Origin of the sequence: Rosettibacter primus (assembly GCF_036860675.1) — a bacterium.
Taxonomy (GTDB): domain Bacteria; phylum Bacteroidota; class Ignavibacteria; order Ignavibacteriales; family Melioribacteraceae; genus Rosettibacter; species Rosettibacter primus.
Window position 1 is genome coordinate 1 of sequence record NZ_JAYKGK010000001.1, and the last position, 57,671, is coordinate 57,671.

Annotated in this window: 48 protein-coding genes and 1 pseudogene (1 of these 49 running past the window's edge); 44 read left to right on the forward strand and 5 right to left on the reverse strand. The window is 29.5% G+C overall.

The window, feature by feature from the left end:
- Positions 1-215: 215 nt before the first annotated feature.
- The 8 genes from VJY32_RS00005 (at position 216) to VJY32_RS00040 (ending at position 10,107) form a co-directional block, all read left to right on the forward strand.
- Entirely contained in the window at positions 216-2,450 is a 2,235-nt protein-coding gene (locus VJY32_RS00005; protein ID WP_353675817.1) for a TonB-dependent receptor, read from the forward strand.
- Complete coding sequence (locus VJY32_RS00010) at positions 2,450-3,409, forward strand: DUF4249 family protein (protein ID WP_353675818.1); 960 nt, start codon at positions 2,450-2,452, stop codon at positions 3,407-3,409. The genes VJY32_RS00005 and VJY32_RS00010 overlap by 1 nt, the downstream gene beginning before the upstream one ends.
- The gene (locus tag VJY32_RS00015; protein WP_353675819.1) at positions 3,406-4,869 is read left to right on the forward strand and encodes a two-component regulator propeller domain-containing protein; all 1,464 of its coding nucleotides are present in this window, start codon (positions 3,406-3,408) and stop codon (positions 4,867-4,869) included. The genes VJY32_RS00010 and VJY32_RS00015 overlap by 4 nt, the downstream gene beginning before the upstream one ends.
- A 203-nt stretch (positions 4,870-5,072) precedes the next feature.
- Complete coding sequence (locus VJY32_RS00020) at positions 5,073-5,816, forward strand: outer membrane lipoprotein-sorting protein (protein WP_353675820.1); 744 nt, start codon at positions 5,073-5,075, stop codon at positions 5,814-5,816.
- Positions 5,816-7,036, forward strand: a complete 1,221-nt coding sequence (locus VJY32_RS00025; RefSeq protein ID WP_353675821.1) for an ABC transporter permease — start codon at positions 5,816-5,818, stop codon at positions 7,034-7,036. The genes VJY32_RS00020 and VJY32_RS00025 overlap by 1 nt, the downstream gene beginning before the upstream one ends.
- Positions 7,033-8,250: an ABC transporter permease gene (locus VJY32_RS00030; protein WP_353675822.1), complete on the forward strand. Its 1,218-nt coding sequence runs from the start codon at positions 7,033-7,035 to the stop codon at positions 8,248-8,250. The genes VJY32_RS00025 and VJY32_RS00030 overlap by 4 nt, the downstream gene beginning before the upstream one ends.
- A gap of 20 nt (positions 8,251-8,270) precedes the next feature.
- Positions 8,271-8,957, forward strand: coding sequence for an ABC transporter ATP-binding protein (locus tag VJY32_RS00035; RefSeq protein WP_353675823.1), 687 nt, complete (start codon positions 8,271-8,273; stop codon positions 8,955-8,957).
- Between the two features lie 16 nt (positions 8,958-8,973).
- Positions 8,974-10,107 (forward strand): hypothetical protein, encoded by a 1,134-nt coding sequence (locus VJY32_RS00040; RefSeq protein ID WP_353675824.1) that lies wholly within the window; start codon positions 8,974-8,976, stop codon positions 10,105-10,107.
- Between the two features lie 787 nt (positions 10,108-10,894).
- On the opposite strand, the gene VJY32_RS00045 is transcribed toward VJY32_RS00040, so the two are convergent.
- Positions 10,895-11,593: a hypothetical protein gene (locus tag VJY32_RS00045; RefSeq protein WP_353675825.1), complete on the reverse strand. Its 699-nt coding sequence runs from the start codon at positions 11,591-11,593 to the stop codon at positions 10,895-10,897.
- A gap of 2,265 nt (positions 11,594-13,858) precedes the next feature.
- Here VJY32_RS00045 and VJY32_RS00050 point away from each other — a divergent pair.
- The 31 genes and pseudogenes from VJY32_RS00050 (at position 13,859) to VJY32_RS00200 (ending at position 41,778) form a co-directional block, all read left to right on the forward strand.
- Positions 13,859-14,467, forward strand: coding sequence for a sigma-70 family RNA polymerase sigma factor (locus VJY32_RS00050; RefSeq protein WP_353675826.1), 609 nt, complete (start codon positions 13,859-13,861; stop codon positions 14,465-14,467).
- A gap of 1 nt (position 14,468) precedes the next feature.
- Entirely contained in the window at positions 14,469-14,822 is a 354-nt protein-coding gene (locus VJY32_RS00055) for a hypothetical protein (RefSeq protein WP_353675827.1), read from the forward strand.
- 138 nt (positions 14,823-14,960) lie between these two features.
- On the forward strand, positions 14,961-15,743 hold the full coding sequence (locus tag VJY32_RS00060) for an ImmA/IrrE family metallo-endopeptidase (protein WP_353675828.1): 783 nt from the start codon (positions 14,961-14,963) through the stop codon (positions 15,741-15,743).
- Positions 15,744-15,891: 148 nt separating this feature from the next.
- Positions 15,892-16,254, forward strand: coding sequence for a four helix bundle protein (locus VJY32_RS00065; protein WP_353675829.1), 363 nt, complete (start codon positions 15,892-15,894; stop codon positions 16,252-16,254).
- 98 nt (positions 16,255-16,352) lie between these two features.
- Positions 16,353-16,613: a DUF4258 domain-containing protein gene (locus VJY32_RS00070; RefSeq protein ID WP_353675830.1), complete on the forward strand. Its 261-nt coding sequence runs from the start codon at positions 16,353-16,355 to the stop codon at positions 16,611-16,613.
- A complete protein-coding gene (locus VJY32_RS00075; RefSeq protein WP_353675831.1) occupies positions 16,600-16,809 on the forward strand; it encodes a DUF2283 domain-containing protein in 210 nt (69 codons plus the stop codon). Before VJY32_RS00070 ends, VJY32_RS00075 begins: the two co-directional genes overlap by 14 nt.
- Positions 16,810-16,972: 163 nt before the next feature.
- The gene (locus VJY32_RS00080) at positions 16,973-17,335 is read left to right on the forward strand and encodes a four helix bundle protein (RefSeq protein ID WP_353675832.1); all 363 of its coding nucleotides are present in this window, start codon (positions 16,973-16,975) and stop codon (positions 17,333-17,335) included.
- A gap of 36 nt (positions 17,336-17,371) precedes the next feature.
- Positions 17,372-18,445: a GDP-L-fucose synthase family protein gene (locus VJY32_RS00085; protein WP_353675833.1), complete on the forward strand. Its 1,074-nt coding sequence runs from the start codon at positions 17,372-17,374 to the stop codon at positions 18,443-18,445.
- A gap of 94 nt (positions 18,446-18,539) precedes the next feature.
- Positions 18,540-18,905 (forward strand): four helix bundle protein, encoded by a 366-nt coding sequence (locus tag VJY32_RS00090; protein ID WP_353675834.1) that lies wholly within the window; start codon positions 18,540-18,542, stop codon positions 18,903-18,905.
- 86 nt (positions 18,906-18,991) lie between these two features.
- Positions 18,992-20,191, forward strand: a complete 1,200-nt coding sequence (gene gmd / locus VJY32_RS00095; protein ID WP_353675835.1) for a GDP-mannose 4,6-dehydratase — start codon at positions 18,992-18,994, stop codon at positions 20,189-20,191.
- A gap of 56 nt (positions 20,192-20,247) precedes the next feature.
- A complete protein-coding gene (locus VJY32_RS00100) occupies positions 20,248-21,729 on the forward strand; it encodes an oligosaccharide flippase family protein (RefSeq protein WP_353675836.1) in 1,482 nt (493 codons plus the stop codon).
- A 19-nt stretch (positions 21,730-21,748) separates the two neighbouring features.
- Positions 21,749-22,033, forward strand: a complete 285-nt coding sequence (locus VJY32_RS00105; protein ID WP_353675837.1) for a hypothetical protein — start codon at positions 21,749-21,751, stop codon at positions 22,031-22,033.
- Between the two features lie 12 nt (positions 22,034-22,045).
- Positions 22,046-22,651: pseudogene (locus tag VJY32_RS00110) on the forward strand (class I SAM-dependent methyltransferase); the annotation flags it as partial.
- Positions 22,652-22,784: 133 nt separating this feature from the next.
- A complete protein-coding gene (locus tag VJY32_RS00115; protein WP_353675838.1) occupies positions 22,785-23,144 on the forward strand; it encodes a class I SAM-dependent methyltransferase in 360 nt (119 codons plus the stop codon).
- Between the two features lie 57 nt (positions 23,145-23,201).
- Positions 23,202-23,624 (forward strand): hypothetical protein, encoded by a 423-nt coding sequence (locus tag VJY32_RS00120; RefSeq protein WP_353675839.1) that lies wholly within the window; start codon positions 23,202-23,204, stop codon positions 23,622-23,624.
- A 3-nt stretch (positions 23,625-23,627) separates the two neighbouring features.
- On the forward strand, positions 23,628-24,800 hold the full coding sequence (locus VJY32_RS00125; protein ID WP_353675840.1) for a glycosyltransferase family 4 protein: 1,173 nt from the start codon (positions 23,628-23,630) through the stop codon (positions 24,798-24,800).
- A gap of 1 nt (position 24,801) precedes the next feature.
- A complete protein-coding gene (locus tag VJY32_RS00130; protein WP_353675841.1) occupies positions 24,802-25,806 on the forward strand; it encodes a glycosyltransferase in 1,005 nt (334 codons plus the stop codon).
- A gap of 39 nt (positions 25,807-25,845) precedes the next feature.
- Positions 25,846-27,099 (forward strand): hypothetical protein, encoded by a 1,254-nt coding sequence (locus tag VJY32_RS00135; protein ID WP_353675842.1) that lies wholly within the window; start codon positions 25,846-25,848, stop codon positions 27,097-27,099.
- Between the two features lie 135 nt (positions 27,100-27,234).
- Positions 27,235-27,723, forward strand: coding sequence for a class I SAM-dependent methyltransferase (locus tag VJY32_RS00140; RefSeq protein ID WP_353675843.1), 489 nt, complete (start codon positions 27,235-27,237; stop codon positions 27,721-27,723).
- A gap of 77 nt (positions 27,724-27,800) precedes the next feature.
- Positions 27,801-28,604 (forward strand): glycosyltransferase family 2 protein, encoded by an 804-nt coding sequence (locus VJY32_RS00145; RefSeq protein ID WP_353675844.1) that lies wholly within the window; start codon positions 27,801-27,803, stop codon positions 28,602-28,604.
- Positions 28,601-29,857 carry a hypothetical protein gene (locus VJY32_RS00150; RefSeq protein ID WP_353675845.1) on the forward strand — a complete coding sequence of 419 codons (1,257 nt, stop codon included), beginning with the start codon at positions 28,601-28,603 and terminating at the stop codon, positions 29,855-29,857. The genes VJY32_RS00145 and VJY32_RS00150 overlap by 4 nt, the downstream gene beginning before the upstream one ends.
- Positions 29,838-31,070, forward strand: coding sequence for a glycosyltransferase (locus VJY32_RS00155; protein WP_353675846.1), 1,233 nt, complete (start codon positions 29,838-29,840; stop codon positions 31,068-31,070). The genes VJY32_RS00150 and VJY32_RS00155 overlap by 20 nt, the downstream gene beginning before the upstream one ends.
- Positions 31,048-32,208: a glycosyltransferase family 4 protein gene (locus tag VJY32_RS00160; RefSeq protein WP_353675847.1), complete on the forward strand. Its 1,161-nt coding sequence runs from the start codon at positions 31,048-31,050 to the stop codon at positions 32,206-32,208. Before VJY32_RS00155 ends, VJY32_RS00160 begins: the two co-directional genes overlap by 23 nt.
- 72 nt (positions 32,209-32,280) lie before the next feature.
- Complete coding sequence (locus VJY32_RS00165) at positions 32,281-33,441, forward strand: phosphotransferase family protein (protein ID WP_353675848.1); 1,161 nt, start codon at positions 32,281-32,283, stop codon at positions 33,439-33,441.
- A gap of 114 nt (positions 33,442-33,555) precedes the next feature.
- Positions 33,556-34,323 carry a WecB/TagA/CpsF family glycosyltransferase gene (locus VJY32_RS00170; protein ID WP_353675849.1) on the forward strand — a complete coding sequence of 256 codons (768 nt, stop codon included), beginning with the start codon at positions 33,556-33,558 and terminating at the stop codon, positions 34,321-34,323.
- Positions 34,323-35,324 carry an NAD-dependent epimerase/dehydratase family protein gene (locus tag VJY32_RS00175; protein WP_353675850.1) on the forward strand — a complete coding sequence of 334 codons (1,002 nt, stop codon included), beginning with the start codon at positions 34,323-34,325 and terminating at the stop codon, positions 35,322-35,324. The genes VJY32_RS00170 and VJY32_RS00175 overlap by 1 nt, the downstream gene beginning before the upstream one ends.
- A gap of 674 nt (positions 35,325-35,998) precedes the next feature.
- A complete protein-coding gene (locus VJY32_RS00180) occupies positions 35,999-37,402 on the forward strand; it encodes an undecaprenyl-phosphate glucose phosphotransferase (protein WP_353675851.1) in 1,404 nt (467 codons plus the stop codon).
- Between the two features lie 76 nt (positions 37,403-37,478).
- On the forward strand, positions 37,479-38,165 hold the full coding sequence (locus tag VJY32_RS00185; RefSeq protein ID WP_353675852.1) for a YjbH domain-containing protein: 687 nt from the start codon (positions 37,479-37,481) through the stop codon (positions 38,163-38,165).
- A 387-nt stretch (positions 38,166-38,552) separates the two neighbouring features.
- Complete coding sequence (locus VJY32_RS00190) at positions 38,553-39,704, forward strand: ATP-binding protein (RefSeq protein ID WP_353675853.1); 1,152 nt, start codon at positions 38,553-38,555, stop codon at positions 39,702-39,704.
- A gap of 513 nt (positions 39,705-40,217) precedes the next feature.
- On the forward strand, positions 40,218-40,904 hold the full coding sequence (locus VJY32_RS00195) for a YjbH domain-containing protein (RefSeq protein WP_353675854.1): 687 nt from the start codon (positions 40,218-40,220) through the stop codon (positions 40,902-40,904).
- Between the two features lie 214 nt (positions 40,905-41,118).
- Complete coding sequence (locus VJY32_RS00200; RefSeq protein WP_492008314.1) at positions 41,119-41,778, forward strand: sugar transferase; 660 nt, start codon at positions 41,119-41,121, stop codon at positions 41,776-41,778.
- Between the two features lie 100 nt (positions 41,779-41,878).
- Here the strand turns inward: VJY32_RS00200 and VJY32_RS00205 are convergent, their stop codons facing one another.
- Entirely contained in the window at positions 41,879-46,132 is a 4,254-nt protein-coding gene (locus VJY32_RS00205) for a DUF7619 domain-containing protein (RefSeq protein WP_353675856.1), read from the reverse strand.
- A gap of 350 nt (positions 46,133-46,482) precedes the next feature.
- Between VJY32_RS00205 and nifJ the strand changes: the two genes are divergently transcribed.
- Together nifJ and VJY32_RS00215 are read left to right on the forward strand one after the other, a co-directional pair.
- Positions 46,483-50,079 carry a pyruvate:ferredoxin (flavodoxin) oxidoreductase gene (gene nifJ, locus VJY32_RS00210; protein WP_353675857.1) on the forward strand — a complete coding sequence of 1,199 codons (3,597 nt, stop codon included), beginning with the start codon at positions 46,483-46,485 and terminating at the stop codon, positions 50,077-50,079.
- 71 nt (positions 50,080-50,150) lie between these two features.
- Positions 50,151-51,149 (forward strand): dihydroorotate dehydrogenase-like protein, encoded by a 999-nt coding sequence (locus tag VJY32_RS00215; protein WP_353675858.1) that lies wholly within the window; start codon positions 50,151-50,153, stop codon positions 51,147-51,149.
- Between the two features lie 935 nt (positions 51,150-52,084).
- On the opposite strand, the gene VJY32_RS00220 is transcribed toward VJY32_RS00215, so the two are convergent.
- The 3 genes from VJY32_RS00220 to VJY32_RS00230 all read right to left on the reverse strand — a co-directional run bounded on the left by VJY32_RS00220 (position 52,085) and on the right by VJY32_RS00230 (position 53,469).
- Positions 52,085-52,693: a superoxide dismutase gene (locus VJY32_RS00220; protein WP_434968522.1), complete on the reverse strand. Its 609-nt coding sequence runs from the start codon at positions 52,691-52,693 to the stop codon at positions 52,085-52,087.
- Positions 52,694-52,802: 109 nt separating this feature from the next.
- Positions 52,803-53,156 (reverse strand): HesB/IscA family protein, encoded by a 354-nt coding sequence (locus VJY32_RS00225; RefSeq protein WP_353675860.1) that lies wholly within the window; start codon positions 53,154-53,156, stop codon positions 52,803-52,805.
- Positions 53,140-53,469: a hypothetical protein gene (locus VJY32_RS00230; RefSeq protein ID WP_353675861.1), complete on the reverse strand. Its 330-nt coding sequence runs from the start codon at positions 53,467-53,469 to the stop codon at positions 53,140-53,142. Before VJY32_RS00230 ends, VJY32_RS00225 begins: the two co-directional genes overlap by 17 nt.
- A gap of 277 nt (positions 53,470-53,746) precedes the next feature.
- Here VJY32_RS00230 and VJY32_RS00235 point away from each other — a divergent pair, with 277 nt between their 5' ends.
- The 3 genes from VJY32_RS00235 to tsaD form a co-directional block, all read left to right on the forward strand.
- Positions 53,747-55,939: a sodium-translocating pyrophosphatase gene (locus tag VJY32_RS00235; RefSeq protein ID WP_353675862.1), complete on the forward strand. Its 2,193-nt coding sequence runs from the start codon at positions 53,747-53,749 to the stop codon at positions 55,937-55,939.
- A gap of 131 nt (positions 55,940-56,070) precedes the next feature.
- The gene (locus VJY32_RS00240) at positions 56,071-56,970 is read left to right on the forward strand and encodes a proline dehydrogenase family protein (protein WP_353675863.1); all 900 of its coding nucleotides are present in this window, start codon (positions 56,071-56,073) and stop codon (positions 56,968-56,970) included.
- On the forward strand, positions 56,970-57,671 hold the 5' portion of the coding sequence (gene tsaD / locus VJY32_RS00245) for a tRNA (adenosine(37)-N6)-threonylcarbamoyltransferase complex transferase subunit TsaD (RefSeq protein ID WP_353675864.1). Its footprint extends 342 nt past the window's final position; 702 of the gene's 1,044 nt are visible here — the first part of the coding sequence; it begins with the start codon at positions 56,970-56,972; its stop codon lies off the right edge, out of view. Before VJY32_RS00240 ends, tsaD begins: the two co-directional genes overlap by 1 nt.

Sequence of the window (57,671 nt, forward strand, 5' to 3'; positions counted from 1 at the left end):
ATTCTGAGGAGGCTGCCGTAAGGCATTCGACGAAGAATCTCAAAAACAATATTATTATTTAGATTCTTCCTCGCCTTCGGCGACTCAGAATGACAATTGATAAATGCCGAATAAAAAATAGTTAGCTTGATATAACACAAAAGTTATATTTTCAATGTGTTATTTGCTCATTTATATTATTTTTACTAGAGAAAAAAATATAATTACTTTTTCAGGTGAATAATATTAAAAAAGTATTGTTTATATTTTACTGCGTTGTCATAGTAAATTCAATTAATGCACAAAGTACTGGCATATTAAGAGGACTTGTTACTGATTCTACTAATTCAGAACCCCTGGCATTTGGTAATGTATTCATCAAAGAACTTGGAATTGGCACTTCAACAGATTCAAGAGGATATTTCATTATTCCTTCAATTCCTGCAGAAAAAAACTTTACCCTGATAATTTCTTATGTTGGTTTTCAAACCAAATCAATAGTAATTAATCTTGCTAAAAATAAAATTACGCATTACAATATTAAACTCGTTCCAGCAAGTGTTGAATTAAAAACAATAGAAAAAGTAGCCGAAAGAATAAATAAAGAAAACCAGCTAGATTTGAGTTTGCAAAGATTATTAAGTCGTGATATTGAATCTTTGCCTCAAGGAGTCGAATCGGATTTGTTTAGGTCGCTTCAGTATTTACCAGGGGTTCAATCTACCGGAGATATATCAGCTCGTTTTTATGTAAGAGGTGGTGCAAGCAACCAAAATTTAGTTTTGATAGATGGCATTACTTTATATAATCCATTTCATGCTCTTGGAATTTTCAGTGTAATAGACCCTGACATAATTAACAATGTGGAATTTTTTAAAGGTGGGTTTTCTTCTGAATTTGGTAATCGGCTTTCATCAATTATGAAAATAATTACTAAAGATGGGAATAAAAATAATTTTTCAGCTAAAGCTTCTGCAAGTTATCTCTCAGGGAAATTTATGATTGAAGGACCTATTCCTGATGGTTCTTTTTATTTTGCCGGAAGAAAAAGTTATTCAACTTTTATTCTTAAAAAATTTTTGAATGATAAAAATGTACCAGCAGATTTTTATGATTTTTCGTTCAAAACAAATTACTCAAATTCAGATTTTGTACCCGGTGCCAAATTTTCTTTTAATGGATTTTTCAGCGGTGATCGAGTTACTAATCAAAATCCTCTTCTTGAAGACTTTAAATGGTCAAATAATTTATTTGGTTTTAAGTGGTTTCAAATTAGTGATAGTCCTTTGTTCTTCGAATTAGGAGTCTATTTTAGCAATTTCAAAGGAGAAGTAATTCCAAAATTCAGTAATGTTTACCAGAGTGAAAATAAAATTGAAGATGCAACTCTTCAAATGGATTTTTCTTATGTATTCGACAGCAAAGATGAATTAGGAGTAGGATTTCATGTTAAACAAATTAAAACTAATCTGATTACCGAAAATCTTGGAGGAACAAAAAATAATTTTAATTCATCAGGTGCTAATATTGTTTTCTACAGCAAGTATAAATTATTAAGATGGAATTTTATTGGAATTGATGCTGGAACCAGAATTAATCTTTCTTCTCTATCAGGCAATGATAATTTAAAAACTTTTGAACCAAGATTTAGTTTCACTCTGAAACCATTTTCATTTATTGCATTGAAAGGTTCGATAGGACTATATCAACAAGAACTTATTACAATTACAGATGAAAATGAAGTAATAAATTTGTATGAACCATTGACAATATTGCCATCTTATTTAATTCCTCCTGCAGCAATTCATTATATTGGAGGAATAGATATATCATTTACAAACAATTTAAATCTTACAGCTGAAGGATATTTTAAGAAGATTAAAAACTTACCATTATTAAATGATAAAAAAGTTTTATTCAATGATCCTGATTTTATATCTGGGAATGGGGAATCATCTGGTCTGGAATTTTTATTAAAATATAAGAACGATTATTTCCAGTTTACCTCTTCTTATACATTTGCTTATGCTTATAAAGAAATTGATGGGGAATGGTATTATCCGAGATACGATGTTCGACATTCAGCAAGTTTTATTTTCGAATTTAATCCTGGCAAAGACTGGCTGATAAGTCTAACATGGTTATATAACTCTGGATTACCTTTTACTCAAATTCTTGGTTATTACGATAAATTATATCTCGATAATCTTTTTATCCCATGGTATCAATTAGATGCAAGACAACCCTACACAATAATTGGAATACAAAACCTTGGAAGATTACCTGATTATCATAGAATGGATTTATCTCTCTCTAAAAAATTTAGAATTAATTTCGTAAGCGCAATTCTTGATATAAATCTTATTAATGTATATAACAGAAAAAATATTTTTTACTTTAAAAGAGAAACTGGAGAGCGTGTTAATATGCTGCCATTTCTCCCAACTGCTTCAATTAAAATAGAGCTATAATGAGAGAAAAAATATTCATATTGCTTTGTTTAATTTTATTATCATGTGATGAGAATCTCAATCCATATGGAGAGTTCAAAGAAAAATATGTTTTAAATTGTGTGATTAGAGCAGATACTACTTTTCAAATAGCAATGTTAACCAGAAGTTACACTTCAAATAATTTTGACCCATATTCTGATACAACCGACCATTCAATTGATTGGGCATTAATTAGAGTATGGAATGGAAAAGATATTGTTGCAGTTTTTAAAGATTCATTAATTGAAAGACCAGAAGGAGATAAATATAAAACTCCCTACAAAGTATATTACACAAATAATTTCCGGCCATTGCCAAATTCAACTGTTGAGATTGAAGCTATTTTACCAAACGGGAAAAAATTAAAATCGAGTTCTATTGTTCCAGATGCAATTATGTTTAATAAAGAAAAATGTGATACTATAATTCCAGAAAAAAATAAAGATTATATAAAGATATCATGGAGCAGTAATCAGCAAAATCCTGTTTTTGTTACAAGACTTGCAATTTATTATTTCAAATATGATAAAGGAAAGAAAGTTCGAGGAATTGCAGATATCCCACTTAATTATGTTTTGTTTAATGGTGAATATCTTCCAAATTATCCAAAGCCTACAAGTGATTTTGTTTACTCAGTTAATTTAGATGTAATAAATAAGACAATGGAATTAATTTCAAAAGGGGACCACGATAAAAATAATTATCAAATTTTAAGCTGCATTGCAGAAGTTTTATCGCTGGATGAAAACCTAAGTTATTATTATAACTCTACTGCACGAGGAAGAGATTCATATTCTGTTAAACTTGATGAAACAGATTATTCAAATATTGAAGGAGGTTATGGAATCTTCGGAGTATATAATAAGAGTTATTGGGTTTTAAGATTTAAGCATGATTATATTCGTTCATTTGGATATATTCCAGGATTAACAGAATGAATACAAAAATTATAGCATCATTTCTACTGCTTATTTTAATTATGATACTAATTTCTTGTGAAAGAGAGGTTTTTAATAATGAACCAGAAGAAGTATTAAAAAAAAATGTAACTCTTTTTATTGACAGCAAACCATCAAATGCACAAATTTATTTAAATGATAGAAATACAGGTTTTAGAACACCTGCTTTTTTGAAATGGCTAGATGAAGGGTCAAATAAAATTACTCTCAAACTTGATTTATTCAAAGATACTATACTTTATAAATTTCTTACACCATTTAAACAAGAATCAATTTTTGTGAATTATTATTTGAACCCAGGTCATTATGGGAAAGTTTATTGCACATCATTCCCATCTGGTGCAAATATCTACTTGAACGATAGTCTTACATTTTTGACAACTTCTGTCATCTTAACAAAGTTATTCCCTGGTTATTACAAAATAAAATATACAAAAGAATTTCACAGGTCAGACAGTGGAACAGTACTAGTAAAAGGAAGTATTCAATCAATGTTTCATTTATCTCTTGAAGATACAAGTTTATGGGTAAGTTACAGAACGAATAATTCTAAAATTAGCTCAAATCTTTTAGCAAACATTGTAGTAGATGAAAACAATGTTGTATGGATAGGAACAAGAGACAAAGGACTTTGCAGATTTGATGGAAAAAACTGGAATATTTTTAATAAAACTAATTCTCAATTGCTAAATGACAATATAAATTATCTTGCTGTTGATAAGAACAATAAACTTTGGGTAGCAACTTCTGCAGGTTTACAAACTTATGATGGAAAAATTTGGGTCAATTACACAAATTATTTGCCAGGTAATTATGTTTCTTCTGTTACTTTTGATAATTCAAATAATGTTTGGATTGGAACAGATAATGGTCTTGTAAAATATGATGGAATAAATTGGGAAATTTATAACACAAAAAATTCTAAGATGCCTGGTAATTTTATTACAACGGTTGCAGTTGATATTTACAATCGACTCTGGATAGGTACAAATGTTTTTGGAATAGTAGTTTTTGATGGTCAAAACTGGAAAGTGTATAACATGAGTAATATGAATTTATCAAAGAATGTAGGAGATATAATCAAGGAGATTAAATGTGATAAGAGGGGTAATGTTTATGTTGCTCATTCGCAAAGTTTAATGGATAATGCAGCTGGAGGTATAACAAGATTTAATGGGAATCAATGGGAAGTATTAAAATTAAATGTTGTTCCTTCGGATTTAATTCTTACAATTTATATTGACAATGATGATATGATCTGGGTAGGGACTAGAAACGGCTTAACAAAATTTTATGATAATCCTGAAGGAGCATTATATTATAATACAATTAATTCAAAAATACCGGGAAGAGAAGTAGTTGGAGTTGCAGTAGATAAAAATGGTAATTTGTGGGTTGCTACATTTGGTGGTGGATTAGGAAAATTAAAAAAGCAATAAAATAAATAAGATGATAATTACTATATTGAATATAACTATTGAGAAGAAAAAAGTTCATTCAAAATTGATGGGACTACCGTGAAATTTTAGTTAATAAGCTTTTTTCAAAAATCTGCAGAATAAATTATTATAATATATAAACGCAAATAAATGATTATACATTTCTGTAGATTTTTTAATTTATTAAAAAAATATTTTTGAAAATGAAACCCGCATTTTTAATTCTATATCTTCTTTTAAGTCTTGATACTTTTTATGCACAATCAGCTGTCGAAATTGTAAAAAAAGCTCAAGATTTGCTTTATGCTAAGAGCAGTTATTCAGAAATGAAAATGACTATTATAAAACCTGAATGGCAAAGAAATCTTGGGATGAAAGTTTGGGCTTTAGAGCCGGATTATGCAATGATTTATATAACTGAACCTGCAAGGGACAAAGGAACAGTTACACTGAAAAGGAAAAATGAAATCTGGAATTGGCTGCCTACAATTCAAAGGATTATTAAAATTCCACCTTCAATGATGAACCAATCATGGATGGGTTCTGATTTTACAAATGATGATTTGGTGCGTTCCTCTTCTTATGAGAATGATTATACACACAAACTTCTTGGCGAAGAAAAAATTAATGATTATATCTGTTATAAAATTGAATCCATACCAAAACCGACTGCAGGAATTGTCTGGAGTAAAGTGATTTCTTACATTACTAAAAATTCTTATATGCAATTAAAATCAGAATTTTATGATGAAGAAAATAGATTAGTTAAAATTTTTATAGGAAGTGAAATTAAAAATATAGGTGGGAGAACATTGCCAACTCGCTGGGAAATGATTCCTCTCGATAAACCTAATAATAAAACTGTTATCGAATATTCGAAAATTGAATTTAATATTGAAATAAATCAGTCTTTCTTTTCGCAACAAAATATGACAAGAGTGCGGTAATGAAATTATTTGTTACACTCGCATGGAGAAATATCTGGCGAAATAAAAGACGGACAATTATATCAGCATTATCAATTTTCTTTTCTGTATTTCTTGCTTTAATAACCCGCTCAATGCAAAATGGTACTTATGATTATATGATTGATAGTGCAGTAAGAATGTATACAGGTTATCTTCAAATTCATTCAAAAGGTTATTGGGAAGAAAGAAGCCTTGAAAAAAGTTTTGTATACGACAAAAATATTTTTAATAATATTGAAAGTATAGAAAATGTTGAAATTGCAGTGCCGCGACTGGAAAATTTTTTGCTTGTATCTTCAAAAGAAGTAACAAAAGTAGCTAATGTAATTTGTATTGATCCCGCAAGGGAAAATTTAATGACGAAATTAAAAGAAAAATTAGTTAAAGGTGAATATCTTAACGAATATGATGAGGGAATTTTAATATCAGAAGGACTTGCAAGAATGCTTAATATTAATGTTGGCGATAGTGTTGTTCTTTATGGTCAGGGTATCTACGGAATGACAGCATCAGCATTATCCCCGGTTGTTGGTATTATAAAATTCAATTTGCCTGATATGAATAATTCTATAATATATCTTCCTCTTCGCTATGGACAGAATCTGTTTTCAATGGAAAATAAAGTTACATCTGCTTCGATAATGTTGAACAATCCGAAAAAATTAAACAATGTTTATAAAAACATTAAATCTCAGTTGACAGATGATTACGAAGTTATGAAATGGGATGAATTAATGCCCGAACTTGTTCAGGGAATTGAAATTGACAGTATAAGCGGAATGTTTATGCTTTTCATTCTTTATTTGATTATTGCATTTGGAATTTTTGGAACAATAATGATGATGACTGTAGAAAGAACAAAAGAATTCGGCATATTGATTTCAATTGGGATGAAAAAATCCATATTGATTTTAATTACAATTCTCGAGACTATTTTTATTTCTTTTATTGGAGCATTTACAGGTTTGTTAATTGCTGTGCCAGTAATTTTTTATCTCAATAAAAATCCAATTCAATTCGGTGGGGAATTAGCAGAAATGAGTTTAAAATTTGGAGTTGAACCAATTCTTCCTTTCAGTACTGATGCAGGAATTTTTTTAGCTCAAACTTTAGTGGTTTTAATTATTGCTTTTTTTAGTGCTCTTTATCCTCTCACTTACATAAAAAAACTTCAACCAGTAAAAGCAATACGGCAATGATTTTTCAACTTGCATGGAAAAATATCTGGCGAAATAAAAAACGAAGTCTAATTTTAATTTTATCCGCTCTTGCTGGAATTTGGGGAGGAATATTTGCTAATTCAATTTTCATTGGAATGTGGGAAACAACAATTGAATCAGCAATTAATCGTGAATTATCTCATATCCAAATTCATAATCCCGAATATCTTGAAGAAAAACTTATCAATCAAAACATTTCTGATATAAATAAAGTAAGAGAAATATTATCGCATACAAATTACATTAAGAATTTTTCTGAAAGAACAATTATAGATGGAATTGCACTTTCAACTGTTACTTCTGGTGGAGTTAAGATAATTGGAATTCAACCTGAAAAAGAAAAATTTATAACTTCGATTCATAATAAATTGATTACAGGAAGATATCTTAAACATAATCAAAATAATGAAATATTAATTGGGAGAAAATTAGCTGAAAGATTAAAGCTGAAAGTTGGTTCAAAATTAGTTCTGTCTTTTCAGGATGTGAATGGAAATCTTGTTGCTTCTGCATTCAGAGTAACTGGTATTTTCAGGACTGAATCTTCGATTTTTGATGAAAGAAATTGTTTTGTTAACTCAGATGAACTTTTTTCTTTAACAGGGAGAAAAGATTTAATTCATGAGATTGCAATTCGACTAAATGATATTAATGAAATAGAAGAAGCAAAAAATTTTTTGCAGTTGCATTTAACAAAATTAAAAGTTGACAGCTGGAAAGATTTAGCCCCTGAATACAGTTTAACACAAGAATTTCTTTATCTCGAACTTAATATTTTTATGGGAATCATTCTTTTTGCAATCTTATTTGGGATTTCCAATACAATGATGATGTCTGTATACGAAAGAATTCGAGAATTTGGAGTTTTACTTGCAATAGGTATGAAACGTATTAGATTATTTTCTTTGATAGTTATTGAATCTGTAATTCTTTTGTTCACCGGAGGAATAATTGGAACTTTATTAGGCTTTGTTTCGATACAGCTGCTTCAAAAAAATGGAGTTGATTTATCAATTTTTGGAGAAGGACTTGCTTCTTATGGAATTTCAGCTGTTCTTTATCCAGAACTACCGCTGGAAATGTATCTAAGTTTATTTTTAATGATGTTGATTACATCAATATTTGCGGCTTTATCACCAGCTATAAAAGCTGTTAAATTAAAACCAGCTGAAGCAATAAGGAGTTTTAATTAAAAATTTTTGATGGAGCATTTATGCCTTTAATTGAACTAATTAATTTGAACAAGATTTATGATGAGACAAATGTTCCTGTTCATGCACTGAAGAATATCAATTTGAAGATTGATAAAAATGAATTTACGGCTATTGTTGGTCCATCTGGTTCCGGAAAAACAACATTGCTAAATATGATAGGTGGACTTGATTTGCCTTCAAGTGGAAAAGTAGTCATTAATGGAAAAGATATATCAACTTTGAAAACAGATGAATTAATAAATTTTAGACTGCATAATATTGGTTTTGTATTTCAATCATTCAATTTGATACCTGTGCTGACTGCAAAAGAAAATGTAGAATTTGTAATGCTGCTTCAGGGAATTCCAAAGCATGAAAGAGAAATAAGAACAACTGAATTATTAAAAGCAGTAGGACTCGAAGATAAAATTAATTCAAGGCCATATGAACTATCTGGAGGTCAACAGCAGCGTGTTGCAGTAGCTCGAGCAATCGCATCGCATCCATCTTTTGTACTTGCCGATGAACCAACTGCAAATCTTGATTCCGAATCTGCTGAGAGTCTCTTAAATATGCTCGAAGAACTAAATAAAAATTTTGGTATAACTTTTATATTTGCAACACATGATAATAAAGTAATAAGAAAAGTTAAGAGAGTAATAACACTTGAAGATGGTAAAATTGTGTCTGACATTCTTCAGAATTGAATTTATTAGCTTCATAATGATTTTTAATATCAACCTTCTGGCTCAAAGTAACTATGAACTTGGAGGATATGCAAAATATTTATTTAGTTTATCTGAAGTAAAAGGAATTGATAAAAAATTAATAGATAATACTTTTCATTCCAGATTAAATTTTAAATGGTATCCTGTAGATAATTTTAATTTGTCATTAGGGATAAGAAATAGAATAGTAATCGGAGATTCACCAGAAATAATTCCAGAATATGAAAAAGTTTTTTCTTCTGATAATGGGATTATAAAACTAAATAAAATTATCTTCAGGAAGAGAAACTCAATTAATTATTTAGAAATTGATAGACTATGGACTGACTTTAATTTTGATAAGGTTCGATTGAGTTTAGGAAAACAAAGAATTGCATGGGGAACAAGCTGGGTCTGGAACATTACAGATATTTTTAATCCTCTCTCTGTATTAGATTTTGATTATGAAGAACATCAAGCTGTAGATGCTGTTCGATTTCAATATTTTTCATCTGAGCTCTCAAAGTTTGATTTAGCATTTCAATTAGAGAAAAAAATTAGTCATACGAAATTTGCATTGCAGTATTCTACAAATCTTAGTCAATATGATTTTTACTTTATGATTGGAAGTCATAAAAAAAGATTAATGCTTGGTACAGCTTGGGCTGGAGATATATTTGATGCCGGATTTAGAGGAGAAATTATGGTGCTTAATTCGCCATCAAGAAGTAATGTTTCAACTAATCTTTATTCGAAAGAAGAAAGAATTCAGCTAAGTGTTGTTTTATCAATAGATTATACTTTTGTAAACTCCCTCTACCTTCATTCAGAAATGCTCTACAATAATATTGGCAAAAAAGAAAATGCTGCTTTATTTCGAAATGATGCATTAGAACTCGGAATGCTTTCTGCAGGCAAATTAAATTTATTTTATCAGATTGGTTATAATATTACTCCATTATGCAGGGTTGATATAATCTCTCTACATAATGTGTATGATAATTCATTAGTTATGCTTTCAACACTAAGTTACAACTTGATGGATAATTTAGATTTTTCATTGATTGGTATTTATTTCAGTGGTGAAGATTTGGATGAGTATTCACCAAAATGTAAAATGATTTTTATAAGGTTGAAATTTTCTTTTTAATAAAACTAATAATTTTTTAACAATATATGATTAGATACAAAAATGCAGAATTAATTCTATACTATGATTTATTTATAAATATTTGATGAATAGAAAGGGCTTATAAAAAATTTTTGATTAGAGTATTATTGATTTTATCTTGAGCAATTGTTAATTTGCATAAAAAATAAAAGGGCATAAAAGTAGTAAGGGCTTATTAAATCCAGCATTTTATTCCTGATAAGTTAAGGGTTGAGAATATAGTACCGTTAAAATGGTATATATTTTAATCCGCTTGAGGGATAGTATTTTTCATGGATTATTAAAAAATATGTACTGTTTTAACGATTTTTTTTCTATAAATTTTATGCCATGTGACTGACGTGGCGGAGCTATATCTAAACTAATTTATTTTATATTGTTCTTTAAAACTTGTGAATTAATATTAGGAATGTTGGAATAATGAAATGGAGTGAAAATTAATTATGTGTATTAATTATAGAACACAGCTAAGTTTAATTAAAAATATTAATGACTCAACTGTATCACTCTTCTGACAGAAACTGTCTGAAAAATCAATTGAGATGCAAGATTTATCTGCTAATGAGTATTCTTGATATAATCTAATGAATTTTCAAAGAACAAGCTTTTAATATAGAACACAGATGACACAGATTATAACAGATTTACACAGATTAAAAATTGAAAAATTACTTTTTTGATAAATACATAATGTCAATATAAAAAAATAATTAAAGAGGGGAGTCTAAAATTACTTTTTAATATTAGACAACCCCTCGTCAATGCATTAACTCAACTCAGAATAAAATGTGCTTGAATAATTTACTAAAATATTTCTCTCATCATAAGTAAGCAATGCAGAGAAAATCTTTTTATTCTGATATGAGTTAAATTTAGTTTGTAGAGTTGTTGACAACATTATTTCAAAAGAAAGTGCTTCTGTTAAATTAACATTCAACATGTTGGATGATACGTTAACAAAGTCATAAGCAGGTACATCACCGTTAACCGGATTCGAAAAGTAGATTAAGGAACTAATTCTTGCATTCTTTTCAATATTAGTATCAATTAGCGATGCTTCAGTTAATGGATGTAAATTAATAATCAGTTTATCCTGCTCAACACTTACAGAATTTAGCCTTACTCCTACTTTTGAATCCGGCACAATTTTCAGATTATTATTAATCGAATCACCGTTAATAAAAGGATACACAACCGATATCAAATAATTATACACATTAATATTTGAATTCTTTGGTAAGGAATAAGACCAGATTTCACGTAAATGCGAATCAGAATAAATTATAGAGGAAATCTTAGTTGCCATCTTAAATTTAGAAATACGCATAAAATATTCATCAGTATTTGGAGGAGTATAGCTTACTGGCTTCTGGGCAATATAATTTTTCCCGTTGCGCTGTCTAAATACAGCATTACCAAATGTTCCTTTTATGTTACCAAAATGCTGTTTTTTTAATTCAGCCATTTTTACACTCCATTTTATTTTATTATAAAATTTAGTTTATTTTATTTATTTAATATTCTTACGAAAACATTGATTAAACAGGGGGTGGGCGGGCTTTAAGGTATATTTCATCATCGATTAAACTCGTCTCATCGATATGGAATAATCGAAGGATAAGCGAATTTGAGACGAGTTTATGCTAAATTATAACTAAATTAAACAAGATGTAAGTAACCGAAAAACGGTTGTCCAAAGAATTTACATAGATTAAAATAAACATATTAAAATCTAATAGTTTTTATTTCCTATATATTTAAACGATTTGAAATATTAAAATTGCCGTGTTAAAAAATATTTTTTTATAATATATAGTGTAAGAAAAACAAAAAACAATATTTTAGATTAAATTTTTAAAGAAATTACACCGTCATTCTGAATGGAACGAAGCGGAATGAAGAATCTCTAAAAACGAAAAATAGAGTCAGATTCTTCGTCGTCCACCTTTCGGTGGGATTCCTCAGAATGACAAGGGAAAAGAATTATGGGGGGCTCCTCAGAATGACAGAAAAAAGTATAATTGTCATTCTGAGTCGCCGAAGGCGAGGAAGAATCTCTTAAAAACAAGAGAATCAAGTCATACTGAGTCCGCTGCAGGCGGACGAAGTATCTTAACAAAAAAGAAGGTATAATAATTTAGTTTTTTAATTAATATAACTAATCCCCCGAGAAATACTTTGAGCTAAAAGTCCCTCTCTTTTTAAGAGAGGGATTTAGGGAGAGTTTTTTATAATGATTGAATTGAAAATAAAAAGTCATTCTGAATGAAGCGAAGCGAAATGAAGAATCTCTTAAATAAAAAGATTAGATTCTTCGTCGTCCACCTAACGGTGGGACTCCTCAGAATGACAAGGGAAAAGAATAACGGCGGACTCCTCAGAATGACAGAAAAAAGTAGAATTGTCATTCTGAGTCGCCGAAGGCGAGGAAGAATCTAAATAATAATATTGTTTTTGAGATTCTTCGTCATCCACCTTTGGCGGATTCCTCAGAATGACAGGAAAGAAATAACACTGTCATTCTGAATGAAGCGAAGCGGAATGAAGAATCTCTTAAAAAGAAATAACACTGTCATTCTGAATGAAGCGAAGCGGAATGAAGAATCTCTTAAAACGAAAAATAGAGTCAGATTCTTCGTCGCCCGCTTTCAGCGGTCTCCTCAGAATGACAAGGGAAAAGAATAACGGCGGACTCCTCAGAATGACAGAAAAAAGTATAATTGTCATTCTGACTCGCCAAAGGCGAGGAAGAATCTCTTAAAAACAAAAGAATTAAGTCATACTGAGTCCGTTGCAAGCAGAGGAAGTATCTCAACAAAAAAGAAGGTATAATAATTTAGTTTTTTAATTTAATATAACTAATCCCCCGAGAAATACTTTGAGCTAAAAGTCCCTCTCTTTTTAAGAGAGGGATTTAGGGAGAGTTTTTTATAATGATTGAATTGAAAATAAAAAGTCATTCTGAATGAAGCGAAGCGAAATGAAGAATCTCTTAAATAAAAAGATTAGATTCTTCGTCGTCCACCTAACGGTGGGACTCCTCAGAATGACAAGGGAAAAGAATAATGGCGGACTCCTCAGAACGACAGGGAAAGTGGTATTGTCATTCTGAGTCGCCGAAGGCGAGGAAGAATCTAAATAATAATATTGTTTTTGAGATTCTTCGTCGAATGCCTTACGGCAGCCTCCTCAGAATGACAGGGAGAAAATAATGGCGAATTCCTCAGATTGACAGGAAAAAAATAACATCGTCATTCTGAATGAAGCGAAGCGAAATGAAGAATCTCTTAAAAGCGAAAAATGGGATTAGATTCTTCGTCGTCCACCTAACGGTGGGACTCCTCAGAATGACAGGGAAAAAAATAATGGCGGTCAACTCAGACAGAATGACAAAATTATTACACGCAGATAAATGCAGATTATCGCACATATTCACAGATAAAATCAGCGCAAATCTTTGTGTTACTAGCTTACCTGCGATTAAAAAACGCAAAGGCACAAAGGACGAAAAGTAAAAATCTGTGAAAATCTTGTCTTATCAGTGTCATCAGTGTGCAAAAAATGGGTTAATGAACACAGATAACACAGATTAGACAGATGACCACAAAATAAAATCTATGAAAATCATATATCATCAGTGTTATCAGTGTGCAAAATTAAATTATGGCAATTTTGTTGTATTTAAGTCGTTTAAATAATATGAAAATTATAACCATTAAGAGGGTTTTAGTTGAGTTTAGAAGAGCAATTAAAAATTTATGAATTTATTAATATATTTATCAAAAACGATTTTAATAATGCAAGTTATTATTGCTATACTTGGAACGGAACAAATGGAATATATTTTAGAGAAAAGCGCCCAGAGGATTTTGTGTTACATATATTAGAACTAGTTATCGAGGGAAAAAGAAAAGTTTATCTTGAAAGTTATAATACATTTAAAAATTCTATCTATTATCATCTAAAGAATGAAATGCTGACTTATTTTAAATGCAGAAAGAAATTAGTTGAAGAAGAAAACCCTCATTATATCAATGTTGATGATTCTAAAATAGTCCCTTACGATGATGATATTAATTATGAAAATAATAATGATCCTCGGGAATCTGAAATACTAAATTATGTAGAAAATAATGAAATAAAAGAAAAATTATTGAATTTAATTGACCCTGAGAATGAACTTGAAGAATGGTTAGTATTGAATGCATATTTAGAAGGCAAGAAAAGAGAAGAAATAGCAGAAGATTTAGGGATTTCAGTTAATGAAGTAACGAACATCAAAAAGAGAATAATTAGAAAGTTAAAAAGAAGATTACAAACATCAAAAAGAAGGGCATAAAATGCTTATCAATAAGAATTTCGATTTATTAGAATATTTATTTATCAATAATTTTCTTTCAGAAGAAGAAGCCCGTCAGGCATTAATTGAGGAGGGGGTCAATATTGAAGAAATTGATTCCAAAGTACAGCAGTTTCTTCAAAAGCTAAATGCAAGAGAATCAATTATTAAAGGAAAATTAAAAAAGGCGGAGTTTGAAAAAAATCTTGAGGAATTCAAAATGTCCGATAAAATTTCAGAAAATGAAAATATAAGTTATAGTCTTGCAGCAAGAAAAGGGGAAGCAAATCAAAAAGATAATGGAGATGAAAAGCTTTTTGATTTCATAAAGAAAAAAGAAAGTGGGAAAAAATAATTATTATAAGTATTAATGTTAATTGGTATTTATAGTGAATATATTAAGAAAACTCAGACAAATTGTATAAAGGAATAATGTCATAAGAAAAATTAATGGTATTCAGAGATTATCATTTGATTTGTATAATAATAAAATATGAAACCTTCAGAAAATGCATACAGTATTATTAATAAATATTGTATAACCTCACCATCTGAATTAAATCTTATAGAAATATTATATGCAGAAAATTTGAAGTTGAAAGAAGAACCATTAAACAACTGTGAGGGCAAAATAATTTTTGATGAAGAAATGGGGATTATCACTCTAAACTCATGCATAGTTGATGAAAGACAAAGACGGTTTACATTAGCGCATGAAATGGGACATTTTTTTAATGAGCGTGAATCTTTTAGATTTTATAATAAATTTTTACGACAAAAGTATACATGCGGATTCGAGGAATTTTATGGTAAGAAAAGAAAATTTAACCGAGAAGCTGAAGCAAATGAATTTGCAGCTGAACTATTAATGTATAAGCCCTGGTATCAAGATTTTATTAGGAATAAGCCAATCAATTTTGAACTAATGAAAGAAGCAGCTGAGTATTTTAATGTATCGCTTACTGCTGCAGTATTAAGGTATGTTTTCATTGGACAATATCCGATAGCGTTAATTTTAAGCCGAGACGGAAAAGTTGTATGGTCAGCAGTTAATGAATATTTCCCTTATAAGTTTATACCTAAGGATTATAAAGTCAGTGAAAAATCAGGAGCTTATGAATATTTTTTAGGCAAAGAAGTGCTAACATGTGTGGATGTAGTTCCTGTTTATGCTTGGTTTTCAAGAGATTATAATTGTGTTAGTGATAAATATCTCTATGAACAAAATTTTGTGATGTATAATTACAAGTGTGTTTTAACGATGCTTTGGGAGTAGAGAGGGGAGAGTAATTGGTGGGTAGTGAATAGTGAACAGTGAGTAGTGAGTAGTTAGTAGTGAATAGTGAGTAGTGAGTAGTTAGTAGTGAATAGTGAGTAGTGAGTAGTTGAAAAATTGTTGAGTTGTATAAATTAATGAGTGGAATTTGAATAATCACAAAGACTTAATAGTTTGGCAAAAAAGTATTGAGCTTGTTACAAAAACTTATGAAGCCACTAATAATTTCCCTAAAGAAGAACTCTTTGGATTAACCAGTCAATTAAGGAGAGCAGCAATATCAGTTCCGTCAAATATATCAGAAGGATTTGCTCGGAAACATAACAAAGAATTAATTCAGTTTTTATATGTTTCGCTTGGTTCATCCGTTGAAATTGAAACACAATTATTAATTGCAAAAAATATAAACTATCTTAATGATGAAATTTATATATCATTAAACGAACATTTAAGTGAAATAAAAAAGATGCTAATCGGTCTTATCCACAAGCTTGAATCGAACAAAACTTAAAAAATCTACTAACTATTAACTTAACTGCTCACTACTCACTACTAACTATTCACTAGTAACTATCAGCTGGTAAATTTTCAAAAGTAGCTGTATATTAAATGAAAAAGATTATATTTTCGCATCATGCTCTAAATAAAATTCAAATTCTTCGTAACCATCAAGTATTTGTTGATGAAAATCTAATAACAAAAATAATTTCAAAACCAGATAGAATTGAAAGTGGCTATAAGAATCGGTTAGTTGCTCAGGGTATGCTAGATGATAAACATGTATTAAGATTTGTTTATGAAGAGTTCGAAGAAGAAATAAAAATAATTACAATGTATCCAGCCAGGAGGTCAAGATATGAAAAAGATTAAATATGATAAAGAAACTGACATCTTAATTATTGAATTTTCTGATAAACCTATTGAACATGCTGAGGAAGAAGGACCTATTATTATCCACTTTACAAAAGATGACGAACCTGTATTGTTGGAGATTCAAGGCGGAAAAGAATTTATATTAAATACGTTTAATAGTATAATTAATGAAAAAGAAGTCGTTTTTACTTAATTAATTTGATTTGTGGAAGGTGGAAGGTAGAGGGGGGAGGGTGTAGGGAATAGTGAGTAGTGAGTAGTGAGTAGTGAATAGTGAGTAGTGAATAGTTAGTAGTTAGTAGTTAGTAGTTAGTAGTTGAAAAAATTGTTGAGTTGTATAAAAAAATGAGTGGAATTTGAATAATCACAAAGACTTAATAGTTTGGCAAAAAAGTATTGAGCTTGTTACAAAAACTTATGAAGCCACTAATAATTTCCCTAAAGAAGAACACTTTGGATTAACCAGTCAATTAAGGAGAGCAGCAATATCAGTTCCATCAAATATATCAGAAGGATTTGCTCGGAAACATAACAAAGAATTAATTCAGTTTTTATATGTTTCGCTTGGTTCATCCGTTGAAATTGAAACACAATTATTAATTGCAAAAAATATAAACTATCTTAATGATGAAATTTATATATCATTAAACGAACATTTAAGTGAAATAAAAAAGATGCTAATCGGTCTAATCCACAAGCTTGAATCGAACAAAACTTAAAAAATCTACTAACTACTAACTATTAACTAAACATATATGAAAAAACTTTACCTCGCTGGTCACACTGGAATGGTTGGTTCTGCAATACTTCGGAAATTACAGCAAGAAGGTTATACAAATTTAGTTTTGAGAACCTCAAAAGAATTAGATCTTCGAAATCAAAAAGCTGTTAATGATTTTTTTGCAACTGAAAAGCCAGAGATTGTAATAGTTGCAGCAGCCAAAGTGGGAGGAATTCTTGCTAATAATACATACAGAGCAGAGTTTATATATGATAATTTAATGATAGAAGCAAATGTTATTCATGCATCTTATATTAATAATGTTGAAAAGTTAATTTTTTTAGGCAGTTCATGTATATATCCAAAGTTTGCACCCCAACCAATGAAAGAAGAGTATTTATTATCCGGATACTTAGAGTATACAAATGAACCTTATGCAATGGCAAAAATTGCTGGAATAAAATTATGTGAAAATTATTATAAGCAATATGGCTGCAATTTTTATTCTGTAATGCCGACAAATTTATATGGACCAAACGATAATTTTGATTTAGAAACATCACATGTATTGCCTGCATTAATTCGTAAATTTCATGAAGCGAAGGCTGGAAAGATTGAAGAATTAAGAAGTAAGAATGAAGAATTAAGAAATAAGAAGGAAGAATTAAGAATTAAGAATTCAGAAGTTCAGGAATATAACGAAGAACTAAGAACCAAGAACGAAGTTTACAATACAGTTACGGTTTGGGGTAGCGGTAAACCGAGACGGGAATTCTTATATGTAGATGATTTAGCTGATGCAATTTACTTTTTAATGAACAAAATTGAAGCTAAAGACATTTACGACCAGGGAATAACACATTTAAATATTGGAACTGGAGAAGATTTAACGATTGCCGAATTAGCGGAGTTAATAAAAAATATTATTGGTTTTGATGGTGAAATAGTATACGATACAACTAAACCTGATGGAACACCAAGAAAATTACTGGATGTTACAAGAATACATAATTTAGGATGGAAACATAAAACTTCGTTAGAAGAGGGAATAAGGAAAACTTATGAGTGGTTTGTGGGAGGGGCTGGGGATAGAGAATTAAGGGTGTAGAATTAAGAATTCAGAATTAAGAATTCAGAATTAAGAATTCAGAATTAAGAATTCAGAATTCAGAATATAGAATTAAAAAGAATTAAGAAGGATTATGCAATCAAAATCTTTTACTGATTTAATAGTTTGGCAAAAAGCCCACGAGTTCGTTTTAAATGTATATGAATTGACTAAGAATTACCCAAAATCTGAATTATACGGTTTGACCGCTCAATTTAGAAGAGCTGCTGTGTCAATTCCTGCTAATATTGCGGAAGGATTTGTTAAAAATGGAGTTGCTGATAAATTACGTTATTATAATATTGCTGAGGGTTCAATACATGAATGCAAATATTATTTAATTCTCTCAAAAGATTTAGGTTACATTGATAATCTAAAGTTTTTAGATTTGTTAGAAGAAATCTCAAAATTATTAGGTTCATATATGAAAACCATTAATCAATCAAGAAATTCTTTATAATTTTCTCTCAACTACTTAATTCTTACTACTTAATTCTTAATTCTCAATTCTTTATATTGAAATTTTAACATATTCGGAATAAATACATGTCAAAAAAAGTTGCATTAATTACCGGCATAACTGGACAAGATGGTAGTTACTTAACAGAAATACTCCTCGAAAAAGGTTATGAAGTTCATGGTGTTATTCGAAGGAGCAGTTCGTTTAATACTCAAAGAATTGATCATCTTTATAACAATCCAGAAATAATGAATAAAAAATTATTTCTTCATTATGGAGATGTTGTTGATTCAAGCAATATAAATAGGTTGCTCGAGAAAGTTGAACCTGATGAAATTTATAACTTAGCAGCCCAATCTCACGTTAAGGTTTCATTCGAGATACCAGATTATACAGCACAAGTGGATGCGCTTGGTACATTAAGATTTATTGATGCAATTAAAGAAGTAGGATTGGAAAGAAAAACAAAATTTTATCAGGCATCTACAAGTGAATTATATGGAAAGGCTGTAGAAGTTCCTCAGGACGAAAACACACCATTTTACCCTCGATCTCCCTATGCAATTGCAAAACTATATGCCTACTGGATAATTAAAAATTATAGAGAAGCTTACAACATATTTGCAGTTAATGGAATTTTATTCAATCACGAGTCACCTCGAAGGGGCGAAACATTTGTAACTCGTAAAATTACCAGAGCAGTTGCAAGAATTGTATTGGGATTGCAGGATAAATTAGTTCTTGGAAACTTGGATGCAAAGCGTGATTGGGGATATGCTCCAGAATATTGCGAAGGAATGTGGAGAATGCTACAATATAAAGAACCGGAAGATTTTGTATTAGCTACAGGTGAGACCCATTCGGTTCGTGAATTTTGTGAGTTAGCTTTTCGTGAAGTTGGTATTGAATTAGAATGGCAGGGAGAAAAAGAATACGAGCGTGGAATAGTTAAATCGTTCAACAAAGATAAACTTGAAAGTTTAATAAAGAATAGCGAGCAATTATCTGAATTAAATGATAATAAATTCAATATTAAAAATAAACCCAACACCACTAAATCTCTTAATTCTATCTCCTCCATTCTTAATTCTTACTCCTTAATTCTTAATTCTGAAATTATCTCCGTAAGCCCTACTTATTTTCGCCCTACAGAAGTCGATATTCTTATGGGAAATCCAACTAAAGCTGAAAATTTACTTGGATGGAGGGCAAAGACAAAATTTGAAGAACTGGTGAGTTTAATGGTAAAGGCTGATGTTAAGAAGGTGCTGGAAAAAGGATATTAGTAATAATGCCAAAAAAATATTAATTTTTTCTAACTAAAAATATTTAATAATTCTAAATGAAATTTTTAAGAAATTCCTTTTATAACACTATTTCATGGGTAATAAATATTGTACTTGGCATAATAACTGTCCCACTATTTTTAGATAAACTGGGTAATGAATTATATGGTGTATATATTTTAATAATTGGATTGGTTGGTTATTATAGTCTTGTAGATATGGGTTTAGGCCAAGCAATTATAAAATATGTAGCGGAATATAATGCAAAAGATGAAATAGAATCTATATTTTATTCAATTGCTTCATCCTTTATATTTAATATTATTACAGGGGCTTTTTCATCTATTATAATATTTATTTTATCTGAGCATATAGTAAATTTATTAAACATTTCTTTAATATATAGAACTGAAAGCCTTTTATCTATTAAAATAATTTCTATAGGATTTCTTTTTTCACTCTTATCATCAAATTTTGCTTCTATTTTTCAAGGATTACAGAATTACAAGATTACAAGCATGGTAAATACTTTAATCAATATTTTAATATATATAATCGCGATTTTGGGTTTATACTCTGGTAAAGGATTATTATTTGTTATAACAATTTATACTGCTTTAAATATAGTTTCCTTTTTTATTTACTTCACTATTTTTACTTATTATTATCCTAAGTGGTTGATAAATTTTAAGATTAAATGGAAATATATTAAAAATCTATTTTCGTTTTCAGTATATTTTTTCTTGTCAAAGATTTTGAATATTGTAAATGGGTATGTAATTCAATTCATTATTTCGACACTATTAAGTCCAGTAGCTGTAACATATTATGCAGTGCCTAGAAAATTTACAAATTCAGCCTCTGCTTTTTTAGGCAATTTGGTATCAGCACTAGTACCAAAAGTTAGTGAACTAAATAGTAAGAAAGATATAGTTAATTTAATAGATAAGTATTGGATAACAAATAAAACCATTTCATTAATATCTTTTCCTATATTTTTTGCCCTAATTGTTTTCTCAAAAGATATTTTGAAATTATGGGTAGGTGAAGAATTAGCAAATAAAACATACATTATTTTAATTGTTCTTTCATTGCAGACATATATAGGAGTTCTTACAATTGTACCAAATAATTATTTATTAGGATTAGGTAGAACTAAAGTTCAAAGTATTTTTTCAATAATTACATTATTATTTACACTATCAATAGTACCTTTATTTACAATTTGGAAGGGCGTAATTGGAACAGTATTTGGCTTATTAGTTTGTACATTCCCAGGAATAATATTAGTATTTTATTTTAATAAAAAAATATTAAATATTAATAATAAAAAATATTTGGTTGAAATATTCAAAGGAAATTATGTAGGAATAGCTTTAATATTTTTTATTTATTTTATTAAGAAATATTCATTTAATAAAGATGAAGAAATATTAATTATTAAAATTATTATTTCTACAATATTTTTAATTAGTTTTTATTTATTAAATAGAAAAGATATTAATTTCATTCAAAAATATATCTTAAATTTTAAATAATATATGTGATAATTTTAAAATGGTTAATAAATGTCCTTTATGTTTTAGTAGTAATCATACACTTTTGGGTACTATTAAGGCAAATTTTATTATTGAAAAATATGAAAAATTATTCGAAATAGATGTAAATAAATATTTTGATGTAAATGAAATATATAAATATCGTTGTAATAATTGTAGTTTAAAATATTATCATCCTTTGAATTTGATAGGTGATTCAGAATTTTATAGTAAGCTAGCAAAATTTGATTGGTATTATATGAAAGATAAGTATGAGTTTAATGAAGTTTTAAAATTTATTTAAAAAGGTAATAAAGTTATAGAATTTGGATGTGGTGAGGGATTTTTTTTGGATAAATTAAAACAAAGCAATATTGAAGGCATCGGTATAGAGATAAATTTAGCGGCAATTGAAAAAGCTAAACAAAAAGGACATATTATTTTTTACGATGAATTAGAAAATATTTCCTTTCAACACAAAGAAAATTTTGATATTGTTTGTTCATTTCAAGTATTTGAGCATATCAATAATCCTAGTGAAACAATTTTAAATTTACTAAGATTATTAAAAAAAGACGGACTTTTTATAATTAGTGTACCAAATAATGATTCCTTTATAGGTAATGATTATGATGGAATACTTAACATGCCGCCTCATCATATGCTCCTATGGGATATAAATTCTTTAAAATCAATATCAAATTTATATAAATTACAAATAATAAAAATTATAAGTGAACCATTGCAAGTAGAGCATTATGGTAGTTTTTATAAGGTAATGACAGATCCATTAGTAGCTAAGATGAAAGTTTTTGGAAAAGTTTTGAGAAGACTTACTTTACCTCTTGCACAAAGAGTAATTATCCCTTTATTGGCAGGGAAAATAAAAGGACAAAATATAACTGCAATTTATAAAAAATAGTTTTGATTTTCAATTGATCTTGTCTTACATTTTCATTTTAATAAATTTGAGATATACCTTTTCTCTAAATACTAAAAACTTATACCATGTGTAAGTTAATTTAGAGTTAATATCAGACTTAAAGGTAAAAAATATGAGCATAGCAAAAAAAATATTCGAGCAACAATGGTTAAGTAATATTAAAACCTTAGAAAATGAAATTAATAATTGTCCTAATTATGAAATTTATCCATTATTTATGAAATATATTGATAAAAATTCAAAAATACTTGAAAATGGTTGTGGATTGGGAAGATGGGTAATTTATTTTCATAGATTAGGTTATGATATTACAGGGCTGGACTGGTGTGAAGAAACCGTAGATTTAATTTTAAAATCATATCCAGAAATAAAGGTATTTGTAGGAGATAGCAGAGCTACTAATTTTGAAGACCAAACTTTTGATGTAATACTATCTATGGGTACATTTGAACATTCTGAAGAAGGACCATAGAGAGCAATAAAAGAATCAATTAGAATTCTTAAAAAAGGCGGTTATCTCATTTGTACAATGCCCCATTATTCTTTATTTCTTAAGCTAAAAGTTTTTCTTAAAGAATTTTATAGAAAAATTAAGTATGGAGGGAATAAGTATAATGTATATAATGCATATAAAAACAAACTATTAAATAAAAGGTTAAATATATTCCCTTCAATAATGATAAGTGGCTTAGAACAACCAGAGTTTTTTGAATATTATTTTTCGCATAAAGCATTTTTACAATTTTTTAATCTGCCAAATTTAGAAATTCTTGAACATTTTACATCATTTGGAAAAGATGGACTCTTCTTTATCTTTAAAAAGTTTATAGGAAGATGGGATTATTCTAGATCGCAAGTGAAATTAAATTTATTAGGTAAAATAATACACTCATTTCTACCCAAAAAACTATATAATCTTCATAATGTTGTAGTTGCAAAGAGAATTACTTAAAAAATGAAATTAGCATTTCTTAGTCCTTTTACTACTTCGGTTTTAAAAAAGTATATTCCAGCTTTGTATTATAATAATGTACCCCAAGGTATGGGAGGGAGTGCAGTTTTTGAATTGGTAAAAGGACTTATTGAGACTGGAATAGAGATACATATCTTAACATTACAACCGGGTTTGGAAAAGATAATTGAATTTCATAATAATAAAGTTCATTATTATTTGATACCAAGAAGAAAAAAAGGCTCATTAAGGGATTTATGGAGAAAAGAAAGAAAACTAATTATTGATACATTAAGAAAAATTAATGCTGATGTGGTACATGCAAATTGGACTTATGAATATGCTTTAGCAGCAATTAATTATGACAGAAATAAGGCTTTGATAACAGCACACGATATACCTTATAAAGTCTTAAAATATACATTAAGCCCATACTATTTACCTCTCTTTTTTATTTCATATTATATATATAAAAAAGCAAAGTGGATTACTTTTGTTTCAAATTCAGTCAAAAACTATGCTGAAAATTATTTAAGTCGAGATTGTAAGTACTGGATTATACCGAATATAATAAATTTGAGTGATTATAAAGATTATATTAAAAATAAAGAAAAAAACGGTACACCAGAAAAGTATTTTATTTCAATTGGATTATGGAACAGATTAAAGAATTTAAAGACATCCATTAAAGCCTTCTCATTATTTGTAGAGAAAAATCCAGAATATTATTATATATTAATAGGACCGGGTCTTGAAAAAAACAGCAAAGCAGAAAAATGGATATTGAGAAACAAGTATGAAAAGAACATAATTCTTTTGGGAAAATTAAGTAGAGAAGAAACATTATTTTATTTATCCAAAGCAACTGCTTTAATCCACCCATCGTTTACAGAAGCACATCCAATGGCAGTAGGGGAAGCAATGGCACTTGGCGTGCCAGTTATTGTTGGTGAAAATTCGGATGGTGCAACTGAATTAGTTAAAAAAGGTGAATTTGGCTTCATAACTAATGTTAAAAAAAAGCAAAATATCTTAAAAACTATGGAATATATTATCACTAATGAAAAAATAGACAATACTAAAAATATTTCTAAAAATTTTATAAATGACAATTATTCAGTAGATAAAATAATAGCTGAGTATATGAATATTTATTTAAATATCAGTAAAGTTTAATATGAATTTAAGAGTATTACATTATGTTGGATATCCTTTGGATTATGCCCACGGAGGGCATAAAGAACAAATATTTATGACCTTAAAAGGACTAGATGAATTAGGCGTTCAAAATGAATGGTTGCACAATGAAAATCAAGATTTAAGTAAAAAGTATGACATAGTTCATTTTTGGACTTTGCCTTCTGATACTATAATAAAATCAATTAAAACTAAATTAAATGTTAAATTAATCTGGTCAACAATGCTCCCAAGCGCTGGTAAAAGAAAAAAAATAACTGAATATTTTTTAAAAATACTTATAAAAAGTGCCTCTAATTTTAATCATCCTAAAATAAAAATTCTATTCCCCAATTATAATGTTTTCGATGCGATAATTGTTTTAAATAATCTCGAAAAAAAACATTATGAAAATATCTGGGGTGTTAAGGAGAATAAAATATATGTAGTTCCAAATGGAATTGATGATATTTTTTTTAATAGTAGCGAAATTAAACCATTGTTTTTTGACGGAGTTTTACAGATAGGTGCTATAACACCAATTAAAAATTCACTTGAAGTAGCAAAATGTGCAAAAATTGCAGGTACAAAAATAAAATTTATCGGTGATTTTAGATTGGTTGATGAAAAATATAAAAAAGCTTTTCTTGATGAAATTGATAACAGATATACATATTTCGAAGGACCTATCCAAGACAAACGTGAATTAATAAAACATATGAAGGGTTGTAAAGGAATTATTGTTCCTAGCAAGTGGGAAGCTTATCCTTTAGTTGTAGCTGAAGCTCTTGCATTAAAACAAAGAGTAATGCTAATTGACCTTCCAAATCTAAGGACAATTTACGGTGATAGTGTTTTTTATTGTCACCAGCCTAATCATAAGAAATTTATTAAAGAGCTGCAAGAATTTGTAAATAATAATATAACAAAATCCATTGATTATAAACCATTAAGATGGAAAGATGTAGCAAAAATAATTTTAGGTATTTATACAAAAATTTTATAAGATTTTTTTAGTAACTATCTAATAATTCAATATTATTCTATGTTGTATCAACAAATAAACCCGATTGTATATTTTGTTTTTGTTACTTACTCAATTTTATTCCTTATAAAGGCAAAATCAAGAAATGAATTCCTAATCATTTTAAGTATATTTATTTTTCTTCAGGAGCAATCAGCTTGGGATATTGCAATTAAAGAGATTATATCAAATCCAATAGTAGTAAGGCTTTCAGATTTGGTTTTAATAATATTGGTGTTTTATATTATAAAAGGTTGGTTAAATGATTTTGATAAACTTAGAGTACTAAAGCAAAATAAGATAAATATATTTTTTATGCTGTTTTTAGTTTTTGCCACATTATATGGTATAATGAAATATGGTTATACGGCAATTGCTGAGTTTAGAAGTAAATTTTTTTTTATTATAGTTTTATTATATATAGTTACTAATGTACAAAAGCTCGAATCAATAATATTGCTAAGAGAAATAAGCAAATACTTAATGCCACTGATTCTTTTAGTACCTTTAACTTTAATATTAAAAAAAGATTTTACACTGTCCATTGAAAATAGAGTTTTATCTGCATTTTTTTATGAATCTATAGCACTTGGATTTTTAGGGGGATATATTTATAAAAATTATCTTAATAGTAAGTATAAAATTTTTAATTATTTGTTCCCATTTTTTATAACTTCAAGTTTGTACCTTAGTCATAGAAGTGTATGGGCAATGATTTTTTTAATTATTTCTTTGTTATTTATTACAAGAGGAATAAAAATTAAGTATTCATTTCAATTAGGTATTTTGTTATTAACCATTTACCTTATATTGATAAAAAGTAATTTAAGTTTTTTTAATGAAAGACTATTAGCGTTTACTAACTTAGAGGATGATCCAACTGGGAAATGGCGTTTATTGGTATGGAATACAATTATTGGAGATGCGTCTTATTTTGGAAAAGGATTAGGGGGTAGATTTGAAATTTGGACAAGTGAACTCGGTTATATACAGTATGGAACACATAATATGTATATGACACTTTTATACTATTTGGGTTATATTGGTTTAATAATTTTTATACTTTTTTTAATTTCAATATTTATACAATTGTTTAGCTATAATGTAAAAAATATAAAATACGATTCAGCAAAGATATTGAGTTATTTAGGTTTTCTTTCATTAGTTGGGGTTTGTATATATATGTTTGCTTATGAATCAGATTTAGTAAGTTGGATTTATATTTCGTTTGGCTTAATTAATTTTGAACAAAAAAAGAAAATAGTTTATAAATAGTAATAATAATAATTTAGATTATTGTTGAATTTAAGTTATATATTAAAGGTAATATTTTGCAATAACAATATTGGATCAATTAATCATGCCATATTAGACCGTTTTAGATGCTTATGATCCTCCATTTGAAATGAGGTGTTCGATCAAGTAACAATTATAGAGGCCCTGCATCATTTTGTTGATTATAAAAAAGTGTTAGATGAGGTTTTTCGAGTTCTTAAAATTGGAGGTAATTTTGTTTCATTAGAACCTTATCCGTATAACCCAATAAGATGGGCTTCTGAAATAAGAGATAGATTCAGAGGAACTATTGAAAAAAGTTTTTCTAAAAGTCAAATTAAAAAACTTCTAGAATACAGTAATTTTATTAATATTAACATTCAGTTTATTTCTACAGGAAGATATACTTGGAAATTACAAAAAGTATCCTTGTATATAAGGTGGTTTGCAAGATTACACGGTTATCTTATTGAAAAATTTCCAAGAATTTTTGGTGACTTATTGAATACCGCAAAAAAGAATGGTCAGCTAAATGAAAGAAATCACAATATTGAATTCATTGAAATTAAAAGATGTCCCATTACGAAAGAAAGATTGCATCTAGAAATAGAAAAGGATATGTGAATAAATGAAAGCAGAACATTTGGATATAAACTCTATGAAGGTATACCAATTTTAATAAAAGAATATGCGATAAAATTATGACAGAAAATAACTTAAAAAATGGTCAATACCCTAAAATATCAATAGTAACTCCATCTTTTAACTCAGCAAAATATATTGAAGACTGTATTCAAAGTGTGTTAAATCAAAACTATCCTAATTTTGAGCATATAATAATTGACGGTGGCTCTACTGATGGAACGATTGAAATACTAAAAAAATATCCGCATTTGATATGGATAAGTGAACCCGATGAAGGGCAAAGTGATGCACTGAATAAAGGGTTTAAAATGGCAAGCGGAGATATTATTGGGTGGTTAAATAGTGATGATGTTTATTTACAAGAAACTTTTAATAAAGTTATAAATGAATTAAATAATTCAGATGTTGATGGAGTGTATAGCAATATTTACTTTGGAGATAAAAATTTAAATATCACACGAAAATTAATAACCCATAAACCAATCAAATGGCTGTCACTTTTCCATTGTTTCATTCCCTCAACTAGTTTCTTTTTTAAGAGAAAGATAATTGATAATGGAATTTTAATTGATAAAAATATTCATATTACTATGGATAAAGACTTTTTTGCTAGAATATTGTATAGTGGCTTTAAACTTAAATATGTGAATGATTTTTGGGCAATTTTTAGGTGGCATGATGCGAATAAAAGCCTTGATACCAGAGAAGTTAAGAAGATTAGGTACAAAGAGGGTCTTAAAACTATGATCACATTAACCAAATCACATATTCCGGTAAATCAGTTTACAGTAAACTTTTATGTCTTAATTATTTATTTACTTAAACCTTACCGTAAATATTTAAGAGCTGTTAGTAAATGAAATTAAGAAATGAAGTATTTTTAATTCTTTTAGAGACCCTTAATAAATATGATTACTGTTTTTTAAGAAACTATGAAATTTTGCCTGAATATAATAATGATATTGACATTTTAGTTAAAAATGGAACAACAAACGAAATATTAAAGAACCTTATAGAGGAATTACAAGCCGAAGAAGTAGTCTTTGTATACGAAGCGCAATTCTCTTGTCTTTCTACATATTTTTACGACTTAAAGACAGATCAATTTATACATCTTGATTTTTTTGAAGAAATTAAATGGAAGGTATTTGAATATTTACCAGCTAATGAGGTTCTGAAAAATAGAGTGAAGTATAATTATTATTATATTCCTAGTCCTTACTATGAGATGTATGAGTTATTATTAACAAGATTATTATATCATGGAAGGATAAAGGATGTTTATAAAGATAGAATATTTAAACTTTATAATAGAATTATTAGCGAAATCACATTTAACAATAAAATAAAATTTGGTGATAAAATAGCGTCACAAAGTTGGGATAAAATTGAAAAAAAAATTACTCAAATTAGAGCTAGAATAATTATTTGCAATATTTTAAAACCAATTAAATTAAGTAAACATATTATTCTTTTATTACAGCGAATAATTAAGAGATTGATTAAACCCCCGGGATTATTCATTGCTTTTTATGGGGTTGACGGAAGCGGAAAAACAACACAAATTAAATTAATGTTGGATTATTTTAAAGGTATTTATTCAGATAAAGTAAGGTTGTTTCATTTTCGTCCAAATTTTATCTATACGAAACCTAAAGACATTATCGTAAAGAACCCACATAATCAATTAAAAACTAATTACATAAGATCTTTCTTAAAACTGTTATACTATGTATTAGTTTATAATTGGGGTTACCTAACACAAGTTTTACCAATAATAGCTAAAAACGGGTTAGTGATTTTTGATAGATATTATTTTGATCTATTAATTGATCCTATCAGGTATAGAACAATTATACCAAAATTGTTTATTAAAATCTGCGGTATTTTTGTTCCGAAACCTGATATCAACATTTGTTTAATTGCGAATGCCCAAATAATAAATGAAAGAAAAAATGAAATTAATCTCATTGAAATTGAAGAGCAACAGAAGAGAATTAAAGAGTTTTTCTGCAACGACAATGATTATTTAGTAAAATCTGATATAGAGATATTAAAAACCGCAGAGCAAATAAAACAAATTATAATTAAAAATGTTAGAAAAAAGAATTAAAGCTTTGCTTTTTGCTTATGCTTGTGAACCAAACAAAGGTTCCGAGCCTGGTATCGGGTGGAATTGGTCTGTGCATCTTTCAAAATTAGTAGATGTAACAGTAGTTACTCGTAAAAATAACAAAAAGATTATTGAGAAAGAATTAAATAGAAAAAGATATAATAATCTTTCGTTTATTTACTTTGATATTCCCGTCCTTTCTAAAATAAAAAAAATACTTCCTTTTGGAGTGCAGTTTTACTATTTATTATGGGAATATTTTGTAATAAAAAAAATAGCAGATACAAAAGATTATGATGTAATCCAACGTATAACCTTTGGCTCAACGGTTACAATCTTAAGATTCTACAAGCTGGATAAGCCATATATATTATCTTTTTGTGCCGGGGGTGAAGTTAGCCCGAAAGCAATTTACAAAAGATATTCTTTTTCAGATAAAGCGAAGGAAATCCTAAGAAAGCATTACAACTCTCTTTATAAACACTCTTCTATAATAAAAAGAATTTATTCGGAGAGTAAATTAATAGTGGCGGTAACCACAGATACCAAAAAATTTATAGAAAATTTTGGGATCAAAAATAAAATAATAGTGGAACCGGCTATTGGTCTAAACGAATTACCAGCAAATGAAAAAGGATTAAAGAGCTTTAAAATAATATATGCAGGTTCTCTAATTTATTGGAAAAATGTTGATATAATAATTAAGGCAATTGAGAAATTAAATGATGATAAAATAGTTCTAGATATTTATGGAAGTGGTGACAAAGAAAAAATATTAAAAAAATACGTTTACAGTAATAACCTTGAAAGCAGAATTCATTTCAATGGAAATATCTCAAGAGATTCACTTTTGCTAAAATATAATGTATATGATTTAGCTATCCATTCTTCTTCTCATGATTCCGGTTCAATGTTTTTGTTAGAGGCTATAAGTGCTGGTGTTCCTGTTTTGTTTTTGAACACTGGCGGACCAAAAGAAATATTTAATGGAATTGATTATCCTCTTAAAGTAAATCCAAATTTAAACTATGATGAAATTATCCATTCCTTTAAAGAAAAGATTGAATGGTTTTATGAAAATTATGACGAATTTGTTTATAATTTCCGTAAGATCAGAGAGGAAATTATTAAACGATTTAATTGGGAAAATAAAGCTAAACGCATGGTAGAAATTTATAAAGATGTTTTAAATGAAAATACTCCAAGTTCATAATTATTATCAGCTTTCAGGGGGTGAGGATACTGTTTTTAATAATGAGTATAAACTCCTTTCATCTTTTGGACATGATGTAATTCAATATACTAAAGATAACAAAGATATTAGTAACTATTCTTTTTTTGATAAAAGAAAACTTTTCTTCAATTCAGTTTACTCTAAATCTACTTACATGGAAGTTATAAAAATTATAGAAGAGCAAAGGCCAGATGTATGTCATGTTCATAATACCTTAGCTTTGATAACGCCTTCTGTTTATTATGCTTGTAAAAAAATTGGAGTGCCCATTGTTCAGACACTTCATAATTACAGATTAATATGTACTAATGCATACCTATTTAGAAATGGAAAAGTATGCGAAGAGTGTATTGGTAAAAGTTTATATAATTCAGTTAAGCATGGTTGCTATAGAAATTCCCGCCTACAAACCTTTGTTCTTGCACGAACAATTGAATGGAATAAAAAAAAGGGAACATGGAATAATTTAATTGATGCATACATTGCATTAACTGAATTTTCTAAGAGAAAATTTATTGAAGGCGGCCTACCAGAAAATAAAATTTTTATAAAACCAAATTTTTTATTTGAGGATCCTGGATGTTCTGAAAATAATGAGGGTTATTTTTTATTTGCGGGAAGACTTGATGAAACTAAAGGTGTTAATGTGCTAATTGAAGCCGCAAATACATTACCAAATCTTAAATTCAAAGTTGCTGGGGATGGTCCTTTGAAAGAAAAAATAATTGCTGTTCCAAATATTAAATATTTAGGGCAATTAAAAAAAAATGAATTATTAGGGTTTGTTCAAAAAACAACTGCATTAGTATTCTCATCGATTTGGTTTGAGGCAATGCCAATGATTATTTTAGAAGCATTTGCTTGCGGTAAGCCAGTCATTGCTAGCAACTTAGGTGCTATGGCAGAAATAATAGAGCATGGTAAAACTGGTTTACTTTTTGAGCCCGGAAATGCTAATGACTTAGTAGAAAAAATTTTATGGGCAAAAAATAACCCAGAGAAAATGATAGAAATGGGATTAAATGCTCGAAAAGAGTTTGAAGAAAAATATACTCCTGCAAAAAATTATGAGATTTTGATGGAGATTTATGAAAAAGTGAGGAAATGGAAAAATTAGAAATTCAAAATTCAAAAATAAAAAGTGATAGATGAAATGTATTATAAGTTAATTAAGGGAAATTAAATTTTGTTGAGTAAATTAAAATTCTTTTCCGATAAGAATACTAATAAAGATAAATATTCAGTTCTGCCAAATAAAGATAATCCTCGTATTATAGTTCCTTTAAAGAATTTTAAGTTATTTATTAATGGTTTCAAAGTTCAAAATACCGCTTCTTTCAAAAACAGATTAATAAAAAATTCTCTTCCATTAGGTTATCCATTTTTCAAAAATATAGCTTCTAATATTGTTTACAGTACAATGGAATTAGAAAATTTAGTTGATACCACAAGAAAAGCGATAAATGATGATAGAGTTTCCTATGTAAGCGTTTATGTCGGTACGGATAGAAGTAAAAACAGAAAATTAACTTTTCTTTTAATGGACGATAGTGGAAATAATATAGGAATATTAAAATATCCTATCGAAAAAGAAAGTGTATTATTTATTGAAAATGAATACAATACCTTAAATACACTTACTAAAGATAATTTTAATACATTTAGATTTCCCAGCAAAACAATACTTTTTGATTTTGAATATGATAAGGTATTGTATCAAGAAAATATATTTCATGATACTAATCAATTAAAGAATGAATTAAATGAAATAATTGTAAATGCAGCTGTAGAATTAGCAATTAAAACCAAACGAGATAATTTATTTATTTATTTAAATGATATACTCAATAAGCTTAACGATATCAAAGAATTAAGTTATTTTAAAGAAAGTTATAAGTCTATTTTAGAAAAATTATTGAATTTAGAATTACCATTAATATCTATTCATGGAGATTTTGTAATATATAATATGCAATCAGATTCTAAAAGATTACATTTAATAGATTGGGAATATTTCCGTGAAGGTTTGCCTTTATATGATTTATTTCATTTTGTTTTTCAGGGAAAATACCAGATTGAAAAAAAGAGTGTTCATCAATGTATAATGTGTGTTTTTAATAAAAGGAACATGAAGTTTTATAATTATTATCTTAGTAAATTAAATTTGAATATTAACTTTCTAAAAATGAATAAAATCATTATAGATCTTTTCTTCGTTTATTTGATTGATATTTTGATTTTTGAAATAAATACAAAAACAGAATTAGAATTATATAAAAATCATTTTTACCGAGCTATAACAAACTTTATAACTGATCGGTTTAGTTTCAGTAATAAATTTATAAGATAATATACGGATTAAAAATATTGCATGGAATAAATTTGTCGGAATTTCATAGTTTTATAACTTAAATTAATAAAGTATTATATATTAATTTATATTAATTAGATTATGATTTATGTATTGAAAGTAAAACTTTTCGATTCAAGAATTTATGATGCTATACAAACCTTAATTTTGGGATGTTATTCCGACAAGAAACTAAATCTTTGTATCTCAGCTACAGGTGCACATGGTATTATAATTGCTCAAAAAGACGAAAAATTCAAAAAAATATTAAACTCATTTTATTTAAACTTACCCGATGGGATGCCAGGTGTATGGATAGGTCGCTTAAAGGGCGCTAAAAATATGGAACGATGTTATGGACCTGACTTTTTTAAAGAAGTTATAATTGCAACTAGAGATAAAGAAATTAAGCATTTTTTTTGTGGTGGAATAGAGGGGGTAGCTGAAAGTTTAAAAAAAGTATGTGAAGAAAAATTTGGTAATAAAAATATTGTTGGAATATACTCACCGCCTTTTAGAGAATTAACAGATGATGAAATGAAGAATTTGGCAGATAATATTAATTCATTAAGGACCAATATTGTTTGGATAGGCTTAAGTACACCTAAGCAAGAAATATTTGCCTATCGTCTATCAAAATTTACTAATGTTAATTTTATTTGTACAGTTGGGGCAGCGTTCGATTTTCATACTGGAAGAATTAGACAAGCTCCCAAATTGATTCAAAGAATTGGAATGGAATGGTTTTTTAGGATGCTAATGGAACCTAAAAGACTATGGAGAAGGTATTTTGAAATTGTGCCATTATTTATTTGGTATAATTTGATAGAACTAATAAAAGGTAAGTTTATTGCAAATAATAAATTAAAAGAGGTAAACTAATGTCGAATCAAAAAACAGCTTTAGTTTGTGGTTCTGGTGGTTTTATTGGTGGCCACTTAGCAAATAAATTAAAAAAAGAAGGATATTGGGTTCGGGGAGTGGACTTAAAACACCATGAATACCAGGGACTTTTAGTAGATGATTTTGTAATTGGGGACCTAAGAGACCCTAAAGTTGTGGAATTTGTGATAGATCGCCCGTTTGATGAAGTATATCAGCTTGCTGCAGATATGGGTGGTGCGGGTTATATTTTTACTGGAGAACATGATGCAGATGTAATGCATAACTCTGCTACCATAAATCTTAATGTATTACATTATGGACAAAAGGCTGGAATTAAGAAAATCTTTTATTCTTCTTCTGCATGCATTTATCCGGAATTCAATCAAATGGATCCAGATAATCCTAAATGTTCAGAGGATTCTGCTTATCCAGCTGCACCAGACAGTGAATATGGTTGGGAAAAATTATTTAGTGAAAGATTATACTTTGCCTTTAAAAGAAATTATGGAATGAATGTGAAAGTAGCTCGATTTCATAATATATTTGGACCTTATGGCTCTTGGAATAATGGAAAAGAAAAAGCTCCTGCTGCTATTTGTCGTAAAGTTGCAGAAGCAAAAATATTTGGTAAAAAAGAAATAGAAATTTGGGGGGATGGCAAACAAACCCGGTCATTTTTATATATTGATGAATGTCTTGAGGGTGTAAGAAGATTTATGGATTGTGATACATTTGACGGACCAGTTAATATTGGTTCAGAGGAAATGGTATCTATAAACCAACTGGCAGAAATTGTTATGGATATAGCTGGTGTTAAATTAGATATAAAACATGTGAAAGGTCCTACTGGTGTACGAGGAAGAAACTCTGATAACAAACTTATTAAGGAAAAACTTGGCTGGGCACCTTCTCAGACACTGAGGGTTGGTTTGGAAAAGACGTATGCCTGGATTGAGGAGCAGGTGAGGAAGCTTCAGATATATAAAATAGGGCATTGAGGATAGAGGTATAAGGGAAAAGACGAAGTTTCGGCACCAAGATTTAATTATATGGCAAGAAGCTGTTAAAATAACTGATAGGTTATTCGATATAGCAAATGTTTTCGAAGAAATGACTGAAGAGTTATTGTTAAATAGATTGGATGTCCTTTGCAGCAAAATTACTAATTTTCAAAAGTCCTGAGCTTAACATAATAACTTCTGCAATATGCTATTCGCAGCATGCTATGGAAAAGAACGCCGATAAATTCTTTTTATATTCATAACTTCGTATTTTGAATAGACGAAGATTTGGAGAGTGGAGTTTTGGAAAGCTTAAAAAATGATATTAGAACACAGATAACACACAGATTAGACAGATGACCGATAGATAAAATCTGTGAAAATATTGTCTTATCAGTTTCATCAATGTTCTAAAAAACTAAAGGTATATAAACACAGACGACGCAGATTAAACAGATGACCACGAGATAGAATCTGTGAAATTAGGGAGAAATGTTTTTCAAACAGATAGCTGTAGACATATGCAGATTGACTTAAATAATAATTAATGAGAAAAAAGTTTGTAAATAGGTGCTTTTTTGCTTAAAAAAATATTTTGAATTATTTTATAATTTATTATCTAATAAGTAAAATAATAGGGCAAATTATTAATTTGTTAGAACGAGGGCTTTATGCATTTAGGTAAAAATTCTTTGTATTATTTAAGAATTTTTCTCGACTTAATTACTTTATATGCATCGTTTTTTATTTCATATTCATATGCATTAAAAGATGTCATAATTACTATTCCCACCAATGATTTCTATATTTTTATATCTTTAACTGTTATCTGGTATATAACATCCAGAAATTTGAATTTCTACGAAGATTTTCGTTCCCGTAATTTTAGTTATGAACTTATTCTAATTATTAAAAATGTGTTATATCAGCTTTTAAGTGTCATTATAATTTTATTTTTATTAAAAAATAATTACCTATCAAGGCAGTTCGTATTTTTGTATTCTTTCACTGTATTAATACTTTTAATTTTTCAAAAATTTTTATTAAGAAGACTATTAAATAATTTTAGAAGAAAAGGGAAAAATTTGAGAAGTATGTTAATTATAGGTGCTGGTAAAGTAGGATTAAGTTTCTATAATAAAGTTCAATCAAACCCTCATTTTGGTTACAATGTTTTAGGTTTCCTTGATGATGTAGTCCCAAATACTCTTAATGGTGAATATATAGGTCCAATATCAGCTCTGGAAAATGTTTTAAATGAATTTAAAGTAGATAATGTAATTATTGCACTGCCAAATTATGCTATGAAAAGAATTGAAGAGGTAATAAAGGTATGTGAAAGGTATACTACAAGAGTAAGAATAATACCTGATTATTTTAAATTCGTTTCGGGCAAATATAATATAGATATGTTTGACAATATTCCTATCATTTCTTTAAGAGAAGAGAAAATTAATGAATTTCATTGCCGTGTTGTAAAGAGAATTTTTGATATAGTATTTAGTTTATGTGTAATTATTTTTGTAATGTCATGGTTGGTTCCAATAATTTCAATAATTATAAAAGCTACTTCAAAAGGTCCTGTATTTTTCAAACAAGAAAGATGGGGGAAGGATAATAAAAAATTTACCATTCTGAAATTTCGTTCTATGGTGTGTGATAGTAAAGACGTTGATGAACATGGAAATTATAAACAGGCTACGAAAAATGACTCTCGTATAACTAAAGTTGGAAGATTTTTAAGAAAAACAAATCTTGATGAATTACCTCAATTTTTCAATGTATTAATTGGAGATATGAGTGTTGTAGGACCACGACCGCATCCTATTCCTTTGAATATTGAATCAAAAGATGTTGTAGAACATTACATGCTAAGACATTTAGTAAAGCCTGGTTTAACAGGCTGGGCACAGGTGAATGGTTATAGAGGAGAAACAAAAAGTAATATTAAATTAATGCAAAAAAGAATTGATTATGATTTGTGGTATATAGAAAACTGGTCTTTTCTTCTTGATATACAAATTATATTATTAACAATATGGAAAATGGTTAAAGGTGATAAAAATGCATATTAAAATCTGGGCAAATCTTGTCTTATCAGTGTAATCTGTGTGCTAAAAATAAAGATAAAATCAGCTTGAGATTATTAGTATGAAAATTTTTTTACTTGTAATTTTTTTTACATCAAATATTTTATCACAAACTATAGCCGGTTTTTCTGGATTGGTTACTATTCCAACTGGTAATTTATATTCTGATGGAACATTGAATTTTTCTTTTAATTATCTAAATAAAAAGTATGTATCTTTTGGAAATTATAATGAAGATGCATTGGTTTATTCAGCAACTCTTGCATTTTTACCTTTTATTGAAATAAATACTAATTTTGTTTATCTGATAAGACATAAAGGAACACAAGGCATTGGTGATAGAAGTGTAGGTTTTAGATTAAAATTAATGAATGAGAATAAACATTTTCTAAGTATTTCAACAGGTCTTAATAATATTGGAACTGCATTTGGAGGGGTAGGGGCGATTCATAAACAGTCTATTTATATTGTAGCTTCAAAAAGTTATAGCATTAATGATGAATTGTTTGTAATGGGAACTTTAGGTCACGGGTTCAGAGGATTTAAAGCAGCAGATTATCAATTCATTGGTTTATTTGGTGGAGTTTCATTTACTGCTTTTAAAAATTTTGAATTATTAGTGGAAAATGATGCTGAAAGATTTAATGGTGCTGTTAGATTAACTTTGTTCAAACATATAAAAGTTTTAGCTGGTTTGATGAATTTTAAAGATTTTAGTGGAGGAATGGCTTTTTCGTTTGTGTTGTAATAGGAGGGATTGGAAGAAAAGATTATAAATTTATTATTTAGCTTAGTGACAAAATATTTTATTTAAATAGCACACAGATAACACAGATTAAACAGATAACCACAAGATAAAATCTGTGAAAATCTTGTCTTATCTGTGTCATCAGTGTTCTAAAAAACTAAAGGTATACAAACACAGACGAGGCAGATTAAACAGATGTTTGCAGAAAAATATCTGCGTAAATCCGCGAAATCAGCGAGAAATAATTTTTCATATAGTTTATCGCAGATATCTGCATATTGAAAGAAAGAATCAATGAGGAAATAAATATCATTATATATAATATTGTGAATTGAATAATATTTGATTATATTTATTTATGAATGTTATAATTTAATATTATATTTTATGCAAAATGATAAGCAACTCATTCCAAGGAAATTACTAAAAAGCATCAAAGAAAAATTATTTCGTAATAAAGCTATTATTATTTATGGTCCACGCCAGGTAGGAAAAACCACTCTTGTAAATTCATTACTTTCTGATTTAGCTATTAAAGAACAGGATTATAGATATTTGAATGGAGATGATTTTGATGTACGGGATATATTATCTAAACCTAATGTCGTTAAACTTGAAGGAATTATAGGAAACTCGAAAATTGTTTTTATTGACGAAGCACAGCGCATACCTGAAATAGGAATTATTATAAAAATCATTGTTGATAGAATTAAAGATGTTCAAGTAATAGCAACAGGTTCTTCTTCTTTCCTTCTATCTCGTAGTATTAAAGAGCCATTAACTGGCAGAGCTTATGAATTTATACTTTATCCTTTAACATTTGGAGAATTAGTAGAACATACATCACTCTTTGATGAAAAAAGAAAACTTGAAAGAAGACTTATTTATGGTTCATACCCTGAAATAGTAACATCTTTTGGTGAGGAACAGGAATTACTAAAACTTTTAAGCGGAAGTTATCTCTATCGTGATTTATTTGTATTGCCTACAGTTTCCCGTCCTGAACTTTTGGAGAAGATTACAAAAGCTATAGCTTTGCAAATAGGTTCTGAAGTCTCTACAGTGGAAATCGGACAGTTGGTAGGAGCAGACAGGCTTACAGTAGAAAAATACATAGATTTATTGGAAAAGGCATTTATTGTTTTTAGATTGCCTGCATTAAATCGTAATGTAAGAAATGAAATTAAAAAAGGTAAAAAAATTTATTTTTATGATAACGGAATAAGAAATGCTGTAATAAAAAATTTTAATGACATAAGTTTGAGGAATGATGTAGGGGCTTTATGGGAAAATTATTGTGTAAGTGAAAGAATTAAATATTTAGCATATTCTAATAGTTTAGCTCAAAGCTATTTTTGGAGAACAACACAACAACAAGAAATTGATTATATTGAAGAAAATGGCAATAGTTTTTCGGCCTTTGAATTTAAATTTAATCCAGCCGTAAGAGCCAGATTTTCTAAGACTTTTCTTAGTTCATATTCTGTGAATCAGACCAAAGTGATAACACCGAATAATGTTGAGGAATTTATTATGTAGGGGGCTGTATTAAAAGTAATATGTGAAATCAGTGGGAGATAGTTTTCACGCAGATAATCGCAGATTATCGTAGATGTTCGCGGATAAAATCAGAGGAAATCTGCGGAATCAGCGAGAAATAATTTTCATGAAAGATAGTTTGAATTATTTATAGATGAAGAATTTTTACAGATAAGAAGTAATCTTCTAAGATGAATAGAATATTATTAGGTTCTTCGTCGTCCGCCTATCGGCGAGACTCCTCAGAATGACAGGGAAAAAATAGTAGCGGTCTCCTCCAAATGACAGGAAAATATATATCATTTTAATGAATTATTTTATGTTATTGAAAAAATTAAAGAAAATATTCAGAACGTAAAGATCCTAAGACTTAAATTCCCTCTCTTCCTAAGAGAGGTATTTAGGGTGAGTTCTTATAATCAATGTTGATTTCAAAAAATCTGTGAAAATCTTGTCTTATCAGTGTCATCTGTGTGCTAAAAATAAAGATAAAATCAGCTTGAGATTATTAGTATGAAAATTTTTTTACTTGTAATTTTTTTTACATCAAATATTTTATCACAAACTATAGCCGGTTTTTCTGGATTGGTTACTATTCCAACTGGAAATTTATATTCAGATGGAACATTGAATTTTTCTTTTAATTATCTAAATAAAAAATATGTATCTTTTGGAAATTATAATGAAGATGCATTGGTTTATTCAGCAACTCTTGCATTTTTACCTTTTATTGAAATAAATACAAATTTTGTTTATCTGATAAGACATAAAGGAACACAAGGCATTGGTGATAGAAGTGTAGGTTTTAGATTAAAATTAATGAATGAGAATAAACATTTTCTAAGTATTTCAACAGGTCTCAATAATATTGGAACTGCATTTGGAGGGGTGGGGGCGATTCATAAACAGTCTATTTATATTGTAGCTTCAAAAAGTTATAGCATTAATGATGAATTGTTTGTAATGGGAACTTTAGGTCACGGGTTCAGAGGATTTAAAGCAGCAGATTATCAATTCATTGGTTTATTCGGTGGAGTTTCATTTACTGCTTTTAAAAATTTTGAATTATTAGTGGAAAATGATGCTGAAAGATTTAATTGTGCTGTTAGATTAACTTTGTTCAAACATATAAAAGTTTTGGCTGGTTTGATGAATTTTAAAGATTTTAGTGGAGGAATGGCTTTTTCGTTTGTGTTGTAATAGGAGGAATTGGAAGAAAAGATTATAAATTTATTATTTCATCTAGTGACAAAATATTTTATTTAAATAGCACACAGATAACACAGATTAAACAGATAACCACAAGATATAATCTGTGAAAATCTTGTCTTATCTGTGTCATCAGTGTTCTAAAAAATTTGTAAATACAAGTTGTTCTATGATTAAATATGTGAGAAATAATTTTTATTGAACAATGGAAATTGATTCACCTCTTTTTAAAAATTATAATTCGATTTTAAAAAGAATGTTTGATTTAATCCTATCTCTGCTTTTCTGCATTTTTATCTTGCCAATTATTATAATCATCATCGGGACAATAATTAAACTTGACAGCAAAGGCCCAATATTTTTTAAGCAATTAAGAACAGGTAAAAATAGAAATTACTTCGTGCTTTATAAATTTAGAACAATGTACCATCCTGACCAAGAAGTTAATAATAATTTTATTCAAGCAAAAAAAGATGATCTTCGTATAACAAAATTTGGGGAATTTTTACGCAGAACAAATATTGATGAATTACCACAGTTTATTAATGTGTTAAAAGGCGATATGAGCATTGTTGGTCCAAGACCACATGAAATTAATGAAGATAAATTTTTTGAGAACTTAGTTAATAATTATAATAATAGATATCTGGTAAAACCCGGTATAACAGGCTGGGCGCAGGTAAATGATATGAAAGGTGAAATTAATGATATTAATGCTATGCAATTACGCGTTGAGTATGATATCTGGTATATTACAAATTGGTCTTTTTTACTCGATGTGAAAATAATTATAACAACCGCCATGAAAATAATTCAAGAAATAATAAGAATTAGAAGGGTATACAAGGAAATTCGTTATACTTGAATTCATGACAAACCGCAGGGAACTTTATAAACAATGAACTTCACATTTTCTTCCGTTTATTGTGTTCCCTGCGGTTAAATAATTTTATTTAACAGCTTATCTATTTAATTAATATCATCTTTTTTACAGAAAAATAATCTTCTGTTTTCAGTCGATAGAAATAAACACCACTTGAAAGATTAACTGCATTAAATTCATATTCATATTTACCCGCCTCAATTTCTGAATTAATTATTTCTGATACTTTCTCACCTAAAATATTATAAACACTTAATTCTACTTTTGTCCTTTTAGGAATACTAAATGTTATTCTCGTTACCGGATTAAATGGATTGGGATAATTTTGTTCTAATTTATATTCTTTTGGAACTTCAGCTAAATTTTTTACATCAACAGTAAATTGATGAATTTGCATAGGTGTTTGTTGAGTATTACCTACATTATCAGTTGCAAGCAAATATAAACGATATGTATTATCTGGTTGTACAGGAATTTTGATAGGAGATTTATCTGATACAGCAGCAACTGTAAAAGGTCCTTCGCCAGTTGAGAGATAAACTGCAGCAGTTTTCAAACCTGAACCAGTTCCATCACTCCCATTCCAATTTATTGCTAATTCATGTGAACTTAGTTGAGATATACTTGATATATTTGCAACAGGTGGTTCTAAATCTAATGTATTTACAAAATTATTGGTTGCAAGTGGTTTATTAATATCAAATGTAATAACTGCTCTATTTTGAATTTTAGTACCGTTAGGTATGTTCGGTTTTAAATTAACTGTGAATTTAACCCAGCCTTCACCTTCTGGTGGATTAACATTTGGAGGAAGTTCAATTTCAACAAAATCCCATTTAAGAATATTACCGTTCCTTGTTATTGTTTTGTTAATATGAGGATGGCTTACTTCACCAAATTTTACTGAGTTAACATCAAACACATTTTCATCCAATGTATCAAGTATAACAATTTGATAAGCAGGAGCAGTTGCTTCTTTTTTGTTTTCAAAAAATATTGTGTAACTCATTGTTGCAGTAGAAGAGATAAATCCTTCTTCTCCGTATCCATTTAGTCCCTCTTTAGCATTTGGATCCCATGATGTTACTTTAACAAGTTCTTTTTCTTGTTTATCAAAATTACCATTGACATAATCTTTAATTCCTCGTACTGTATTTGACAGACAATCAAAAATATCTTTTGCAAGAAATACTGGCCATAAAGCAACTCTTCCTGTTTTTTTAACTATTTCTTCAGCTGCTTTTTTGGCTACTCCTTTAACTCCATTTTCTATTGTTACAGCATCATTTAAACTATTTTTTAATGCTTTTAGTGATGCATCTGTTAATGATTCATCTTGATTAACCGGACGCCATACTTCATAACATCCAGCAACTACTGTGTTAGAAATATATTCTTCTAAAATTGCACCGCCAACCCAAAGTGCTACTACAGAAAATGTAATTGGTTCTAATGATTTAAATGAAGTTCCCAATGCAGATTTAACAATTAAATCAAAACTTCTTACTTCTTTAGGTCCAAGTGGTTGAATTAGTAATATTATTTCATCTTTCTTATTATCATAAACTAAAGAATCAACTGGAATATATTGAACAGAATCTGTACCTATTTTTTTCGAAAACATTCCATCGAAGTATACTCCCTGATTGGTTTTTAATATTATGAAAAATTTATCGCTTGGATAATTGTTATTATTCCAGTAAGTGATTGTAAATCTGTTTGGCGGTCCCACTCTAACTTGTTTTCTTCCAGTTATTGCAACTGAAATTGATGATACATTTGCTACATTTCCGGAACTTAGAATTATGTCGCCAGTTAGTGTGATTGGATTATCTCTATTTCCAATTGTTATTTTTTTGTTAGCAAGGTCTCTCTGTATGTTAATTGGATTTGAGATTTTTTTCCAAGTTTCACCATTGTCTGTTGTAATGTAAGCATCAAGAGTATTTGGGTCCTGGCCATTTAGTATTTCATCTTCATAATACAAATCAAGTGAATAGGAATTTAATTTTTTATTACCTTGAATATTCCAGTATCTTTTAATTGATGAAGTCATTTTAGGATAAACTAAATTGCATGTTGTTACGATTAATGAATCTGAGGTCCCTCTGTCATGGACATAAGGTGTTACTTTCATAAATGGTTGAGTATCTACAGTGCCAGAAAAATAAATGTAATAACGATTTGTAATTTTACCATTATTAATTATTGTCCCAGAATTTTCAATTGTTCTGTCAACTATTAATTCAGAACCATTATTGATTGTAAGAACAACATTATTTTTAATTACCATGCGGTATTTTACATTTAAGAATTGGTCAACTGCGAAATTTGCTGTCGTGTTTCCTTTATTTTCAAGTTGCACATTTGAGTGGAATGTTCCATAGAGTTTAGATACTTTGTTATCGTTTTGAGCTATTAACCAGTTTATCTCGAATCTTCCATAATTATAAACATTTCCTAAAGCATAACATGCTAAACCGCCGAATCTATTTTTAATTGTTCCGTAATTATAAATGTCACCATAAACAGTAAAGTATCTTCCTGCACAACATTCATCCTGAATTACTTTTTCTTTTGATACCTTTAAATCATGATAAATGATATTATTACCAGTCAGAAGCATTGGACCATTACCTGTTAGAATAAAATTGCCATCGAGATTAGAACCAAATCTTCCTGTAATATCAATTTCACCGTCGGAATAAATTGTTCCTCCTTTGAAAATAAAATCTGAATTGTCAATATCTTTTTTAGAAAGTTTTGTTAGTTTGTAATTGCTCATATTTAATGTATCATTCTCCAGGTAGATAGTAGAAGTAGAATCCAAAACTAAATCTGATGCAGCATTAATTTTGCCATTAGGTTTTTTTTCTATCCAGGCGCAAGAAAAAATTTTGGTGCCGCTGATTTTTTGATTGTCATCACCTGCAAATCTTAAGAAAGAAGAAAATTCTCCGTGGTTTTCAACATTCCCTTTTATTTCGATAACTAATCCGCCATGACGATTTTTGATTATGCCATAATTAATAAGATTGCCTTCAATGAAAATTGTTCTTCCTAAATATGGTTCATCAGAAATAACTTTACCAGAAGCAATAGTTAAATTTTGTTTTATTTTATTATTACCTACAAATAATAATGGAGTATTTCCAATCAAAGTTGGATTACCATCTAAATCGGAACCAAATCTTCCGCTGATATCAAGTTGTCCATTAGAATAAATTGTTCCTCCTTTGAAAATAAAATCTGAATTGTCAATATCTTTTTTAGAAAGTTTTGTTAGTTTGTAATTGCTCATATTTAATATATCATTCTCCAGATAGATAGTAGAAGTAGAATCCAAAACTAAATCTGATGCAGCATTAATTTTGCCGTTAGGTTTTTTTTCTATCCAGGCGCAAGAAAAAATTTTGGTGCCGCTGATTTTTTGATTGTCATCACCTGCAAATCTTAAGAAAGAAGAAAATTCTCCGTGATTTTCAACATTCCCTTTTATTTCAATTACTAATCCAGCGTAACGATTTTTAATAATACCATAATTAATAAGATTACCTTCAATGAAAATCGTCCTTCCTGCACTTGGTTCATCTGAAATAACTTTACCAGAAGCAATAGTTAAATTTTGTTTTATTTTATTATTACCTACAAATAATAATGGAGTATTTCCAATCAAAGTTGGATTACCATCTAAATCGGAACCAAATCTTCCGCTGATATCAAGTTGTCCATTAGAGTAAATTGTTCCTCCTGAAATTATCTCAGAAGCATTATCAATATTTTTTCTAGAAATTTTGGTTAATTTATAATTGCCCATGTTTAAAATATCGCCATCTAATCTGACAGTTGTAACCGAATCAATCTCTAAGTCACTCATTGCGATAAGTGTACCATTTGGATTTTTGTCTATACCTGAACAACTAATTTTTTTTGTACTTAAAATTTGTTGTGAACCAGTGCCGCCAAATGTTATCCATCGATTAATAAGAGTTCCATAATTCTGCATATTACCTTTGATTAATAATGTAACTCCTGCATTACCTTGACCAGTCCGAACAGTTCCATAATTAATAAAGTCACCATTTATAGTAAGTGTTCTTCCGGCAGAAGGCTCATCTTCAATAATACCATTTGAATTAATTGTTAAATTTCTGCATTCAACATAACCAATAGTAACTGGTCCATTAATTACAACATCGTTATTAGCATTTGGTATAACACCTCCAACCCATGTTGAGGTATTATTCCAGTGTCCACCTTGGGTTGTGGATGAAATTGTTTGTCCAATTAAGTTGATTGTAATAGATAGGAACAGAAGTAAGAATGTTTTTTTCATAATAATAGTACCCTCTGTTTATTTTTTGTATAATTTTTATGATTTCTGTAAAAAAGTATTTTTTTAATTTCAATTCATAATAAGAATTTTCAGCAACAAATGAAATATAGATAGGCATATCTTTATTTTATATCACATTCTTTCTATTATTGTATTTTGAAATTTTGAAAATTCTTAGAAATAAGAGAATAATTCTAAAATTTCTAAGTATGAACAAGATTTTTTATATAAAAAGCTGAAAAATGTAATTTATTACAAATATTTTTCTTTGAATTTTTGGCAGGATATTTGTTTTAGTAATACAGTTTTTACAAGATTAACAAGACATTCAAAAAAATAAAGGTGTATTAATGGAAAGAAAAAAAATAACGATTGATGGAAACGAAGCAGCGGCATATGTTGCTTATCGTGTGAGTGAAGTAATAGCAATCTATCCAATTACACCATCATCACCGATGGGAGAGTTGTCTGATGCCTGGTCGGCAGCTGGAGTAAAAAATATATGGGGAACTGTTCCAACAGTTACCGAGATGCAAAGTGAAGGGGGTGCAGCAGGAGCTGTTCATGGCGCATTACAGGCTGGGGCATTAACTACAACTTTTACGGCTTCTCAGGGCTTATTATTAATGATTCCAAATATGTATAAAATTGCTGGTGAACTTACACCTACTGTATTTCATGTAAGTGCTCGTTCATTAGCAGCTTCAGCTCTTTCTATTTTTGGAGACCACAGTGATGTTATGGCAACTCGTCAAACAGGATATGGATTGATTTGCTCTAATTCTGTTCAGGAAGTAATGGATACTGCTTTGATTGCTCATGCTGCTTCTCTTGAATCAAGAATCCCATTCGTTCATTTCTTTGATGGATTTAGAACTTCTCATGAAGTAATGAAAATTGAAGAATTATCAGATGATGATATCCGTTCGATGATTAATGACGATTATGTTAAAGCTTTTAAAGAAAGAGCATTGACTCCTGATAATCCATTTATAAGAGGAACAGCACAAAATCCTGATGTTTATTTTCAGGGCAGAGAAGCTGTAAATAGATTTTATAATGCATGTCCTGATATTGTTCAAAATACAATGGATAAATTTGCTAAACTGACAGGTCGTCAATATCATCTGTTTGATTATTATGGTGCACCCGATGCAAAAAGAATAATTATTCTTATGGGTTCTGGTGCAGAAGCAGCTGAAGAAACAGTTGAATATATGACTCAAAGAATGGAAGAAAAAGTAGGTATTGTTAAAGTTAGATTGTATCGTCCGTTCTCAGCAAAACATTTACTTGCTGCTATTCCAAAGACTGTAGAAAAAATTGCAGTGCTTGATAGAACTAAAGAGCCAGGTTCATTTGGCGAACCTCTTTATCTCGATGTGCTTTCTGTAATTAGCGATGCAATGAATTCTGACAATCCTCCATTTGAAAAAATGCCAAAAATTGTTGGCGGCAGATATGGATTATCTTCTAAAGAATTTACACCGGCAATGATTAAAGCTGTATTTGATAATTTGAAATCAGATAATCCAAAAAATCACTTCACAGTTGGAATAATTGATGATGTTACATTCACAAGCCTTGATTACGACCCATCTTTTGTTATCGAAGGAGATGATGTTGTAAGATGCATGTTCTATGGTTTGGGTGCAGATGGTACTGTTGGTGCAAATAAAAATTCAATAAAAATTATTGGTGAAGAAACTGATAACTATGCACAGGGTTACTTTGTATATGATTCAAAGAAATCGGGTTCAACTACAGTATCTCATTTAAGATTCGGTAAAAAACCAATTCGTTCTACTTATTTAATACAGACTGCAAACTTTGTTGGTTGTCATCAATTTACATTACTTGAAAAATTTGATGTACTTGAAAACATAAAAGAAGGTGGTACATTTCTTTTAAATTCACCTTATGGAAAAGATGAAACATGGAATAAATTACCACGTAAAGTTCAACAACAAATTATAGATAAGAAATTAAATTTCTATGTAATTGATGCTTATAGTGTTGCTGCCAAAACTGGAATGGGAAGCCGAGTTAATACGATAATGCAAACATGCTTCTTCGCAATTTCTGGAATACTGCCAAAAGATGAAGCAATTCAACAAATCAAAAATGCCATCAAGAAAACTTATGGTGCAAAAGGGGAAGAAATAGTTAAAAAGAATTTTGAAGCAGTTGACCAGACACTTGAAAATCTGCATAAGATAGAAGTTCCAGAAAAAGCAACAAGTTCAATTGAACTGCCTCCTGTAGTTTCTGATAAAGCTCCAGATTATGTTAAAAATGTTCTTGCAAAGATAATGGCAGGAAAAGGAGATTTAGTAAAAGTAAGCGAAATGCCTGTTGATGGAACATTTCCATCTGCAACTACAAGGTGGGAGAAAAGAAATATTGCTCTTGAAGTTCCTGAATGGGACCCTGAATGGTGTATACAATGCGGCAAATGTGCTCTTGTTTGTCCACATGCTGCAATTAGAATTAAAGTATATGATAAGAAACATCTTGAAAATGCACCGGCAACATTCAAGTATATGGATGCAAAAGGGAAAGAATTTCCAGAAGGTTATGCTTATACAATTCAGGTTGCAGTAGAAGATTGTACCGGTTGTGAATTATGTTATGAAGTTTGTCCAGCTAAGAATAAGAAAGATACAAAACGGAAAGCTCTCAATATGATTCCACAAATTCCAGTTCGTGAGCAGGAGAGAGTTAATTTTGATTTCTTCCTTGAATTACCTGAAATTGATAGAAGATTGGTTAATACTTCATTAGTAAAAAGTAATCAGTTATTAGAACCATTGTTTGAATTTTCAGGTGCATGCTCTGGATGCGGTGAAACTCCATATCTTAAGTTGATGTCGCAATTATTTGGAGATAGAACAATAATTGCAAATGCAACAGGATGTTCTTCAATTTATGGAGGAAATTTACCAACGACACCATGGGCAAAAAATAAAGAAGGAAGAGGTCCTGCATGGTCTAATTCTTTATTCGAAGATAATGCTGAATTTGGAATGGGAATGCGTTTAGCTATCGATAAACTTAATCAGTTTGCAAAAGAATTATTAGTTAAAATACAGGATGAATTAGGAAAAGATTTTGTTGAATCAATTATAAATGCTGAACAAAAAGATGAAGCAGGAATTTATGAGCAGAGATTACGAGTAAAAGAACTAAAGGAGAAATTACAGAAAATAAATTCAAAAGATGCAAAGAAGTTACTTGAAATTGCAGATTATCTTGTTAAAAAATCTGTATGGATTGTTGGTGGTGACGGTTGGGCTTATGATATTGGTTATGGTGGATTGGACCATGTATTGGCTTCTGGTAAAAATGTTAATATTCTTGTACTTGATACAGAAGTTTATTCTAATACTGGTGGACAGATGTCAAAAGCAACTGGAATGGGAGCTGTAGCAAAATTTGCAGCTGCAGGTAAACCTACTCCAAAGAAAGATTTAGCAATGATGGCAATGAATTATGGAAATGTGTATGTTGCAAAAGTTGCATTTGGTGCTAACGATGCGCAAACAGTTCGCGCATTTCTTGAAGCAGAAGCTTATGATGGCCCATCTCTTATTATTGCTTATAGCCATTGCATTGCTCATGGAATTAATATGGCTAAAGGACTTGAAAGTCAGAAACTTGCAGTTGACAGTGGATATTGGCCTTTGATTAGATATAATCCAGAAAATCTTAAAGAAGGAAAGAATCCATTGAAATTAGATTCTAAAGCTCCAAAGATTAAACTTGAGGATTATATCTATCAGGAAACAAGATACAAGATGTTAACAAAATCTCATCCACTTATTGCAAAACAATTATTAGAAAAAGCTCAGGAAGAAGTTATTAAGAGATGGAAGTTGTATGAACAGATGGCAAGCTTTGATTTTTCTGGTAATGGGAAAGAAAAGCAAGAAGAGAAAGTTAATTAATTATTTTGATGAGGTCGTTCAAATATGAACGGCCTCTGATTTTTTTAATAAATTTTTATTCCGGGGGATTTATGGACCTTACAACAACTTATATGGGATTGAAATTAAAAAATCCAATTGTTCCTTCAGCATCACCTTTATCACAAAGTGTTGATACAGTTAAAGCAATGGAAGATGCTGGAGCAGCAGCTGTAGTTGTTTATTCATTATTCGAAGAACAAATAATTCATGAGAGCGGTGAGCTTGATCATTATTTATCTTATCATGCTGAAAGTTATGCAGAAGCTTTGAGTTATTTCCCTGAACCAGATTCATTTTATTTAACACCATATCAGTATCTTGACCATATAGCAAATTTGAAAAAAGCAGTCAATATCCCAGTAATAGGAAGTTTGAATGGTGTAAGTAAAGGTGGATGGATTCAATATGCAAAAAATATTGAACAAGCAGGAGCAGATGCTCTTGAATTGAATATTTATTATGTGGCTACAAACCCGGATGTGCCTGGTTCTGAAATCGAAAATATTTATTTAGATACATTAAAAGCTGTAAAAAGTCATATTAAAATTCCTGTAGCTGTTAAATTAAGTCCGTATTTTTCGTCAATGGCTAATATGGCAAAAAAATTAGATGAAGCTGGTGCAGATGCTCTCGTTTTATTTAATAGATTTTATCAGCCCGATTTTGATTTAGAAAAATTAGAAGTAGTTCCAAATTTAGTCCTTAGTACAAACTGGGAAATGAGATTGCCTTTACGATGGATCTCGATTTTATATGGGAATATAAAAGCCAATATGGCAGCTACAAGTGGTATTCATTCTCATGAAGATGTTATAAAGGTAATTATGGCGGGCGCAGATGTGGCTATGGTTTGTTCTGAACTTTTAATGAATGGTATAGGAAGAATAAAAGATATGTTAAATGGATTGCAAAGGTGGATGGAAGAAAATGAATATGATTCAATAAAAACAATGAAAGGGAGTATGAGTCAAAAATCTGTAGCTGAACCGGCTGCATTTGAAAGAGCAAATTATATGAAAATGCTTCAGAGTTATAAGACACATATATAATTTAAGGTAGTGAAAATTTATTAATTGTTAATTTAGAACACTGATGACACTGATAAGACAAGATTTTCACAGATTTTAGTAGTCAATCATTATAAGAACTCACCCTAAATCCCTCTCTTTTTAAGAGAGGGATTTTAAGCCTCAGAATCTTCACGTTTGAATATTTTCTTTAATTTTTTCAATAACATAGAATAATTCATTAAAATGATTTATACTTTTCTGTCATTCTGAGGAGGTTGCCGTAAGGCATTCGACGAAGAATCTTAAAACAATATTATATTTAATAGATTCTTCCTCGCCTTCGGCGAGTCAGAATGACAATTATACTTTTTTCTGTTATTCTGAGGAGACCCACCATTATTTTTTTCTGTCATTCTGAGGAATCCCACCGAAAGGTGGATGACGAAGAATCTAATCTCCATTTTTTGCTTTTAAGAGATTCTTCATTCCGCTTCGCTCCATTCAGAATGACGGTGTTATTTCTTTCCTGTCATTTTAAGGAGACCGCCACTATTTTTCTTCTGTCGTTCTGAGGAGACCGCCATTATTCTTTTCCTTGTCATTCTGAGGAATCCCACCGAAAGGTGGATGACGAAGAATCTTAAAAACAATATTATTATTTAGATTCTTCCTCGCCTTCGGCGAGTCAGAATGACAATTATACTTTTTTCTGTTATTCTGAGGAGACCCACCATTATTTTTTTCTGTCATTCTGAGGAATCCCACCGAAAGGTGGATGACGAAGAATCTAATCTCCATTTTTCTTTTTAAGAGATTCTTCAATTTTAGACTTTATCACACAATTCAATCATTTTATATAATTCACCATAAATCCCTCTCTTAGAAAGAGAGGGATTTTTTAAGGTTAGATATATTTTAGTGGTATAGTTTTTTGCGGATTTTGCAGATTTGTGCAGATTGAATTTTGAGTATAATTACTTAGCTGATGCAAATCTTTTTGCAACTGCATCCCAATCAACCACATTCCACCAATTAGCAATGTATTCAGGTCTTCTGTTTTGATATAATAAGTAATATGCATGTTCCCAAACATCAAGTCCCATTACAGGAAAACCTTTAACTTCAGCAACATCCATTAAAGGATTATCCTGATTTGGAGTTGAAGTAACAACTAATTTTCCATCGCTTAAAACAAGCCATGCCCAACCAGAGCCAAATCTTGTAGCAGCTGCATTATTAAATATTTCTTTAAATTTTTCAAATGAACCAAAAGTACCATTAATTGCATCTGCAAGTGCACCAGTAGGTTGACCACCTTTATTTGGTCCCATTATTTCCCAGAACATTGTATGATTATAATGTCCACCGCCATTATTACGAACAGCTACTGGAAGTTTGGAAACATTCTTGAAAAGTTCTTCAAGAGTTTTCCCTTCCATTTCTGTTCCTTCAATAGCTTTATTTAGATTAGTTACATAAGCACCATGATGTTTGTCATGATGTATTTCCATTGTTCTTGCATCAATGTATGGTTCCAGTGCATTAAATGCATAAGGCAATGGTGGTAATTCGAATTTGCTCATTATGTTACTCCTTTTATTATTTATTTTGTTTGTTAATGCTTCAACTTTTTTTGCGCTTAAACCTAAAGTCAAAATTCCAAGTGATGTTAAAAATTTTTTTCTGTTCATATTAAACTCCAAAAGATTCGCCGCAGCCGCATGTTCTTTTTGCATTTGGATTGTTAAATACAAAACCTCTTCCATTTAAGCCATCACTGAAATCGAGAACGGTGCCTGTTAAATAAAACAAACTTTTTCCATCAACAAAAATTTTCAAGCCATCTTTTTCAATAACAGTATCTCCTGCTTTTTCTGTGTCATCAAAGCCGAGCTGATATGTTAATCCTGAACATCCGCCGCCTTTAACACTTATTCTTAATCCATAGCTTTCCGGAATATTATTTTCTTGTTTTATCTTTAAAACCTGCCTTAATGCTTTTTCTGTAATATCGATTTCAGATGTTATATTAATTTGTTCGTTCATCTTCAATCCTTTCTTTCTGATTTTTAATGCTTTCTGTTTCTATAACATTATTATCAAGTAAAAAATTCACTTTCCATGTATTTGAAGAAATTTTTTTTAATTTATTTTCTTTTACAAGTATATCAATAAATTCAAGTGTTAACTTTTCTGACTCTGTGTAGCCTAATTTTATATTTTTCTTTTCAAAGTAACTTCTTATAGCATATTGAATATCTCTCAAAAAAATATTTGAATTTGTGAATAGAGGATATTTTTCTTTCATGAATTTGAAAAAGATTTTTTGATTATTGATTAACTCATTTAGATAGTTCATAGTTCACCTTAAGTTTTTTTAAAGATTCTAATAAAAAATAATCCCTCTGTAAAGGGTGTTGTATTTATTTGACTAAAGCAAAATTAAATGAGTTCATATAAATAAAAAAATTTATAAACGGATTATTATCTCAACAATTTTTATTAATTTTGAAAAATAATTTTTAGAAAATCTGACAAATATGATGTTATTATTGAAAATTAGTTTTGTTTTTAGATACAGATAGAAAAAGAGAAACTTAATTAATAGGTATGTTAAATAAGTAATCGGAGAAAAAATGATCAACAGTTTATTCTGGATTGCCCCTGCATCTTCAATTCTTGCCTTATTTTTTGCCTGGTTTTTCTTCAAGCAAATGATGAAGGAAAGCGAAGGCACCGAAAAGATGGCAAGCATAGCTTCATATGTTCGCAAAGGAGCTATGGCTTACCTTAAACAACAATATAAAGTTGTTGGGATGTTCTTTATTGTCATAATGGTAATTTTCTTAATACTTGCATATGGTTTTAATGTTCAAAATCCGTGGGTACCATTTGCATTTATAACTGGTGGTTTCTTTTCTGGTTTATCCGGATTTTTTGGAATGAAGACCGCAACATATGCTTCTGCAAGGACAGCAAATGCTGCCAGAGAATCATTAAATAAAGGATTAAAAATTGCATTCAGAAGCGGTGCTGTAATGGGTCTTGTTGTAGTTGGCCTTGGTCTTCTTGATATTTCAATCTGGTTTACAATATTAAATTTTGTTTATCCTCATGCTACTGATGCACATAATCTTGTTGTAGTAACTACAACAATGTTAACATTCGGGATGGGAGCATCTACTCAAGCATTATTTGCAAGAGTTGGAGGAGGAATCTTTACAAAAGCAGCAGATGTTGGTGCGGATTTAGTAGGTAAAGTTGAAGCTGGTATCCCGGAAGATGACCCACGCAATCCAGCTACAATTGCAGATAATGTTGGAGATAATGTTGGTGATGTTGCAGGAATGGGTGCAGATTTATATGAATCTTACTGCGGTTCAATATTAGCAACGGCAGCTTTAGGAGCTTCTGCATTTGTAAATGCTCCAGAATTACAAATGAAAGCAGTTTTAGCTCCAATGCTTGTAGCAGCAGTAGGCATTGTTCTTTCCATAGTTGGTATTTTTATGGTAAGAACAAAAGAAGATGCAACTCAAAAAGATTTGCTTGCATCACTTTCAAGAGGAATAAATATTAGCTCTGTATTAATTGTAGTTTTCTCTTATATTATTGTTAGCTTACTCGGCTTTGATAATGCACTTGGTATTTGGGGCTCAATTGTTACAGGTTTAGTAACAGGAATTATTATCGGTAAATCAACTGAATATTATACTTCTCACTCATATAAACCAACTCAAAGAATTGCAGATAGTTCACAAACTGGTCCTGCGACTGTTATTATTTCTGGTTTAAGTATTGGAATGATGTCAACTGCAGTTCCTGTTGTTACAGTAGCATTTGGAATTATTTTTGCATTTCTATTTGCAACAGGTTTTGATTTAACAAATATTAACATGGGATTATATGGAATTGGTATTGCAGCTGTAGGTATGCTTTCAACACTTGGGATAACTCTTGCAACTGATGCTTATGGTCCGATTGCAGATAATGCAGGTGGTAACGCAGAAATGAGTGGATTGGGTAAAGAAGTTCGTAAAAGAACTGATGCTCTCGATGCCTTAGGAAATACAACTGCAGCAACTGGGAAAGGATTTGCAATTGGTTCGGCTGCATTAACGGCACTTGCTCTTTTAGCTTCTTATGTTGAAGAAGTTAAAATTGCTCTTTTAAGAGCTGGTAAATTAATACTTGATTTTGGAAATGGTGTTATTGTAGAAACTCAAAAAGCAAGTATTATGGATTTTATGAATTATTACCAAATTAATTTGATGAACCCAAATGTTCTTGTTGGTGTGTTTATTGGAGCAATGATGGCATTTTTATTCTGTGGCTTAACTATGAGTGCAGTTGGTCGTGCTGCTGGCAAAATGGTTGACGAAGTAAGAAGACAATTTAAAACAATTCCCGGAATACTTGAAGGAACTGCAGAACCAGATTATGCAAGCTGTGTTGCAATTTCTACCAAAGGAGCTCAACACGAAATGATTCTTCCTTCTTTACTTGCAATTTTAGTCCCAATTATTACAGGTGTAATATTCGGTGTTGCTGGTGTAATGGGATTATTAACCGGAGGCCTTGGAGCTGGATTTGTCCTTGCTATTTTTATGGCAAATTCAGGTGGGGCATGGGATAATGCAAAAAAATATATTGAAGAAGGAAATTACGGTGGAAAAGGTTCAAATTCGCATAAAGCTGCTGTAATTGGTGATACTGTTGGAGATCCTTTCAAAGATACATCAGGTCCAAGCTTGAACATTTTAATTAAATTAATGAGCATGGTTTCAATTGTAATGGCTGGAGTTACAGTAGCATTTCATATTTTATAAAAACAATTTATTTGAATTGATGCCTGCTCAATTTTATTGAGCGGGCATTTTTTTTGACTTAACTTTTCTTGATTTATCAATAATGTTAATCTAATTTTGATAATAAAACTAATCAAAATTTTGGTGAATTTGTGAATCCTCTTAACAGAGCCATTGTCGAAGTAGTAAAAATTCTCCCCCAATCCATAGTTTTCATTTTTGCAAAAAGATATATAGCAGGCGAAACAATTGAAGATGGAGTTCGTGTGGTTAAAGAATTGAATTCAAAAGGGATACTTGCTACTATGGATGTTCTGGGCGAAGCAGTTACAAACAAAGAAGAATCAGAACAAGCAAAACTCGAATGTCTTAATGTCCTTGATGTTATTGAACAGTACAATCTGAAATCAAATTTATCAATCAAACCAACTCAAATGGGATTAAATATTGATAAGGAGTTTTGCTATCAGCAAGTTTCAGAAATTCTTGAAAAAGCGGCAAAGTATAAAAATTTTGTACGCATTGATATGGAAGATTCCTCTACAACAGATGCAACTTTTGAACTTTATAAAAGATTAAGAAAAAAGTATGATAACGTTGGCATTGTAGTTCAAGCTTACTTAAGAAGAACTATGAATGATATCAAAAATTTAGATATGAAAGGAACTAATTACAGATTATGCAAAGGAATTTATATTGAATCAGAAAAAATAGCTTATAAGGATAGACAGGAAATTCGTGATAATTTTGTAAAAATTCTTGAGTACTTTTTTGATAATGGTAATTATGTGGGAATTGCAACACATGATGATTATCTTATTGAAAAAGCATATCAAATGATAAAAGAAAAAAATATTCCAAAGGACAAATTTGAATTTCAGATGCTTTATGGAGTGAAAGAAAATTTGAGAGATAAAATTAATGCAGATGGATATAAAATCAGGGTTTATGTTCCTTTTGGGAAACACTGGTATAATTATTCAATTCGCAGACTTCAGGAAAATCCACAGGTAGCATGGTATATAACAAAAAGTATTTTTTCGCATAACTGATGAATGTAATTGGAATAGAGACATCTTGCGATGAGACTTCTGTTGCAGTGATATCAAACGGAAAATTGGTTTCCAATTTAATTTCTTCTCAAGATTTTCATGTTGATTATGGAGGTGTTGTCCCGGAATTATCAAGCAGAGCTCATCTACAAATTTTAATGCCACTTCTAAAAAAGGCATTGAAAGATTCAGGAATTGAACTTAAAAAAATTGATTTAATAACTGCAACAGCAGGTCCAGGTTTAATTGGGGCATTGCTTGTTGGATTAACATTTGCAAAAGGTTTGGCTTATTCTCTTAAAAAAACTTTTATCCCTGTTAATCATATAGAGGGACATATATTTTCTGGTTTTTTAATGGAAGAAAAACCTGAGTTTCCTTATTTGTGTCTTGTAGTTTCAGGAGGTCATACACTTTTGCTTATTGTAAAGAGTGATGTTGAAATTATTAAACTAGGAACAACAGTAGATGATGCAGCTGGCGAAGCTTTTGATAAAGTATCTAAATTACTTGGACTTGGATATCCAGGCGGTCCACAAATTCAAAAAGTTTCTAATAATCAAAATTCCGATTTTGTTGAATTCCCGATTGCTCATTGTAAAAATGAATATGATTTTTCTTTTAGTGGATTAAAAACTTCAGTCATTAGATTTATCCAGAAAGAATACGGAAGCAGCGATAAAATTCCAAAAGATCATATT

Coding starts and splice junctions, on each gene's coding strand:
- VJY32_RS00090 (WP_353675834.1), top strand. CDS start 18,540: ATGCAATCAAAATCTTTTACTGATTTAATAGTTTGGCAAAAAGCCCAC.
- VJY32_RS00180 (WP_353675851.1), top strand. CDS start 35,999: ATGCATTTAGGTAAAAATTCTTTGTATTATTTAAGAATTTTTCTCGAC.
- VJY32_RS00190 (WP_353675853.1), top strand. CDS start 38,553: ATGCAAAATGATAAGCAACTCATTCCAAGGAAATTACTAAAAAGCATC.
- VJY32_RS00135 (WP_353675842.1), top strand. CDS start 25,846: ATGTTGTATCAACAAATAAACCCGATTGTATATTTTGTTTTTGTTACT.
- VJY32_RS00200 (WP_492008314.1), top strand. CDS start 41,119: ATGGAAATTGATTCACCTCTTTTTAAAAATTATAATTCGATTTTAAAA.
- VJY32_RS00045 (WP_353675825.1), bottom strand. CDS start 11,593: ATGGCTGAATTAAAAAAACAGCATTTTGGTAACATAAAAGGAACATTT.
- VJY32_RS00020 (WP_353675820.1), top strand. CDS start 5,073: ATGAAACCCGCATTTTTAATTCTATATCTTCTTTTAAGTCTTGATACT.
- VJY32_RS00085 (WP_353675833.1), top strand. CDS start 17,372: ATGAAAAAACTTTACCTCGCTGGTCACACTGGAATGGTTGGTTCTGCA.
- VJY32_RS00055 (WP_353675827.1), top strand. CDS start 14,469: ATGCTTATCAATAAGAATTTCGATTTATTAGAATATTTATTTATCAAT.
- VJY32_RS00025 (WP_353675821.1), top strand. CDS start 5,816: ATGAAATTATTTGTTACACTCGCATGGAGAAATATCTGGCGAAATAAA.
- VJY32_RS00015 (WP_353675819.1), top strand. CDS start 3,406: ATGAATACAAAAATTATAGCATCATTTCTACTGCTTATTTTAATTATG.
- VJY32_RS00195 (WP_353675854.1), top strand. CDS start 40,218: ATGAAAATTTTTTTACTTGTAATTTTTTTTACATCAAATATTTTATCA.
- VJY32_RS00175 (WP_353675850.1), top strand. CDS start 34,323: ATGTCGAATCAAAAAACAGCTTTAGTTTGTGGTTCTGGTGGTTTTATT.
- gmd (WP_353675835.1), top strand. CDS start 18,992: ATGTCAAAAAAAGTTGCATTAATTACCGGCATAACTGGACAAGATGGT.
- VJY32_RS00100 (WP_353675836.1), top strand. CDS start 20,248: ATGAAATTTTTAAGAAATTCCTTTTATAACACTATTTCATGGGTAATA.
- VJY32_RS00105 (WP_353675837.1), top strand. CDS start 21,749: ATGGTTAATAAATGTCCTTTATGTTTTAGTAGTAATCATACACTTTTG.
- VJY32_RS00120 (WP_353675839.1), top strand. CDS start 23,202: ATGCCCCATTATTCTTTATTTCTTAAGCTAAAAGTTTTTCTTAAAGAA.
- VJY32_RS00215 (WP_353675858.1), top strand. CDS start 50,151: ATGGACCTTACAACAACTTATATGGGATTGAAATTAAAAAATCCAATT.
- VJY32_RS00060 (WP_353675828.1), top strand. CDS start 14,961: ATGAAACCTTCAGAAAATGCATACAGTATTATTAATAAATATTGTATA.
- VJY32_RS00160 (WP_353675847.1), top strand. CDS start 31,048: ATGAAAATACTCCAAGTTCATAATTATTATCAGCTTTCAGGGGGTGAG.
- VJY32_RS00075 (WP_353675831.1), top strand. CDS start 16,600: ATGAAAAAGATTAAATATGATAAAGAAACTGACATCTTAATTATTGAA.
- VJY32_RS00220 (WP_434968522.1), bottom strand. CDS start 52,693: ATGAGCAAATTCGAATTACCACCATTGCCTTATGCATTTAATGCACTG.
- VJY32_RS00150 (WP_353675845.1), top strand. CDS start 28,601: ATGAAATTAAGAAATGAAGTATTTTTAATTCTTTTAGAGACCCTTAAT.
- VJY32_RS00230 (WP_353675861.1), bottom strand. CDS start 53,469: ATGAACTATCTAAATGAGTTAATCAATAATCAAAAAATCTTTTTCAAA.
- VJY32_RS00235 (WP_353675862.1), top strand. CDS start 53,747: ATGATCAACAGTTTATTCTGGATTGCCCCTGCATCTTCAATTCTTGCC.
- VJY32_RS00155 (WP_353675846.1), top strand. CDS start 29,838: ATGTTAGAAAAAAGAATTAAAGCTTTGCTTTTTGCTTATGCTTGTGAA.
- VJY32_RS00010 (WP_353675818.1), top strand. CDS start 2,450: ATGAGAGAAAAAATATTCATATTGCTTTGTTTAATTTTATTATCATGT.
- VJY32_RS00040 (WP_353675824.1), top strand. CDS start 8,974: ATGATTTTTAATATCAACCTTCTGGCTCAAAGTAACTATGAACTTGGA.
- VJY32_RS00130 (WP_353675841.1), top strand. CDS start 24,802: ATGAATTTAAGAGTATTACATTATGTTGGATATCCTTTGGATTATGCC.
- nifJ (WP_353675857.1), top strand. CDS start 46,483: ATGGAAAGAAAAAAAATAACGATTGATGGAAACGAAGCAGCGGCATAT.
- VJY32_RS00030 (WP_353675822.1), top strand. CDS start 7,033: ATGATTTTTCAACTTGCATGGAAAAATATCTGGCGAAATAAAAAACGA.
- VJY32_RS00115 (WP_353675838.1), top strand. CDS start 22,785: ATGAGCATAGCAAAAAAAATATTCGAGCAACAATGGTTAAGTAATATT.
- VJY32_RS00205 (WP_353675856.1), bottom strand. CDS start 46,132: ATGAAAAAAACATTCTTACTTCTGTTCCTATCTATTACAATCAACTTA.
- VJY32_RS00145 (WP_353675844.1), top strand. CDS start 27,801: ATGACAGAAAATAACTTAAAAAATGGTCAATACCCTAAAATATCAATA.
- VJY32_RS00225 (WP_353675860.1), bottom strand. CDS start 53,156: ATGAACGAACAAATTAATATAACATCTGAAATCGATATTACAGAAAAA.
- VJY32_RS00035 (WP_353675823.1), top strand. CDS start 8,271: ATGCCTTTAATTGAACTAATTAATTTGAACAAGATTTATGATGAGACA.
- VJY32_RS00070 (WP_353675830.1), top strand. CDS start 16,353: ATGAAAAAGATTATATTTTCGCATCATGCTCTAAATAAAATTCAAATT.
- VJY32_RS00125 (WP_353675840.1), top strand. CDS start 23,628: ATGAAATTAGCATTTCTTAGTCCTTTTACTACTTCGGTTTTAAAAAAG.
- VJY32_RS00185 (WP_353675852.1), top strand. CDS start 37,479: ATGAAAATTTTTTTACTTGTAATTTTTTTTACATCAAATATTTTATCA.